Origin of the sequence: Paenibacillus dendritiformis (genome assembly GCF_945605565.1) — a bacterium.
GTDB classification, from domain to species: Bacteria; Bacillota; Bacilli; order Paenibacillales; family Paenibacillaceae; genus Paenibacillus_B; species Paenibacillus_B dendritiformis_A.
Genome location: NZ_OX216966.1, coordinates 2,639,548 through 2,696,187 on the forward strand (window position 1 = coordinate 2,639,548; position 56,640 = coordinate 2,696,187).

Annotated in this window: 59 protein-coding genes, 1 pseudogene and 2 CRISPR repeat arrays (2 of these 62 cut by a window edge); of the genes and pseudogenes, 50 read left to right on the plus strand and 10 right to left on the minus strand. The window is 52.5% G+C overall.

Annotated features, from left to right (window positions below):
* Window positions 1-15 carry the final stretch of an NRAMP family divalent metal transporter gene (locus NNL35_RS11520; protein ID WP_420798535.1) on the plus strand. Its footprint begins 1,236 nt before the window's first position, so the window shows 15 of its 1,251 coding nt (coding positions 1,237-1,251); its start codon lies off the left edge, out of view; it ends in the stop codon at window positions 13-15.
* A 781-nt stretch (window positions 16-796) separates the two neighbouring features.
* Entirely contained in the window at window positions 797-964 is a 168-nt protein-coding gene (locus tag NNL35_RS11525; RefSeq protein ID WP_254553375.1) for a hypothetical protein, read from the plus strand.
* A gap of 412 nt (window positions 965-1,376) precedes the next feature.
* On the opposite strand, the gene NNL35_RS11530 is transcribed toward NNL35_RS11525, so the two are convergent.
* Window positions 1,377-1,514, minus strand: a complete 138-nt coding sequence (locus tag NNL35_RS11530; protein ID WP_158000485.1) for a hypothetical protein — start codon at window positions 1,512-1,514, stop codon at window positions 1,377-1,379.
* A gap of 135 nt (window positions 1,515-1,649) precedes the next feature.
* Between NNL35_RS11530 and NNL35_RS11535 the strand changes: the two genes are divergently transcribed.
* The gene (locus NNL35_RS11535; protein WP_006680011.1) at window positions 1,650-3,179 is read left to right on the plus strand and encodes a copper amine oxidase N-terminal domain-containing protein; all 1,530 of its coding nucleotides are present in this window, start codon (window positions 1,650-1,652) and stop codon (window positions 3,177-3,179) included.
* Between the two features lie 120 nt (window positions 3,180-3,299).
* On the opposite strand, the gene NNL35_RS11540 is transcribed toward NNL35_RS11535, so the two are convergent.
* Entirely contained in the window at window positions 3,300-4,052 is a 753-nt protein-coding gene (locus NNL35_RS11540; protein ID WP_006680010.1) for an IclR family transcriptional regulator, read from the minus strand.
* Window positions 4,053-4,283: 231 nt separating this feature from the next.
* On the opposite strand from NNL35_RS11540, the gene NNL35_RS11545 reads away from it, so the two are divergent.
* The 14 genes from NNL35_RS11545 (at window position 4,284) to NNL35_RS11610 (ending at window position 17,312) form a co-directional block, all read left to right on the plus strand.
* Window positions 4,284-5,381, plus strand: a complete 1,098-nt coding sequence (locus tag NNL35_RS11545; protein ID WP_040734537.1) for an extracellular solute-binding protein — start codon at window positions 4,284-4,286, stop codon at window positions 5,379-5,381.
* Between the two features lie 33 nt (window positions 5,382-5,414).
* Window positions 5,415-6,524 (plus strand): ABC transporter ATP-binding protein, encoded by a 1,110-nt coding sequence (locus NNL35_RS11550; protein WP_006680008.1) that lies wholly within the window; start codon window positions 5,415-5,417, stop codon window positions 6,522-6,524.
* Between the two features lie 3 nt (window positions 6,525-6,527).
* Window positions 6,528-7,388, plus strand: a complete 861-nt coding sequence (locus NNL35_RS11555) for an ABC transporter permease (RefSeq protein WP_006680007.1) — start codon at window positions 6,528-6,530, stop codon at window positions 7,386-7,388.
* The gene (locus tag NNL35_RS11560) at window positions 7,385-8,203 is read left to right on the plus strand and encodes an ABC transporter permease (protein ID WP_006680006.1); all 819 of its coding nucleotides are present in this window, start codon (window positions 7,385-7,387) and stop codon (window positions 8,201-8,203) included. Before NNL35_RS11555 ends, NNL35_RS11560 begins: the two co-directional genes overlap by 4 nt.
* A 16-nt stretch (window positions 8,204-8,219) precedes the next feature.
* On the plus strand, window positions 8,220-9,356 hold the full coding sequence (locus tag NNL35_RS11565) for a M20 family metallopeptidase (protein WP_006680005.1): 1,137 nt from the start codon (window positions 8,220-8,222) through the stop codon (window positions 9,354-9,356).
* A gap of 47 nt (window positions 9,357-9,403) precedes the next feature.
* Entirely contained in the window at window positions 9,404-9,550 is a 147-nt protein-coding gene (locus tag NNL35_RS11570) for a hypothetical protein (protein WP_254553376.1), read from the plus strand.
* Window positions 9,551-9,572: 22 nt separating this feature from the next.
* Entirely contained in the window at window positions 9,573-10,547 is a 975-nt protein-coding gene (locus tag NNL35_RS11575) for a LacI family DNA-binding transcriptional regulator (protein WP_006680004.1), read from the plus strand.
* A gap of 136 nt (window positions 10,548-10,683) precedes the next feature.
* On the plus strand, window positions 10,684-11,979 hold the full coding sequence (locus NNL35_RS11580; RefSeq protein ID WP_040734528.1) for an ABC transporter substrate-binding protein: 1,296 nt from the start codon (window positions 10,684-10,686) through the stop codon (window positions 11,977-11,979).
* Window positions 11,980-12,068: 89 nt separating this feature from the next.
* On the plus strand, window positions 12,069-12,953 hold the full coding sequence (locus NNL35_RS11585; protein ID WP_006680002.1) for a carbohydrate ABC transporter permease: 885 nt from the start codon (window positions 12,069-12,071) through the stop codon (window positions 12,951-12,953).
* Window positions 12,953-13,795 carry a carbohydrate ABC transporter permease gene (locus tag NNL35_RS11590; protein WP_006680001.1) on the plus strand — a complete coding sequence of 281 codons (843 nt, stop codon included), beginning with the start codon at window positions 12,953-12,955 and terminating at the stop codon, window positions 13,793-13,795. The genes NNL35_RS11585 and NNL35_RS11590 overlap by 1 nt, the downstream gene beginning before the upstream one ends.
* Window positions 13,796-13,827: 32 nt before the next feature.
* Window positions 13,828-15,333, plus strand: a complete 1,506-nt coding sequence (locus NNL35_RS11595; RefSeq protein WP_006680000.1) for a glycoside hydrolase family 32 protein — start codon at window positions 13,828-13,830, stop codon at window positions 15,331-15,333.
* A gap of 215 nt (window positions 15,334-15,548) precedes the next feature.
* Complete coding sequence (locus NNL35_RS11600) at window positions 15,549-15,773, plus strand: hypothetical protein (RefSeq protein WP_006679999.1); 225 nt, start codon at window positions 15,549-15,551, stop codon at window positions 15,771-15,773.
* Window positions 15,774-15,998: 225 nt separating this feature from the next.
* The gene (locus tag NNL35_RS11605) at window positions 15,999-16,898 is read left to right on the plus strand and encodes a chitosanase (RefSeq protein WP_006679998.1); all 900 of its coding nucleotides are present in this window, start codon (window positions 15,999-16,001) and stop codon (window positions 16,896-16,898) included.
* A 108-nt stretch (window positions 16,899-17,006) separates the two neighbouring features.
* Window positions 17,007-17,312: a hypothetical protein gene (locus NNL35_RS11610; RefSeq protein WP_006679997.1), complete on the plus strand. Its 306-nt coding sequence runs from the start codon at window positions 17,007-17,009 to the stop codon at window positions 17,310-17,312.
* Window positions 17,313-17,530: 218 nt separating this feature from the next.
* On the opposite strand, the gene NNL35_RS11615 is transcribed toward NNL35_RS11610, so the two are convergent.
* The gene (locus tag NNL35_RS11615; RefSeq protein ID WP_006679996.1) at window positions 17,531-18,442 is read right to left on the minus strand and encodes an SDR family oxidoreductase; all 912 of its coding nucleotides are present in this window, start codon (window positions 18,440-18,442) and stop codon (window positions 17,531-17,533) included.
* A gap of 375 nt (window positions 18,443-18,817) precedes the next feature.
* Between NNL35_RS11615 and NNL35_RS11620 the strand changes: the two genes are divergently transcribed.
* Together NNL35_RS11620 and NNL35_RS11625 are read left to right on the plus strand one after the other, a co-directional pair.
* Window positions 18,818-19,378: an RDD family protein gene (locus NNL35_RS11620; protein WP_006679995.1), complete on the plus strand. Its 561-nt coding sequence runs from the start codon at window positions 18,818-18,820 to the stop codon at window positions 19,376-19,378.
* A 112-nt stretch (window positions 19,379-19,490) separates the two neighbouring features.
* The gene (locus tag NNL35_RS11625) at window positions 19,491-20,603 is read left to right on the plus strand and encodes a plasmid pRiA4b ORF-3 family protein (RefSeq protein ID WP_006679994.1); all 1,113 of its coding nucleotides are present in this window, start codon (window positions 19,491-19,493) and stop codon (window positions 20,601-20,603) included.
* Between the two features lie 179 nt (window positions 20,604-20,782).
* Here NNL35_RS11625 and NNL35_RS11630 read toward each other — a convergent pair whose 3' ends face one another.
* The gene (locus NNL35_RS11630) at window positions 20,783-21,376 is read right to left on the minus strand and encodes a TetR/AcrR family transcriptional regulator (protein ID WP_006679993.1); all 594 of its coding nucleotides are present in this window, start codon (window positions 21,374-21,376) and stop codon (window positions 20,783-20,785) included.
* A gap of 106 nt (window positions 21,377-21,482) precedes the next feature.
* On the opposite strand from NNL35_RS11630, the gene NNL35_RS11635 reads away from it, so the two are divergent.
* The 3 genes from NNL35_RS11635 to NNL35_RS30375 all read left to right on the plus strand — a co-directional run bounded on the left by NNL35_RS11635 (window position 21,483) and on the right by NNL35_RS30375 (window position 24,580).
* A complete protein-coding gene (locus NNL35_RS11635) occupies window positions 21,483-22,508 on the plus strand; it encodes an alpha/beta fold hydrolase (RefSeq protein WP_006679992.1) in 1,026 nt (341 codons plus the stop codon).
* 254 nt (window positions 22,509-22,762) lie between these two features.
* Complete coding sequence (locus NNL35_RS11640; RefSeq protein WP_276540130.1) at window positions 22,763-24,040, plus strand: helix-turn-helix domain-containing protein; 1,278 nt, start codon at window positions 22,763-22,765, stop codon at window positions 24,038-24,040.
* 348 nt (window positions 24,041-24,388) lie between these two features.
* Window positions 24,389-24,580: an aspartyl-phosphate phosphatase Spo0E family protein gene (locus NNL35_RS30375; protein ID WP_111153411.1), complete on the plus strand. Its 192-nt coding sequence runs from the start codon at window positions 24,389-24,391 to the stop codon at window positions 24,578-24,580.
* Window positions 24,581-24,675: 95 nt separating this feature from the next.
* On the opposite strand, the gene NNL35_RS11650 is transcribed toward NNL35_RS30375, so the two are convergent.
* Window positions 24,676-25,308: a DUF4037 domain-containing protein gene (locus NNL35_RS11650; protein WP_254553378.1), complete on the minus strand. Its 633-nt coding sequence runs from the start codon at window positions 25,306-25,308 to the stop codon at window positions 24,676-24,678.
* A 142-nt stretch (window positions 25,309-25,450) separates the two neighbouring features.
* Between NNL35_RS11650 and NNL35_RS11655 the strand changes: the two genes are divergently transcribed.
* On the plus strand, window positions 25,451-26,011 hold the full coding sequence (locus NNL35_RS11655; RefSeq protein ID WP_254553379.1) for a hypothetical protein: 561 nt from the start codon (window positions 25,451-25,453) through the stop codon (window positions 26,009-26,011).
* Window positions 26,011-26,088, plus strand: coding sequence for a hypothetical protein (locus NNL35_RS30655; RefSeq protein ID WP_420832879.1), 78 nt, complete (start codon window positions 26,011-26,013; stop codon window positions 26,086-26,088). Before NNL35_RS11655 ends, NNL35_RS30655 begins: the two co-directional genes overlap by 1 nt.
* A 96-nt stretch (window positions 26,089-26,184) precedes the next feature.
* Here the strand turns inward: NNL35_RS30655 and NNL35_RS11660 are convergent, their stop codons facing one another.
* The 3 genes from NNL35_RS11660 to NNL35_RS11670 all read right to left on the minus strand — a co-directional run bounded on the left by NNL35_RS11660 (window position 26,185) and on the right by NNL35_RS11670 (window position 28,881).
* The gene (locus NNL35_RS11660) at window positions 26,185-27,021 is read right to left on the minus strand and encodes a nucleotidyltransferase domain-containing protein (RefSeq protein ID WP_254553380.1); all 837 of its coding nucleotides are present in this window, start codon (window positions 27,019-27,021) and stop codon (window positions 26,185-26,187) included.
* A gap of 16 nt (window positions 27,022-27,037) precedes the next feature.
* Window positions 27,038-27,430: a hypothetical protein gene (locus tag NNL35_RS11665; RefSeq protein ID WP_006676321.1), complete on the minus strand. Its 393-nt coding sequence runs from the start codon at window positions 27,428-27,430 to the stop codon at window positions 27,038-27,040.
* A 230-nt stretch (window positions 27,431-27,660) separates the two neighbouring features.
* Window positions 27,661-28,881, minus strand: coding sequence for a chitinase (locus NNL35_RS11670; protein ID WP_006676320.1), 1,221 nt, complete (start codon window positions 28,879-28,881; stop codon window positions 27,661-27,663).
* Window positions 28,882-29,130: 249 nt separating this feature from the next.
* Here NNL35_RS11670 and pxpB point away from each other — a divergent pair, with 249 nt between their 5' ends.
* The 22 genes and pseudogenes from pxpB to sigK all read left to right on the plus strand — a co-directional run bounded on the left by pxpB (window position 29,131) and on the right by sigK (window position 50,767).
* On the plus strand, window positions 29,131-29,814 hold the full coding sequence (pxpB, locus tag NNL35_RS11675; RefSeq protein ID WP_006676319.1) for a 5-oxoprolinase subunit PxpB: 684 nt from the start codon (window positions 29,131-29,133) through the stop codon (window positions 29,812-29,814).
* Window positions 29,811-30,788 (plus strand): 5-oxoprolinase subunit C family protein, encoded by a 978-nt coding sequence (locus NNL35_RS11680; RefSeq protein WP_006676318.1) that lies wholly within the window; start codon window positions 29,811-29,813, stop codon window positions 30,786-30,788. The genes pxpB and NNL35_RS11680 overlap by 4 nt, the downstream gene beginning before the upstream one ends.
* An 11-nt stretch (window positions 30,789-30,799) precedes the next feature.
* Window positions 30,800-31,558 carry a LamB/YcsF family protein gene (locus NNL35_RS11685; RefSeq protein ID WP_006676317.1) on the plus strand — a complete coding sequence of 253 codons (759 nt, stop codon included), beginning with the start codon at window positions 30,800-30,802 and terminating at the stop codon, window positions 31,556-31,558.
* Window positions 31,559-31,571: 13 nt separating this feature from the next.
* Window positions 31,572-31,727, plus strand: a complete 156-nt coding sequence (locus NNL35_RS11690; RefSeq protein ID WP_158000438.1) for a hypothetical protein — start codon at window positions 31,572-31,574, stop codon at window positions 31,725-31,727.
* 332 nt (window positions 31,728-32,059) lie between these two features.
* Window positions 32,060-33,562: a CRISPR direct-repeat array (repeat unit 32 nt; unit sequence GTCGCATCCTACGCGGATGCGTGGATTGAAAT).
* 215 nt (window positions 33,563-33,777) lie between these two features.
* The gene (locus NNL35_RS11695) at window positions 33,778-34,287 is read left to right on the plus strand and encodes a PH domain-containing protein (protein ID WP_006676316.1); all 510 of its coding nucleotides are present in this window, start codon (window positions 33,778-33,780) and stop codon (window positions 34,285-34,287) included.
* On the plus strand, window positions 34,271-35,743 hold the full coding sequence (locus tag NNL35_RS11700; RefSeq protein ID WP_006676315.1) for a PH domain-containing protein: 1,473 nt from the start codon (window positions 34,271-34,273) through the stop codon (window positions 35,741-35,743). Before NNL35_RS11695 ends, NNL35_RS11700 begins: the two co-directional genes overlap by 17 nt.
* Before the next feature lie 100 nt (window positions 35,744-35,843).
* Window positions 35,844-36,800: a helix-turn-helix transcriptional regulator gene (locus NNL35_RS11705; RefSeq protein WP_254553381.1), complete on the plus strand. Its 957-nt coding sequence runs from the start codon at window positions 35,844-35,846 to the stop codon at window positions 36,798-36,800.
* 91 nt (window positions 36,801-36,891) lie between these two features.
* Window positions 36,892-39,369 carry a CRISPR-associated helicase/endonuclease Cas3 gene (locus NNL35_RS11710; RefSeq protein ID WP_006676313.1) on the plus strand — a complete coding sequence of 826 codons (2,478 nt, stop codon included), beginning with the start codon at window positions 36,892-36,894 and terminating at the stop codon, window positions 39,367-39,369.
* 251 nt (window positions 39,370-39,620) lie between these two features.
* Window positions 39,621-40,340: a type I-C CRISPR-associated protein Cas5c gene (cas5c, locus tag NNL35_RS11715; protein ID WP_040730830.1), complete on the plus strand. Its 720-nt coding sequence runs from the start codon at window positions 39,621-39,623 to the stop codon at window positions 40,338-40,340.
* Window positions 40,337-42,256, plus strand: a complete 1,920-nt coding sequence (gene cas8c / locus NNL35_RS11720) for a type I-C CRISPR-associated protein Cas8c/Csd1 (protein ID WP_006676311.1) — start codon at window positions 40,337-40,339, stop codon at window positions 42,254-42,256. Before cas5c ends, cas8c begins: the two co-directional genes overlap by 4 nt.
* Complete coding sequence (gene cas7c, locus NNL35_RS11725; protein WP_254553382.1) at window positions 42,253-43,113, plus strand: type I-C CRISPR-associated protein Cas7/Csd2; 861 nt, start codon at window positions 42,253-42,255, stop codon at window positions 43,111-43,113. The genes cas8c and cas7c overlap by 4 nt, the downstream gene beginning before the upstream one ends.
* A complete protein-coding gene (gene cas4 / locus NNL35_RS11730; RefSeq protein WP_006676309.1) occupies window positions 43,103-43,774 on the plus strand; it encodes a CRISPR-associated protein Cas4 in 672 nt (223 codons plus the stop codon). The genes cas7c and cas4 overlap by 11 nt, the downstream gene beginning before the upstream one ends.
* Window positions 43,758-44,789, plus strand: a complete 1,032-nt coding sequence (cas1c, locus tag NNL35_RS11735) for a type I-C CRISPR-associated endonuclease Cas1c (RefSeq protein WP_006676308.1) — start codon at window positions 43,758-43,760, stop codon at window positions 44,787-44,789. The genes cas4 and cas1c overlap by 17 nt, the downstream gene beginning before the upstream one ends.
* 9 nt (window positions 44,790-44,798) lie before the next feature.
* Window positions 44,799-45,089 carry a CRISPR-associated endonuclease Cas2 gene (gene cas2 / locus NNL35_RS11740; RefSeq protein WP_006676307.1) on the plus strand — a complete coding sequence of 97 codons (291 nt, stop codon included), beginning with the start codon at window positions 44,799-44,801 and terminating at the stop codon, window positions 45,087-45,089.
* A 190-nt stretch (window positions 45,090-45,279) separates the two neighbouring features.
* A CRISPR array of direct repeats spans window positions 45,280-46,902; the repeat unit is 32 nt; unit sequence GTCGCATCCTACGCGGATGCGTGGATTGAAAT.
* 86 nt (window positions 46,903-46,988) lie between these two features.
* A complete protein-coding gene (locus NNL35_RS30510; protein WP_337999299.1) occupies window positions 46,989-47,159 on the plus strand; it encodes an ADP-ribosylglycohydrolase family protein in 171 nt (56 codons plus the stop codon).
* Window positions 47,160-47,254: 95 nt separating this feature from the next.
* On the plus strand, window positions 47,255-47,572 hold the full coding sequence (locus NNL35_RS30515; protein ID WP_338111530.1) for an ADP-ribosylglycohydrolase family protein: 318 nt from the start codon (window positions 47,255-47,257) through the stop codon (window positions 47,570-47,572).
* Complete coding sequence (locus NNL35_RS30520; RefSeq protein ID WP_337999297.1) at window positions 47,466-47,918, plus strand: ADP-ribosylglycohydrolase family protein; 453 nt, start codon at window positions 47,466-47,468, stop codon at window positions 47,916-47,918. The genes NNL35_RS30515 and NNL35_RS30520 overlap by 107 nt, the downstream gene beginning before the upstream one ends.
* 50 nt (window positions 47,919-47,968) lie before the next feature.
* Complete coding sequence (locus NNL35_RS11750; protein ID WP_006676305.1) at window positions 47,969-48,184, plus strand: hypothetical protein; 216 nt, start codon at window positions 47,969-47,971, stop codon at window positions 48,182-48,184.
* A 277-nt stretch (window positions 48,185-48,461) separates the two neighbouring features.
* Window positions 48,462-48,627, plus strand: a pseudogene (locus tag NNL35_RS11755) (RNA polymerase subunit sigma-70); the annotation flags it as partial.
* Between the two features lie 203 nt (window positions 48,628-48,830).
* Window positions 48,831-49,097, plus strand: coding sequence for a hypothetical protein (locus tag NNL35_RS11760; protein ID WP_006676303.1), 267 nt, complete (start codon window positions 48,831-48,833; stop codon window positions 49,095-49,097).
* Window positions 49,097-49,375: a hypothetical protein gene (locus NNL35_RS11765; RefSeq protein ID WP_006676302.1), complete on the plus strand. Its 279-nt coding sequence runs from the start codon at window positions 49,097-49,099 to the stop codon at window positions 49,373-49,375. Before NNL35_RS11760 ends, NNL35_RS11765 begins: the two co-directional genes overlap by 1 nt.
* Before the next feature lie 684 nt (window positions 49,376-50,059).
* Window positions 50,060-50,767, plus strand: coding sequence for an RNA polymerase sporulation sigma factor SigK (gene sigK / locus NNL35_RS11770; protein WP_006676301.1), 708 nt, complete (start codon window positions 50,060-50,062; stop codon window positions 50,765-50,767).
* A 112-nt stretch (window positions 50,768-50,879) separates the two neighbouring features.
* Here sigK and NNL35_RS11775 read toward each other — a convergent pair whose 3' ends face one another.
* Window positions 50,880-51,257, minus strand: coding sequence for a DUF2188 domain-containing protein (locus tag NNL35_RS11775; protein WP_006676300.1), 378 nt, complete (start codon window positions 51,255-51,257; stop codon window positions 50,880-50,882).
* 138 nt (window positions 51,258-51,395) lie between these two features.
* Here NNL35_RS11775 and NNL35_RS11780 point away from each other — a divergent pair, with 138 nt between their 5' ends.
* Entirely contained in the window at window positions 51,396-52,058 is a 663-nt protein-coding gene (locus tag NNL35_RS11780; protein ID WP_238535318.1) for a carbohydrate-binding family 9-like protein, read from the plus strand.
* A 133-nt stretch (window positions 52,059-52,191) separates the two neighbouring features.
* On the opposite strand, the gene NNL35_RS11785 is transcribed toward NNL35_RS11780, so the two are convergent.
* Window positions 52,192-54,525, minus strand: a complete 2,334-nt coding sequence (locus tag NNL35_RS11785; RefSeq protein ID WP_006676298.1) for a hypothetical protein — start codon at window positions 54,523-54,525, stop codon at window positions 52,192-52,194.
* A gap of 343 nt (window positions 54,526-54,868) precedes the next feature.
* On the opposite strand from NNL35_RS11785, the gene spoVAC reads away from it, so the two are divergent.
* The 3 genes in view from spoVAC to spoVAE are tightly spaced (at most 36 nt apart) and all read left to right on the plus strand, a layout consistent with a single transcriptional unit that may run on beyond the window.
* Entirely contained in the window at window positions 54,869-55,381 is a 513-nt protein-coding gene (gene spoVAC, locus NNL35_RS11790) for a stage V sporulation protein AC (RefSeq protein WP_006676297.1), read from the plus strand.
* A gap of 36 nt (window positions 55,382-55,417) precedes the next feature.
* On the plus strand, window positions 55,418-56,443 hold the full coding sequence (gene spoVAD, locus NNL35_RS11795) for a stage V sporulation protein AD (protein WP_006676296.1): 1,026 nt from the start codon (window positions 55,418-55,420) through the stop codon (window positions 56,441-56,443).
* On the plus strand, window positions 56,440-56,640 hold the 5' portion of the coding sequence (spoVAE, locus tag NNL35_RS11800; RefSeq protein WP_006676295.1) for a stage V sporulation protein AE. Its footprint extends 150 nt past the window's final position; 201 of the gene's 351 nt are visible here — the first part of the coding sequence; its start codon is at window positions 56,440-56,442; the stop codon falls past the right edge of the window. The genes spoVAD and spoVAE overlap by 4 nt, the downstream gene beginning before the upstream one ends.

Below are 56,640 nucleotides of genomic sequence, written 5' to 3' on the forward strand. Positions count from 1 at the left end.
ACCTTCTTGCAGTAGGAGCGAGTAGGAGCGGCAGAAGCAGTAAAGAGCAATTGGAAGGGGGGCATAGGCAGGCATTGCATAATGAGGGGGGTAACGGGTCAACAGAGAATAGGGAGGCGGGAAAAATGGCGGCGGGCAAAGCGGTGGAAGATGGAGGATAGGCCGCGTGCCTTCTTGTGGAAGACGGAGGATAAGCTCCTGCCTTCCTGCGGAATACGGAGGATAGGCCGCCTGCCTTCTTGCGGAAGACGGAGGATAGGCCCCTGCCTTCCTGCGGAATACGGTCGAGAATGATGTGAAGATCGATGAGACAATGAAATCCTGCGTGAATGCAGCAATTTATGTTATTTGAGGCACTATTTGAGCGAAGTCCTGCAAAAGTACATTATTTTTCATCAATTTTTGTCTTGAATCTATTAGAAAGCCGGAAATTGATGCAGTTTTGCAGGAACTCCTGTACCGGAGTACACGTCACCATGGAAAACTGCATATTCCAGGCTGTTGGAAAAACCCTGTTTTTTACGAAGGGGTGGAGATGTCCATTTACCTAATCAAAACTTGGCACACTCAAAGCGTTGTAAGTCGAGTTTTTTCTACTGAGAGACGAGATCCACCATATAAAAAATGAAGTGGGGAAAATTCCCACAGACTTCTCAACGGCCTGATTTTACGGGATCCAAGGGACCGCTCGGATCCTGGGGGTATCATCGCCTCGTTGCCTTCAGGAGGCATCGTTGCCTCTCGTGGCTTGAACGTGTCGAGGGAATTGCTGCTATTTTACAGGAATTTCGGCTCAATGAGTCCACATCCTGAGGAATTGCTGCAAATCTACATCATTTATGGCCCTTTTGCTTCAAGTCGAAGCGAAACGGGTGAAATTCCTGCAGTTTTGCAGGATTCCCTTTCTGGTAAAGTCGTCATTATCGAATTGCTGTATTTGCGCAGGATTTTGCTTACCGAATAGAAGTGTCTGGAGAAATCGTGTAGTTTTACGGATTTCGCCTACCGGATAGACGTGTCTAGGGAAATGGTGCAGTTTTCAGGTCGTTGGAAAACCCCTGTTTTTTGCGAAGGGGTGGAGATTGTCCATTTTCCTACTCAAAACTTGGCACGCATAGCGTTTTAATTCGATTTTTTCTACGGAGAGACGAGATCCACCACATAAAAAATGAAGTGCCAAAAAAACCCTAGGACTTTCTCAACAGCCTGATATTCGCAGTTTTTTCAGCCACTTCGCCGAGAGAAGCCGGGGTGGGCTGTCCGCTGCAGCTAAAAAACTACTTATTGGACAGCCCCTTTGCTGCGACCTTCCCCGGCGGCGTCAATATCCTGCTTACAGCTCATTCCAGTTGACGGAAACCTCGACAAATCCGTTATCATCCCGCGATTCGCTCTTTACCATTACGCTTCCGCTCGCGCTGTCGCCGATAATCGACAAGCTTGTTACGGTCGAAGAGTTGGATCGCAAAGCCCCGGATCGCGGCGCTGCCTGTGCTTTGATCGTTTGGCAGCATCCGTGTCTGAGCTCCTGCTGAGCAAGGGGGCGATACCGCCGTTAACGAACGCCGGATTATTGCTTTACACATTTCCCCGCGGTCGTCATAATGAAATCGGGGTAACATTTTCCTGAATGGAAGGGGAGAGGTAATGTGAGAGGGAGGCATTGGGTATGCGCGGGTCTGGCGGCTCTCCTGCTTGTATTGGCAGGCTGTCAGCCGATCGGCGGACTGGATGTGCCGAAGCTGCTGCTGAAGCAGATGGAGGTCACGTCTTACGAAGGGAAGCAGACGGTCTCGATTGATATCGAAGCGGCGAAGAACGAGGTGCCGGCGGAAGATGCGGCGGCGCTGCAAATGATCGACGGGGCTGAATTGACGGTCGATACGAAGGTGCAAGATGACCAGCGCATGTCGATGGAAGGCGTGTTCAAGGCGGCGGGCCGCCAGCTTCCGTTCCGGCTAGGCTTGAAGGATCGGGCGGTCACCGCCTGGATCGACGGTGCGGCGGCTCCGATCATCATTTCCGAAGCTGCGGATCCGTCCTGGGGCGTGTCCCCATTGACGACAGAGGATACGCGGGCCATCGGCCGCCTCGCGCTGGAGCTGTTCGGCAAGTATGCGCCCAATCCGAGCAATATTTCCGTGAAGCCCGTCACGGAACCGGTGCTGGGGGAGAACCTGGCGCTGAAGCAGGTGCATCTGGAATTCGGGGGCGATGAGCTTCTGCCGTGGGCGAAGGAGCTGCTTCGAGCCGCGATGAAGGACAAGGAAGGGCTGAAGCAGTGGTTCGTATCGGCCGGCCGCCTGCTCTATCCGGCTGCCACCGGGGCGCTGGACGATATGCCGCTGGATCAGGACGTGCTGCCTGATGTGTTGAACGATGGCGAAGCAGCGGGATTGTCCTTATACGAATCGTTCATGGAGTACGCGCCGGAACTGCTGGCCGGCCTGGAGCAGTTGGAAAAAGATTTGCCGGCATACGCTCCGGATGCGGAAGCGCTGCTCGGTCCGGCGACGAAGCTGGTCATGGATCTGTATGCGGACGGGGAGTTGAACATCCGCAAATCCAAGCTTCAGCTTACGATCGCGCTCCCATCCTCCGCGGGTGCGCCGTTCTCCTCCATCACGATTCGTCAGACTTCGGAGATGGGCCGCTTGAACGAGGACGTCAAGGCGGACGAGATGGATATGACGAATGCGGTCGCGCTGGACGATCCGGAGATGACGCCAGGCAAGTGGCTGCGGCATTTCGAAGCAGGATCGCTGGCGCGCCAATGGCTGAAGCAGTCGGGAGCGACCGCGCGAACGGCAAGCCTGCTGATGCCTGTGCCGGGGGCGGATACTACATACGATCCGTATGACATGCTGCAGCCGTATATCAAGAACGGAACGTTAATGGTTCCGCTGCGCCATGTGGCGGAGCAGTTCGATGCGACGCTGACCTGGGACAGCAAGACGAAGCTCTCGCTCGTCGACGATATTACGGGCGCCGTGACGCAGCTCGAACTGAACAGCAAGAAGGCGACCGTGGGCGGCCTGGAGATCGACCTGCCGGAAGCGCCGGAGCTGCGGGACGGCCAGCTCTATGTCCCTGTTCGTTCGGTGGCCTTTATGCTGGGGCTGTGGCTGCAGAAGGTTGAGTTCTACGATTCAACATGGATTGAATTAATTCGCAAATGAATCGGCACGGAGCGGGGACTGCATCGGAAGGGATGCATGCCCGGCTGCTCCGTGCAACGGGAAGAAGCCGGAACGGGGATAGGGATCCCGAGTTCCGGCTTTTTCACGCTGGAGGGCGGTTCACAGATATCCGTTCAGGCGCGACATGTCCTGCGTCGTCTGGAGCACCAGGGCGAGCCAGCGCTCCGCATGCTGCTCCATCCGCTCGCTTGGCCCGATCAGACTGATGGAGGCGAGGACGCTGCCGTCGCTCTGGAAGATGGGCGCCGCAATGCCGGTGACGCCGATATTGCGCATATTGGAGCTGATCTCATAGCCCCGGCTCCGGATTTGTTCCAGACGCAGGCGAAGCTGCTCCGGTTCAGTGATGGAGTGGCTGGTGAACGCCGTCATCGGCTCGTTCAGCACCGCCTCCTGAAGCGTCTCGGGGCCATAGGCAAGGATGACGCGGGAAGCGCTGGTCGCATAGAGCGGGAACCGCCGGTACGCGTCAATAATGAAGCGAATCGGAAGGGGGGAATCGAGCTTGTCCACATAGATCGCATCCATATGATCCCGAATGCACAGGCAGACTGATTCCTTCGTGGCGTCGGCCAGTTGCTGCAAATACGGCCGCGCGAAGCCGACCACATCATCGTCGTTCTTCACCTTGTTGCCCAGTTCCAGCAAGGTGTAGCCAAGCGAATACAGCTTGGTTCGCGGGTTTTGCTTGATGAAGCCTTCGCTCTCCAGCGTGGACAGCATCTTGTGAACGGCGCCTTTGGACCATTTCAATTCCCGGCTCAGATCCGTCACTCCCCACTCTTTGCCGCCACGAAGAAATAATTTCAGCAGCGTACAGCATTTCTGTACGGAGGTCAGATAATGCTCCATATTTTCTCTCCTACTCCTGCTGGCCTTCGCACTTGCCGGATTCCGGCAAGGCCAGCGCGCAAGATATTGCTTATCAATTTGTCGAATAATACCCTATTTTCATGTGTTAAAAAGTGACAAATATCATTGTTGTATATTGAACATACCATGCCCCTGTGCTAAAATCAAACCAAGTTTCACTAATTATGAACAATGTTCACTAATAGTGAACAAAATGGAGGGGGAATGATGATGAAAAGACGACAATGGGTGTCGCTGCTTCTGCTGTGTGCGTTAGCGGCGTCGCTGCTGGCCGCTTGCGGGACGTCCCAATCCGCAGCCGGAAATGGAAGCGGTTCCAATTCATCGGGGCTGGAAGTTGAACTGGTCGTAGCGGGCAATGGCGCCACCGTAGAGGCGTTGATGAAGGATGAGATTTTCAAAAAGTTCAATGCCAAGTATCCCGACGTGAAGCTCTCCTATGTGTCCGGGGTATCGACGGATATTGTCGCCAAGGTGACCGCACAGCAAGGAGCGCCGCAGATCGATCTCGTCGTCATCGAGGGCGGCGAGCAGGAGGCGGGCCGGGTCAAAGGTCTGTGGGAGCCGCTCGATCCCTCCGCCGTGCCGAACATGTCCAAGGTGGACGGGGCGTTGGCCGTGGCAGAGAACAGCGGCGTGACGGTGAATTATACGCCGATGGGCATCTCGTACAATGCGAAGCTGGCGCAGGAGAGAGGGCTTCCCGTGCCGGAATCGTGGAATGATCTGGCCCGTCCCGAGATGAAGGGCAATCTTACGTTGACGGAGATGTCCAGCAACTTCGGCCGTTCGGCGACGATTATGCTAGCCTACGCGAACGGCGGCTCGGAGCGGGAGATGGCACCGGGGTTCGAGAAGCTGAAGCAGATTGCCGGATATATGCCGACCTTCGCCAAGACGGCGGCGCAGCTGCAGCAGAATCTGCAGAACAATACGTCCGTCTATACGGCATGGACGATGGCCCGCAGCATCGTGCAGAAGGATCAGGGCGTGGAATTGGAATTCGTCATTCCGAAGGAAGGGGCCAACATCGTCCCGAACGTCGCTTCGCTGGTGAAGGGCGCGAAGCATCCGAAGGCCGCCGCGGCATTCATTGATTTCTTGTTGACGGATGAGGTGCAGACGCTGTATGCGACGAAGCTGTATTACAACACGGCAGTCGATGTGCAGCTTCCGGAAGAGACGGCGAAGCTGCTGGACTTCGACAAGAGCCTCATCGTCCCGTTCGATTACGGTACGATTAGCGACAACACGAAGCAATGGCTCGACACGTTCAACAAAGAGGTCGCGCCTCTGGTAGGCAAATAGCAAGCAAACCGATGACAGGACGGAGGCAGGCTCATGACGATCACATACGATGTAGAATTGCAGAACATCCACAAGCGGTTCGGTGGAACGGTCGTCGTTGACCGGTTCGATCTGGCGGTGGAGCGGGGAGAATGCGTCACCTTCCTCGGCCCGTCGGGCTGCGGGAAGACGACGACCTTGAACATGATTGCCGGCTTCCTCGAGCCGGACGGCGGGGAGCTGCGCATCAAGGGCCGCTCGATGCGGGGGATTCCGGCGAACAGGCGCGATCTGGGCATGGTGTTCCAGACCTATTCGCTTTTTCCGCATATGACGGTTGGCGAGAATGTCGCTTACGGCCTGAAATTGAGAAAGACGCCGAAGGGAGAGACAGCGGCGCGCGTCCGGAAGGTGCTTGATCTCGTCAAGCTGCCGCATGTGGCGGACCGCTATCCGAAGCAGCTGTCCGGGGGACAGCGCCAGCGCATCGCGATTGCCCGGGCGCTGGTCACCGAGCCGTCCCTGCTGCTGCTCGACGAGCCTCTCAGCAACCTGGACGCCAAGCTTAGGGAGGAGCTGCGGGAGGAATTGAAACGGCTCCAGCAGGACATCGGTGTCACGACCATCTTCGTCACCCATGATCAGGAAGAGGCGATGTACTTGTCCGATCGGATTGTCGTGCTGAACCATGGCGCGGTGGAACAGATCGGCACGCCTGATCAAATATACGAGGCGCCGGCCACCGCCTTCGTGCATGAATTCATAGGAAAGTCGAACCGGTTCGCGGCCGAGGTCATCTCCGCCGGCGAGCAAGGCGGCGAGCTGAGGATTGCGGGCGGCCTGCGGTTCCGGGCCGGACGGCAGCGTTACCCGTTCCGGGAGGGAGAGCCTGTGCACGTTTATGTGCGGCCGGAGCATATCCGGGTCGAATTCGGGCAAGAGACGGGCGGGCCGGCGAGCGAGGAGCCGAATACGGCAGCGGGGACGATAAGCTTGCTGTCCTATCTGGGCGCCTATGGCGAGATGGTTGTCCATACGGCGGGCGGCGCCATCACGGTGCGGACGCACTCGCCGCGCCGGGGCATGGCCGCGGCCCAGGGACAGGCCGTCAAGCTGAGGTGGGACGAGGCGGATGTGCTCGTCTTCCCGCGAGGGGAGGCGTGACGGATGAAGCAGGACCGACGGAAGTCATGGATGGCGCTGCTGCTTCTCGCGCCGAGTCTTATCGTCATCCTCGGCGTATTTCTCCTGCCGATGCTGTATATGTTCCTTATCAGCGTTCGGGAGGACGGGGGGGCGGGAGACTGGACGCTCGCGCCGTACCGGCTGTTTTTCGAGGATGTGTACTATGCGGAGGTACTGTGGCGGACGGTCAGGCTGAGCGCGTATACCGTCCTGGCTTGCCTTATCCTCGGCTACCCGGTCGCCATGTATATGGCCCGGGCCACGCCGAAGATGAGGGGGCTGATTACCTTTCTGATCATTTCGCCGCATCTGATTAGCGTCGTGATTCGCAATTTCGGCTGGGTCGTCATTCTGGGCGACAATGGCTTCATCAACAACAGCCTGCTCGCGCTGGGCCTGATCGACAGCCCGCTACGCCTGCTGTACAACGAGCTCGGCGTCGTTATCGGCTTGACGGACGCTCTGATCGTCTATATGGTGCTGGCCATCGCCACCAGCCTTTATGCCGTAGACGCCTCTCTGTATAAAGCGGCCGGCATTCTCGGCGCGTCGCGGCTGCGCATGTTCTTCAGCGTTACTTTGCCGCTCAGCATGCCGGGCATATTCGCCGGAACGACGCTGGTGTTCAGCCTGGCGATGAGCGCATTCGTCACGCCGGCCCTGATGGGCGGCACGTCGGTGAAGGTGATGCCTGTCATCGCCTACGAGCAGATGATGGCGGCATATGATTGGTCGCTTGGCGCGGCGCTGGCCTTCCTGCTGCTCGGATCGACGCTTGCACTGGTGGCGGTATTTACGAAATTGGTTGAGACGAAGCGTTATAAGGAGGTGTTCTCGTCATGACGAACCGAACGGGGCGGTTCCGCATTTCCCCGCTGGGCATTATCGCGTTTCTCGTCGTCTTCTTGGTGGTCTCGCCGCTCCTTATTATTGTGCCGACCTCCTTCACGGCGACAGGGGTGCTTCGCTTTCCGCCGGAGGGCTTCTCCTTGCAATGGTATGCGAAGATCCTGGACCGGCCGGAGTTCATCGAATCGTTCTGGGTCAGCTTGAAGCTGGCCGCGGTGACAGCCGTCCTGGCGACGCTCATCGGCACGCTGGCCGCCTTCGCGCTGCACAAGTACAAGCCGCCCGGGAGCGGGGCGCTGAACGCGCTGCTCCTGTCGCCGCTTACCGTGCCGTCGCTTATTATCGGCATCTCGGCACTGCTGTTCTTCACTCGCATCGGGCTGGCGGGAACGTTCGCCGGGCTACTGCTGTCCCACATCCTGATCTCGGTGCCTTATGTCGTCCGGCTTGTGCTGACGGGGCTCAGCTCCTTCGATTATACGCTGGAGAGGGCGGCGGCCATATTGGGGGCGCATCCGGTGCGCACGTTTTGGGATATTACGCTGCCGGTCATCCGGCCGGCGATTTTTTCCGGGATGGTGTTCGCGTTCCTGACGTCCTTCGATAATGTGACGGTATCCTTGTTCTTAATCTCGCCTTCGACGACGACGCTGCCGATGGCGATCTTCAATTATATGCAGGAGTCGTTGACGCCGCTGGTCGCTTCGATTTCTTCGATCATGATTTTGCTGAGTCTGGTCTTTATTTTCCTTTTGGAACGGGTATACGGCCTGGATCGGTTGTTCGGCTCCCATTCCCATTCTCATTAAGGCAGGTTGAACGGATATGAACTTCTTATCGCGGTTGGAACGGCGGCTTCCCGAGATGATGGCGCTGCTCGAGCAAAGCGTGAACATGGATTCCCCGTCCGCGGACAAGGCGTTGACGGATCGGGTGATAGACTGGTACGAAGAGCGGTTCCGCGAGCAATTGCAGGCTAAAGTGGAGCGGGTGCCGAACGATTTATACGGTGATCGGCTGGCCGTCCGCATGGGCGCCGGCCCGCGCCAAATCTTGCTCGTCGCCCATGCCGATACGGTATGGCCCCCCGGGGAAGCGCGCCGACGCCCGTTCCGCGTGGACGGCAAGCGGGCCTACGGGCCTGGGGTGTATGATATGAAGGCCAGCTTGATCCAGGCCTTATATGCGATGAAGCTGCTGCAGGCGGAGGGGCGTCTGTGCGACTCACTGTCGATCGTGCTGCTCATCAACAGCGACGAAGAGATCGGCAGCCCGACGTCGCGGGCATGGATCGAGGCTTATGCGAGGGAGAGCGAAGCGGCTCTCGTGCTTGAGCCCCCGCTGGAGCCGCACGGAGCGTTGAAGACCGCCCGCAAAGGCAGCGGCCGCTTCCTGCTGTCGGTACAAGGGCAGGCCGCCCATGCGGGCGTCAATCCCGAGGCGGGCATCTCGGCGGTGGAGGAGCTGGCCCGGCAGATTATCCGGCTGCACTCGTGGTCCGATGCGGACAGCGGCATCCAGATCAATGTGGGCAAGATCGCCGGGGGCATCGGCGCCAACGTGATTGCGGATTATGCCGAGGCCGAGATCGATGTGCGTGTGGACACGATGGACGACTTCCGGCGCTTCCCCGGGAGGCTGAATGGGCTTGTTCCCAGTCTGCCCGGCACTCGCCTGCGTATCGACGGCGGTATGAACCGGCCGCCTATGGAGCGGACCGAGTCCAGCGCCCGGCTGTATGAGATCGCCCGATCGGCAGCCCGGGAGGAACTGAGCCTGGAGCCGGAGGAGGCCAGCACAGGCGGCGTCAGCGACGGCAACTTCATTGCCGCCTGCGGGACGCCAACTCTCGACGGGCTTGGCGTCGGCGGAGGCGGCGCGCATTCGCCGTCCGAGTTCATTTGGGTGCCTGAGCTTGCGCGCCGCACGGCTTTATTGGCGGGCATTTTGGACCGGATTTAGCTTCAGGCGCTGCTTCGGGCCGGCAAGGCTGTCTGCCATTATCATGCGTGCGCGAACAGCGCGGTACATCGCGGCCGCAGGCGGCGGAGGGCCTGTCCGGGGGCGGCTTCTTCCTGCGGGAAGGGCTGCCCATTGTGCTGCGGGCAGGGGAAGGGTTGTGTTGCAGCGGATTATCGATTAATGTTAATTCATAATCAAGAGGAAGGAGGAAGCTGCATGCCGACGATTAAAGATGTGGCGGAGAAGGCGGGCGTGACCGTCACGACGGTGTCCCGCGTGTTGAATAACCGCGGTTATATTAGCCAAGAGACGAGAGACAAGGTATATCGCGTGATGGACGAATTGCAATACCGGCCGAATGAGATCGCCCGATCGCTGTCAAGGAAGCGATCGATGATGCTGGGCCTCATTATTCCGACGATTGCGCACCCTTTTTTCGCCGAGATGGCGAATTATATCGAGAATTACGCCTTTGCGCTGGGCTATAAGATTTTGCTGTGCAATTCCCGCCTCGATCGGGTGAAGGAGAAGGAATATATCAATATGCTGAAAAGCCATCGGGTGGACGGCATGATTATGGGCAGCCATACGCTCGACGTGCAGGAGTACGTGAAGCTGCGGCAGCCGGTAATCACCTTCGACCGCCAGATCACGGATATTCCGTACATATCGTCCGACAACTATCAGGGCGGCGTATTGGCCGCGCAATTGCTGATCGACAGAGGCTGCCGGCGAATCGCTCATATTTCGGGCAATTTGAGCTTGGATGTGCTGGGCAACCGGCGCTTGGAAGGATTTCTTGACACGCTGCGGAAGCATGCGCTTGAACCGATCGTCATTGAGCTTGGCACCGATGTGTTCGAGAGCTCGGGCTACGACCGCATGATTCGGAGCTTGTTCGAGAAGGAGCCGGAAGTGGACGGGCTGTTCGCCAGCAGCGATATCATTGCCCTTCATGTGATGAAGGTGTGCTCCTCGCTTGGGATCAAGGTGCCGGACCGGATGAAGCTTATCGGCTACGACGATATTTCGCTTGCTTCGCTGGTGGAACCGGAATTGACGACCATCCGGCAGCCGTTGGAGGCCATGAGCAGATTGGCGGTCGATCTGATCGACAAGCTGATTCGGGGAGAGAAGGTGCCGCTGGAAAATATTGTTCCGGTAACGCTGGTAGAGCGAAAGACTTGCTGACAAGAGGCCATATCAACAAGATACGGCTTTTTATTTACGCCGCTATGACAACCGGTTGACATGTCAATCGGTTGTCATATATAATCGCCTTGAAAGCGTAACCAAAAATAGGCAAGAAGATATGGGGGGATGGATTATGAAGAAGTCACGGTTCATGGTTTTGGTGCTGGCAGTGCTGATATGCGCCACGGTGGCCGCTGCTTGCGGCAAGGACGGCGGCGAAAGCGGGAAGTCCGGCGGGGACGGCCAGGAGGTCACGATCACCTTCTTGAATTCGAAGGCGGAGATTCAGCAGGAGATGAATGCCGCCGCCGCCCAATTCAGGGAGGCCAATCCGGGCATTATGGTCGAAGTCATCTCGACGACGGAAGCCCAGTCTCCGGTGGAGCGGGCATCTGCCCTGTACGCGGCAGGCACGCCTGCGACGCTGGCGATGCTTGACGCGGGCGATATTGCCAAGTTCAAGGACAAGGCGGCCGACCTGTCCGCCGAGAAATGGGTCGGCGATCTGGCGCAGCCGAATGAACTGGACGGCCGGACGATCGCTTTTCCGTTCGCCGTGGAAGGGTATGGACTCATCTACAATAAGGCCGCCGTCGAGAAGGCGTTGGGCGGAGCCTTCGATCCGGGTTCGGTTAACACTACCGAAGCGCTGGAGAAGCTGTTCCAGCAGATCGAAGCGTCCGGGACGGCGCCGATTGCGATCGGCAGCATGGACTGGTCGCTGGGCAATCATTTCCTCGCTCTCGCGTATGCGGCGCAGCCGGACGGCGATGTCAACGACTTTCTGGACGAATTGAAGGCCGGCAAGGCGGCGCTCGCGGACAATGCCGTGTTCAACGGCTTGATGGACACCTTCGACGTGATGAAGAAATACAACAAAGGCAAAGACGATCCGATGGCCGTCGCCTATGAACAAAGCGCCTCGGCGGTCGCCAAGGGAGAGGCGGCGATGACCTTCAACGGCAACTGGCTTATCGGCGAGCTGCAGAAGTCCAATCCGGACGGCGAATTCGGCTTCCTCCCGGTGCCGGTCAGCAATGATGCCGGCGACAAGCCCAATTCGGCGATTGCGCTCGGCGCGACGAAGCAGATTTTCGTCGATAAGGAAAAGAGCACGGAGGAGCAGCAGGCGGCCGCGAAGAAATTCCTCGAGTGGCTTGTCTACGAGGAAGCGGGACAAGATTTTCTGGTGAACAAGGCCCACGTCGTGCCCGCATTCAAAAATATCGCGCTGGAGCCTGCCAACTCCCTGGGCCAAGCCGTCAAAGCTTACAACAATGCCGGCCAATCGATTCCGTTCGCCGGGAACTTCGTGCCAGGCGATCATTGGAAGGTGCTCGGCGCTTCGATGCAAAAGTATCTCGCGGGCAAAGCGGACCGGGCGGCGCTGGCGGCCGAGATCGAAGACTACTGGACAAGCAGCAAGTGACATTGATGCAGGCCATGGCTGAGGGATGAGATGATTGCTCACGTCTATCGGCCGGCCGTTTGTCATCCAGAGAAACGGGGGATTCCATCATGCTTTCTGAATGGAGCTTCATGAAGAGACTGGGACACCGGCTCTTCTTTACAGGACCGGCGTTATTTTGTTTTTTTGCCGTCATTATCATCCCTTTTATGTATGGAATCTATATGACGTTCTTTCAATGGGACGGCATTGCTTCCGAGATGCCGTTCGTCGGCTTGGCCAACTATGCCGAAGTGCTGCAGGATGCGAAGTTCTGGGACTCGGTCTGGCTGACGATCAAATATGTCGGCGCGACGGTTCTGCTCATTAATGCGGTTGCGTTCTTTCTCGCCTACGCGGTTACCTCCGGGTACCGGGGACAGAACTTTTTCCGGACCGCCTTCTTTACGCCGAATCTGATCGGCGGTCTGGTGCTCGGCTTTTTGTGGCAGTTTATTTTCAACCATTTTTTAGTGAACTTCGGGAAAAAATACGATCTGCTTCTGTTCGCCAAAACATGGCTGGGCGACGAGCAGCGGGCGTTCTGGGCGCTCGTCATCGTAACGGTATGGCAGTATGCCGGTTATATGATGGTCATCTTCATTGCCGGTCTGGTCAGCGTGCCGAAGGATGTGCTTGAGGCGGCCACGATCGACGGCTCAGGGGGCTGGACCCGGCTGACGCGCGTCGTGCTTCCGTTAATGGTGCCCTCCTTTATCGTGACGATATTCCTGTCGCTTCAGCGCGGGTTCATGGTCTATGACGTCAACTATGCGCTGACTCAGGGCGGGCCGTTCGGCAGCACGGTGCTCGTCTCGATGCATGTGTACGACAAGGCGTTCCAGCGTTACGATTACGGGGTCGGCCAGGCGGAGGCGTTCGTGCTGTTCTTTTTCGTCGCGGCGGTAACCATCCTTCAAGTCTACATCGGGAAGAAAATGGAGGTGGAAGCCTGATGCGAACCCGTCACATCCTGAAGCAGGGCGTCATCTACGTTATCCTGCTCTGCTCGTTGATCGGATTTCTGTTCCCGTTCTATCTGCTGGTCGTGAACGCGTTCAAGCGCAATGCGGACATTATCGATGCTCCGGCCGCGCTGCCGTCCTCGATACAGTTCTCCCATTTCGTGACCGTTATCCGCGAGATGGACTATGTTCACAGCTTCGTCAATTCGCTGCTCATTACGGCGGCCAGCCTCGTATTCATTTTGCTGTTCTCCGCGATGACGGCTCATTACTTCGTGCGGAACAACACCAGGGGGAACCAACTGATATTCTTCATGATGGTCGCCTCGATGATCATCCCGTTCCAGGCGATAATGATTCCGTTAGTATCGTTGTACGGGAATCATCTCGGGTGGATCTCGAGCGCTCCGCGGCTCACGCTTATTTTCATGTACATCGGCTTCGGCAGCTCGCTCGCGGTATTTATTTTTCACGGGTTCATCAAAAGCGTTCCGCGCGAACTCGAAGAAGCGGCATATATCGACGGCTGCAACCGCCGGCAATCGTTCTTCAAGGTTGTGGCTCCGATCTTGAAGCCTACTTCCGTGACGATTGGCATTTTGAACGTATTGTGGATCTGGAACGATTTCCTGCTGCCGGTGCTCATCCTGCAGAATGCAGGCAAGGACAAGCTGACCTTGCCGCTGGCGATCCAAGTCTTCAAGGGAAGCTATACTTCCGATTTCGAGAAGTTCCTGCCCGCGGTTCTGCTCGTCATTCTCCCGATTCTGATCGTCTATATTTTCGCGCAGCGCTACATTATTCAAGGGGTGACACAGGGCGCGGTGAAGTAAAATCCATATCATAGGAGCAAGAGGGTGTAGATTTGGAACGGATATCAACGACAACGCATCAAGAAGCGATCGCGAAGGCGGCGGCATCGATAGAGCGGGCACGGGGAAGCCGGGAGGCCGATCCCCATCGGCCGGCCTATCATGCGCGTCCGCCCGTCCACTGGATGAACGATCCGAACGGCTTGATTCATTATAAGGGGAAATACCATCTGTTCTACCAGCATAACCCGTACGGCGCACAATGGGGCGACATTCACTGGGGGCATATGAGCAGCGCGGATCTGGTCCATTGGGAGCATCTTCCGATCGCCCTCGCCCCGAGCGAGGGGTATGATCGGGACGGTTGCTTCTCCGGCAGCGCCGTGGAGCATGAGGGACGGCTGCACCTGTTCTACACGGGGAACTTGTTCACAACGCCCGTGGGCGTTCCGGATGATCTGCTGCAGCAGCAATGCGTGGCGGTATCGGAGGACGGGATTCATTTTGAAAAGTCGGCCCGCAATCCGATCATTCCGGCGCCGCCGCCGGAGGTGGGGCAGAACACTCATTTCCGCGATCCGAAGGTATGGAAGCACGGCAAGCGATGGCATATGGTCGTCGGCGTACGCATGAACGATACGGGCAAGGTGGTCATGTACCGATCGCCGGATTTGATCGATTGGGAGTTCGCCGGCGTGATCGCCGAGAGCGACGGCACGATGGGATATATGCATGAGTGCCCGGACTTCTTCTCCCTGGGCGGGAAGGACGTGCTGCTCCTGTCGCCGGAAGGTGCGTCGGCGGTGGGCGGCGAGAGAACGTCCGGCTACTATGTTGGACAGCTAGACTATGAATCGGTGCGGTATGAGCATGGCCCCTTCCAGAGGCTGGATTACGGCTTCGACTTCTACGCGCCGCAGACGCTGACAGACCCGTGCGGCAGGCGAATCCTCATCGGCTGGATGCCGATGGACGGAGCTGGGCTGGGCAAGCAATGGGCGGGCTGCATGACCATTCCGCGGGAGTTGACCTTACAGTCGGACACGAACCGTCTGCTCATCCGGCCGGCAGCAGAGATGAAGCTGCTGCGGAGCGCTCCTCGATCGGCCGGGCCGTTCGCGGTTAGGGATCGGGAGTTCCATACGATCCCTGGCATCGCCGGCGAATGCGTCGAACTGCTCGTCGAGTATGATCTGGCAGCGACGGATGCCACGGAATTCGGTATGCATGTGCGCGCTTCCGCAGACGGAGCGGAGAAGACGGTCATCGCCTATCATGCGCAGACCGGGCAGGTGGTCTTCGAGCGGACCGATGCCGGGGAAGGGGTTGCAGGAATGAAGGCGTGTGCTATCGCCAGCGGCGGCAGTCCCGACATATTGACGCTGCACTTGTTCTTGGACCGGTCTACGCTGGAGCTGTTCATTAATGACGGAGAATATGTGATGAGCGGCTATATATTTCCGGCTGCGGCGAGCCGCGGAATTGAATTTTTTGCGGCAGGCGGGACCGCGGCGGTGCGCCGGGTTCAGTGCTGGGATATGGATGCGGCCGTGGAGTAGGTATTTTTTCAATAGAAGAGTATTCAATAGAAGAATACGCAAGGAAGAGAAGCCCGCAGCGCTTACGGCGAGAGATAGCGGGCTTTTTGTTGTTTCGTTCGGGCTAAAATGGGTCTATAGAACGATGTGAAGTCGTTAAAAGTATTCCGATAACATCTTATGTAAAAATAAGGTTATACAGAGAGAAGTTCTTATTAAAATAAATATGAGGGGTTTTGGAAACGATTTATGCCGATTTGATGCGAATTCAGGCCTGCATTCATCTGATCCAATCGGAAAATGCAGAAGAGCAGCCAGAGCAATGTTACTGGAAGCCATGGACTGCCGGAGACCAAATACTGTACCAAGGCAGCGGGAAGCACGAACAGATGCTGGAAGGCGAAGATGCAGGAAAGAACGGGTCTGTTGTCAGAGCTATATTCCATGGAGAGGTGCAGTGAATATGAACATGAATCATCCATTTCTGAATTCTGGTTCTTATTCATAATGCCGGGGAAGCCGGGGGATTATTTCTTCCTGGTCTTTACTAATTTTTACAAAATAAGAATCAATTCCATTGTAGTTTCATAATATTCAGGGTGGCATGCCGAACGCTTAACTGCAGTTAAGATTCACATTGCATCATTTGTCTCGCAATAACCTTATTTTTTAGGAGGTCTTCTGGTATGACTAATGCTAAACCAGCCAAAAAAATGACAAAAATATTGGTCGTTCTGCTCTCATTTTCTTTTCTTGTTTCCTTTTTCGGAATAAATGCTCTGCTACCAACTAAGGCGTATGCCGCAAACTCTCACGATGAAAATTTCTCACCGGAGACGCTTAAGTTCCTTCGTACCAATACGGGGCTCGATGGCGAGCAGTGGGACAATATTATGAAACTCATCAACAAACCTGAGCAGGACTCGCTCGACTGGACCAAGTACTATGGTTACTGCGAGGACATTGGCGATGACCGCGGCTATACTATCGGCATATTCGGAGCCACTACAGGGGGATCCAACGACAAACATCCGGATGGCCCGACTCTGTTCAAGGAATTTGACGCTGCCAGCGGAGCGGCCAATCCTTCCGTCGAAGGCGGTCTGGCACGCATAGGCGTTAACGGGTCGATGAAAGGTTCGATTTTAAAAATAAAGGATAGCGAAAAAGTGTTTTGCGGCAAAATCAAAAAGTTGCAGAACAATGACACATGGAGAGAGGCAATCTGGCAAACTTTCTACAAAGTTTACATCAAATACAGCGTCCAGCAAGCGCGTCAACGCGGCTTCAATTCCGCTCTGACCATCGGCTCCTTTGTCGATACGGCATTGAATCAGGGCGCTACCGGTGATTCCGGAACGCTCCAGGGTATTCTGTCCCGCTCAGGCAAAAGTACCGACGAGAAGACATTTATGAAGAAATTTTATGCCGAGCGCACATTAGTCGTAGATACCAATGACTACAATCAGCCGCCCAACGGCAAGAACCGCGTGAAGCAATGGAGCCAACTTTGGGATATGGGGAAGGCGGATCTCAAGAACGCCGACGACGCGATTGTCAAAGTCACCAGTTGGAAAATGAAGTGAGTCATGGTTCCCGCGTCGGCATAGCGTCGGACGCGGGATTTTGCTGTGTTTCAAATGGTCAATACCGCAACTGAACGATACGTGCCAGCTTAACCGGATGTACACAGAATGCGGCAGCCAACTACATATCCTTATTCATTCCCTGCCATCTTTTCTCTGATAATTGCTAAAAAGTACGATGGAACTATTTGCGGACATCCAAAATATTCCGATGACATCAGTGTTGGATATAAATATGAATCTGGAAAGGAAACGCCCCCTTCGCGGCATTGGCATGGCTCTGTCTCGGCGAAGATTGTGCAGGTGACACAGATGAGAAAAATAATTTATTTCCTTATTGCTGGTATCGTGTTAATTGCAGCGATTGTCATCTTCACTCCCAATCCCAAGCTCGGGGATCTTGATCGTCGATAAGGCGGAAGCGAACGCGACAATTACAGCGATGTCCGTGCGAAGTGATGGCATGGTCACCAATGATTTAATCGATGGCGTCTTCCGGCTCCCGGAGAATTATGGGAATTATGATTGACTTAAATTTTATTGTTGATTTTACGTCAAAAGCAAACCGCCTTCCTGAAAAGGCGGTTAAACTTTCTGCTAAACGCTTGAATTCAGTCTTTCTTATTTGAATATTAACGGTAACCCGAAGCATTCGCTGGTTTGCCCGCATCTTGCACTTCTACGAGATACCTCCAGCAGTCAGGCTGTGAGCCGTCAAGATCATAAAAACCATACTCTTGTGCGAGCTGTCCGCTTGACACAGACTGACCGTTCCATCGGGCTGCTTCCGGATCTCCAGCCAGCGCGGCAACGGCACGCCCTACAAAACGGGGCGATTCCGAGATAATGAAATGAGGTTCCTTCACCGTGGCGTCACGCCAGTTTTCTTCTGTCACACCATAGTGATCAAGCATGATTTCAGAACGCATCCAACCCGGAGTGACTGCTACTGCGGTGCATTTATAGGGTGAAAGCTCATGGGCTAAAGACTGAGCCATACGAATGACCGACGTTTTGGCCAGATCGTAGAACAGGGATAAACGGTAGTTTTTCTCGTTGTATTCTGCCGTGCCATCCGTTACCTCAATAACCAGCCCATTCTTATTGCGGATTAACAAAGGCAGTGCAAAGTGGCTTGTAATCATATGCGTGTCAACCGCAAGCCGGAGCATGCGAAGCCCACGTTCCAGGGAGTGCTCCCACACGGGCACATTCCACTGCGTCAGATATTCTCCACCCCACACATCGTTGACCAAAATGTCCAGTCTCCCCTGTTCATCCTCAATGCGAGCGATTAGTGCCCGAACCTGATCGGGATCCAGATGATCCACTTGAACCGCAATTCCTCGGCCCCCCGCCTTACTTACCAGTTCCGCGGTTTCTTCGATCGTTTCAGGTCGATTGTACTCAGATCGTTGTGTTCGTGTCGTTCGTCCTGTCACGTAAACTGTAGCCCCAGCCGCTCCTAATTCGATAGCTATTCCTCTACCAGCGCCGCGTGTTGCCCCTGCCACCAAAGCCACTTTTCCATTTAGAGGTTTCATGAACGGGTACTCCTTTCGTTGTTCTACGGTCTATTATAGACCTGAAATATGACAACCTATGTCATATTAAGAACGGCGAAGGAATCTTTTCCATCTTTTCAACTCTGACGTCCGTTAGTTACGCAAGAAAAAGTTATACTGTTGGTCTGATTCGCAGGCATCGCTTTTGGCGAGGGGGAGCGGGCTTCTTGCTGCTCCCTTCGGACTAAAATGGGTCTGTAGAACTATTTTAGAAAGTCCCAATTATTCCGATGACATCCTATGTAAAAAGCAGGGTATGCAGGGGAATGGCGGAAACGAATACTGTGCCCGGAGATGAGGACTGGACGATAGGGCGCACCCTGCACAATATTATCAAAAGACGGAGGTTCTTTCATGCACGCAGGTTTTTGGAAACGATTTTTTGCCAACTTTATTGATGGCTTCATTATTTTTTTTGTTGCTCGTGTTACGGCAATGCTTTTTGGGCTTCTCATCGCAACGTTAATGTTTGAGACGGCTTTCATTCAATTTTTTTTTGTTAGGTTTGAATACAGAACGGCGGAAATTTTACTCGGCATTTTCTCTCTTACAATAATCTGGGGAAGCGCGCTATGCGTCGTCTGGCTGTATTACGCCATCATGGAATCCTCTCGCTTCAAAGGAACCCTCGGGAAGCTGGCCTTGGGGATTGCCGTCGTAGACGAACGCTTTGAGAAGGTGTCCTTCGGCCGGGCAAGCGCCAGGTATTGGAGCAAGTGCGTCTCGGTCGTGACGCTCTATATCGGATTTCTCATGGCCGGGTTTACGGAGAAGAAGCAAGCGCTTCATGATAAGATTGCCAATACCTATGTGGTTAACAAAAATATGCTGGAGATCGGGTACCACAGGCCAGAATCCGTTCAGAACTCTAATGAAGGTCAAGAGCCGCAAGATGGTCTTGGTCCGGCCTACTGAAAATCGCAATAAGTATATGAACGTTCCTTCTGCTATAATGAAGCTACTTATTTTTCATCTGCTCCAACGATAGCCTTACAATTTGCGACAACATCCAAGGAGGAACGGTTCGATGCTGTACACATGCCAGATTGAACTAAATGATATCACCCCGAAAATATGGCGTCAGTTTCAGTTTCATGCAGATGTCACGTTTGACCAGTTGCACAATATCATTCAGGCCGTCATGGGCTGGGAAAATTATCATTTGTATGAGTTCCGGGTCGGTTCTACAAGAATCAGCCTGCCGGACCCGAATTTTCCGGATGGAGGAAGACAGCTCAATGCCCGAAAAGAGACGGTCGACCAGCATGTGAATCGGGAGAAGACGGCTTTTTCCTATTTGTATGATTTCGGCGACGGATGGGAACATACGATTACGGTGATGAACATACAGACAGAGGAGTCGGCCGGCTTGATCCCGCTCTGCCTGAAAGGAGAGCGCAGTTGTCCGCCGGAAGATGTGGGCGGTGTGCCGGGTTACTGTCATATGGCGGAGGCATTGTCAGACCCCGGACATGAACAGCATGCCATGTTCAAGGACTGGTTGACGGAAGGATACGATCCTGAGCACTTTTCCTGTGATGAGGTGAATGTGGAGTTGCGGGAGCAGGGCAGCAAGCTGGTTCCCGAATCACGCCGGAAGCCGGTGAAGCTAACGAAGGCCGGATTGAACAAGCGCTTGAAGCAGATGAGCCGGGAAGAGCTGATGGAGCTGGTAAAGGACGGCTATAGCGCGAGCAAAGATATGCAGCGTTTTCTCGCTGCCCGGTTGATCGGAAAAGAGGCGGTGGAGTCGCTTTTTCACGAATGTCGGGATAAGATCAAGCAGGAGTTTTTCCCTGAGCGCGGTCACGCGAAGCTGCGGCTTCAAGAAGCTAAAAACGCGATCGCCGAGTTCAAGAAATTGACCGGCAGCGTCAAACAGACGCTGGAGTTGAAGCTCATCTACGTGGAACTATCCGTCTTGTTCTCGAATACGTATGGTGATATCGATGCACGGTTCTATGACCAGCTGATGTCGATGTATGAAGATGTCATCGTTATCTTGAATGAACATGAGACCGCCGAGCTGTTCCATGAATATAAGGAACGGATAGAGGCCGCGGCATGGAACGCAGCGGGCTTTGGCTGGGGCGTTCATGAAGTGATGATGGATCTGTATGACGACATAAGATGGAAATAATCGAATCAGGAAGCAGGACAGGGCCCGCCTCGCTCGTGAAGAGGGATGGCGGGCTTATTTGTGTGCTCGGACATCAGTCAGCTTTGAACGGAATTGGGTAATAACCGGCAGGTAAGGAAGAGGCCAATAAAGCGTTGCCCGCCCTCAGGCAGCGCTTGAGAAAGCGGGCTTCATGCGGTTCAAGGTGTGCATAGCCCTTGCAAATGCTGGTCGATAATCGACTCGAGCCGTTCCGCCGGAAGCCGGTCGGGACGCATCATGCGGTGCATGGCCAGACCGTCGACGAGGGCGTACAGCTTCTCCGCTTCCATATCGGCGTCCAGCCCGGGCTTGGCCAGCTTCTGCTCCAGCAGCGTGTTGACAACGAATGCCGCTGCCGTGTATATGCCGTCATGCATTTTGTCGCTCAACGCCAGAAGCTCGGGATAAATCAATGCTTTGGCCTGAAAGGAAAGCCATACCTCCATTTCCATCGTTCTCTCTTCGTCCACCGGCAAAAACTGAAGAAGCAGACGCTTCAAATTCATCAGCACCGGCCCTTCGCCATCCATTGCTTCAATCCGCTTCTCGACCCGCTCGATAAAAAGATTCATGCAGAAAGCAAACAACTCCGCCTGAGTGGAGAAATAGTGACGCATCGAGCCGACAGACAGACCGGCTTCCCCGGCGATATTGCGGACGGAGGCGCGCTCCAATCCGGAGCGGCGGATGACTCTCAGGGCCGCCTCGGCAACAATATGTCTTTGTTTTTCATGATCCACGATTTTTGGCATAGCTCCATTATACACGCTTTACTTTTTTTAATACAGCGTGCTATATTAATTTTTGTTAGTACAGTGTGCTAAAAAGAAAAGTCATCAGCAAAGGAGCTGTCAACAGGTGAAGACCGCAGTCGAGGAAAGCAAGCCAACAAAGAAAAAAAGGGGGAAAACGCTTCTGCTGATCGTACTGGCGGCGCTGGCGCTCCTCATCGGATTCGGCTTCGTCTATGAGTGGATCGCATCGGAGCAGGCGAGGCGGAATGATCCGCCGCCGGGACAACTGGTTGATGTGGGAGGATACCGTCTCCATATCCACAAATTCGGCGCCGGATCGCCGACGATCGTGCTGGAAGCCGGGAGCGGAGAGACAAGCTTGTCCTGGAGAGATATCCCGGAGCAATTGGCTGCATACGCCACCGTCGTCAGCTACGACCGGGGCGGCTATGCGTGGAGCGAGCCGGCGAACACGGAGCGAACCGGCGCCAACATCGTGCGGGAGCTGCATGCTGCCCTCGAACAAGAAGGGCTCAGCGGTCCTTACATTATGGTCGGCCATTCCTTGGGGGGCATGTACGCCCGGCTGTTCGCCCAGACGTACCGTGACGAAGTGGCCGGCCTCGTGCTGATCGATGCCCGGCCGGAGAATGATGAGCGTGAGACCCGGGCGATTCTGGAGCGGGAGAACTTCCAGGGCAATCCCCCTGCGTATGTATTGAAGCTGCTGAAAACGTCGGGAGTTCTGCGCCTGTTCCAGGATGTCCTGCTCGAAGGGCTGGTGGCGAAGGAAGATAGAGAGCGGTTCCTGAATGTGATTGCGCAGCCCCATTTTTTCGAAGCCAAAGAAGAGGAAGCGCAACTGGCGGCCGCGACCGAGGACGCGATACGCGGACAGCAGTTAGGAGCGCTCCCGGTCCGAATCATTGCCCGGGGGATTCCGCAGAACTATTCCCAAGCGGGCATTTCCCCGGAGGGCGGTCAGAAGATGGAGGAGATATGGCAGGCCGGACAGCGGGAGATGTTGAACATCTCGACCGACAGCGAGCTTATCGTCGCGAAGAAGAGCGGACATATGGTCATTCATGACGAACCCGAGCTGGTGGTGGAGGTGATTCGGGGGCTGTTGGAACAAGTCCGGGGCGAGTGAGGCAAGCGAGCCGGCGGGAATACAGTTGATTATATGAAGAAACTCTGCTCCGATCCGCTCGATGCGATGGTTATGTTACCGGCAAAGACATCAATAGTACTAATATAATCTATTGGTGTTTTTATGCTATAATAGTAATATTAGTTTTTCTAAGATAATGATATGATAGCTATTTCAATAGTTTACAATTCAAAAGTGATGTGATAAATTGAAGATAATCGAAAATTGGTGAAAAAAGGAAGGTGAAGGCGTGAGTGAATAGCGCGACCCTAACGATTGGGGAATCGATACACAAGTATAGGCGCGAGGCCGAGATGACATTAGCGCAGCTATCAGAGCTGAGCGGCATCCATAAGGGGACCATTTCCAGAATTGAAAATGGTGAGGTCAGGCGGCCTGGATTTGAGACGATACGCCCGCTTGCTGCATCGTTAGGAATACCCTTCGAGGACATCGTCGAGCGCTACATAGAGATTGAGAAGAGGGCAGATTCCCTGTATACCATTTTGCTGGAAGCCGTTCCGACCGGAGATAGCGGGCTGATTAGCAAGGTTGCTGTGAAGTTTTTGGAATCGCCAAGCGAAGACAGTTATTGTCTGGTTCACCGACTGTATGAGTTGGCCGATGCCATCGAAGACCGAAAAATCCGATTATTATTGTATACCTTGATCACGAACTATTCGCGTGACCACGGAATGATGCCGTTTTTAGCCAAAGGATTACTTCAATCCTACTTCATTGCCCGAGATGATTTCAGCAGGCTGGAAGCTACTTATCAGGATGGAAGACATATTTTGCACTACACCAATTTCCTGTCCGACGAAGAAAAGCTCACTTTTCATTACAAGTTGGGTGTGCATGCTTATAATCTCATGAGGTACGAGGAATGTGTGGAACTGTGCGAGTATATTATTCACAATGACCCGACCCGAAGTGAGGTTAAAGCAAAAACTCTCTATTTGTTAGGGTTTGCCCATGAGCATTTAGGCGATTACGAAAAGTGGGGGCATTATTTACAGGAGTACGGAACTTATAATCATCCTGGAGTAGAAGAGAACCGAAAGGTGACAACTGCTATCGTAAAAAGCAGGACAGGTGATTTAGATCCGGCTATTGCGATATTGCAAGAGCTACTCCCCCAAGTGGCGGATATAAATTTTATTATTATCATCACAAGACTTTTTGAAATTTATTTGGAAACCAACAATAGAAATGCTATTCGAGAACTGCTTAAATATGAAGAAAGATTAGCGGGCATTCCAGTCACTACACCCATCACCCAACTGCATAAGGCATATTTCTATCGTCTCAAACAACTTGCCTTTATTACAACCGATTTTGATATCGCTATGGAGAGTTGCCGAAAAAGCGCCCAAGAATATGCAAAAATATCACGGTTTGATGAGGTTTTTGAATGCCTTAGCATCATAACGAAAGAACTGTTAAAGAACCAAAGCCTCATCCATGGTGACAATATACGAAAAATTGATAAGCTCTATGATGAGTTAAGATATTATGACAAGGAGGAGTAGTATTTATGAAAAAAAAGTTGATTCCGCTTGTATGTCTCATATTGTCGTTATATGTGGCTGTAGCCCCTCTTCCTGTCCATTCTGATTACACAGAGATCAGGATGTATTCTGGAAATCCCGAGTGGAGCCCACATTAACATCTTGATTTCTCTAACAGTTGTGTACTTGAATTTTTTTAGAGAGTGCCTTTCGAGGCACTTTTTTTTAGGGCCATTTTGTAGAAATAAATCGAAAGTTACATGTTTATGAAAATTATGGATATGAGGTAACCTGTCATATAATGGGTACAACAATAATCGACAATCTTGATGAGATGTCATCCATGGGCGAAAAGCGAGGTGATTCACGTTGTGCCTGTACTACAGCGCGTCTAATGCAAGATTATTCCAAAAAATTCAGCAGCTTAGACATAAGCTCGTAACGATAGTGAATATGAAGAAAAATTTTACGGACGATGAGGTAGTGAGTGTCAGTCAGGAGCTAGATTATTATCTCGTCGAATTTCAGAGGAAAATGCTTCATGAACAAGCGGACAGGTAACGAATCAGAGGGATAGAGTCGATTCCAGATCAGCATCGCAGCCATACTGGACATCGACTCTGTGTATCGTTTTACGTGAGTCGAACTCAAAAGAACTACCCATATAAGTACCATTCGTCAAGCCATGGATAATTCCCGTATGCCTTGCGTATAAATTGGACTGATTGATCAATCAGTTCCCATGCTTGCTGATAGAAAGGATATTCGGACAGCTCCAAATGCGGTGTAATCGAATCGCCATTCGGGATGGTACGCATATAGTCTCGAATGCGCTGCTCCCGCATACTGCCGAACCTGGTCGTGGACAGATAGGCGGAGAGCCATTTGTCATGCGGATAGCTTTTTCCATCCAGTAGGTAGGAGAGCTGGCATAGCTCCCTGACGATTGTGGCGCAATGCAGGCTTGTGGCGATGTTATCGCCGCGTTTGAGCGGATGCCGTATCCAATCGAGCGTAAGCTGCAGGTTCAGATACTTGCCCTTGATTGCGTCCATGGAATCTTGAAAATACGAAGCGGATAACCGGGCTATCATATCCTGGAAGCGCGAGCCGCTGTCATGAACCGGAATGGCCTGCTGGAATTCCCATGCTTGCGGGTAATTGTTCCCCAGGAAGTATCCCTCCACCATAGCGAACGTCTCCACATGATAATGACCCGCCCAATCCCCGATAGGCAGAAAAACGCCGTCCTCCCGTGTAATCAGACGAAAGGAATGATTGGATGTCAATCTTGATTATTGTTGTAATTGTGGGTTTTTGTATTAGTTTTATTCTACAGCACTCCATTTGGAGAGTTTTAACGGATATAAGTTATACTCTAAAAAAGATAAGAGAGGACAAGAATAACAAATAGTTTTTGGGATTAGAAGGATGCTGAAATTTATGAATGAAGTTCTCTTTGCATTCCGATCCTGCATTCCCGATTCGCCACATTCGGTTGTGATCGTCATCGCTCTGATGTTACGCACCGATTATCTGGGTATGACCTCGGTCAACGGAGATCTTTCTTTATATAGCCGTTGCTATGAGAGTCTGATTCACTTTTTCCGTTCTTCCCTCGTGGTCGCTGGAATTGCTTGGGTTGACATGGATTTAGATCGTGAAACGAACGGCTCCTCTTTCTTATGTCAACGACATGGGCGTGTTGATCGGCGATGCGATGAAGCAGATGAAGGAAGTTCCCCGGATGCCTCGCGTCAAGAAACTCCATCAGGATCTGAGAGTTCTTCCAAGGTAGTGTATATCTCCGGACACCTGTTTGGCGCCATTGGTATTCTCATTAGGAACACCGCAGAAGCGGTTTTGTTACCCCTTGTTCATGAGCTAGCAAGATGGGGGGAGACCATTTTTGGTTGGAGCGGCCCTCCCTCTGAGCGGCAGCTTCCGACAGAAACTCGTATAGGAAGATATATTTCACGGACGATGAGGTAGTGAGTGTCAGTCAGGAGCTAGATTATTATCTCGTCGAATTTCAGAGGAAAATGCTTCATGAACAAGCGGACAGGTAACGAATCAGAGGGATAGAGTCGATTCCAGATCAGCATCGCAGCCATACTGGACATCGACTCTGTGTATCGTTTTACGTGAATCAAAGTCGAAAAGAACTACCCATATAAGTACCATTCGTCAAGCCATGGATAATTCCCGTATGCCTTGCGTATAAATTGGACTGCTTGATCAATCAGTTCCCATGCTTGCTGATAGCAAGGATATTCGAACAGCTCCAAATGCGGCGTAATCGGCTCGCCATTCGGGATGGTACGCATATATTCTCGAATTCGCTGCTCCTGCATACGCCCGAACCTTGTGGTGGACAGATAGGCGGAGAGCCATTTGTCATGCGGATAGCTTTTTCCATCCAGTAGGTAGGAGAGTTGGCACAGCTCCCTTACGATTGTGGCACAGTGCAGGCTTGTGGCGATGATATCGCCGCGCTTGAGCGGATGCCGCATCCAATCGAGCGTAAGCTGCAGGTTCAGATACTTGCTCTTGATGGCGTCCATGGAATTTTGAAGATACGAAGCGGATAACCGGGCTATCGTATCCTGGAAGCGCGATCCGCTGTCATGAACCGGAATGGCCTGCTGGAATTCCCATACTTGCGGGTAATTGTTCCCCAGGAAGTATCCCTCCAACATAGCGAACGTCTCCACATGGTAATGACCCGCCCAATCCCCGATTGGCAGAAAAACGCCGTCCTCCCGCGTGATCAAGCCAGCTTCCTTATAGCCGCTGACGATGTTCCCGCGAACATCCTCATCACAGAAGAAGACGAAGTCAATATCCGAATACTCGTCGCAGTTGCCGCGGGACACGCTGCCTTTGACGACGAGCGAGAGCTTGTCCCAATATCGGGACAATACCGGATGATTGGATAACTCCCCGGCATATACGTGTGCTTGCTTCAATAATTCCTTGCTTCTGTCATTCATGTTGTTCATCGGTATACCTTCTCTCCTAGTCTTCTTCAACTTTTATTCTTTGGAGCTTGATATTTTTCTTCTTGATGTGCCTAATGATCATGAACAGCGCGACAGGTACCGCAATCAGGGATGTAACTAGCTCTCTAACCAAATCTTCAAGTCCAAGGTCCTTGATTGCGAGGGCGGTTATGATGTAAAAGAGCAGATAAAAAAGTAGAAAACCGACAAGTAAATCAATGACTTGAAAAACAGAAAATAGCAATCCTTTTTCATTTAATTTTAGCGCGACGAGAGAAAATAGGGTGCTCAAAAAACTGCTGACCAATGCTGACCACATGATGTTGTACTGACCTGTGGAATATATGATCCCATTACCTAAAAGGATTCCGAATGAAGAAAAAATGGTAATTAAACTTGGCTTTTCCAAAGAAGAACAATCCTCCTAGTTGAATTGGCGTACATCAATAAGTATCGGCAAAGGAAAGCAATTTCGACAGTCGCACAAATACGCTCGCGGAGGGCAGGTTCTTATCTGGTTTCCAAAGGAAACGGGGAAATGCGGTTATCCCCTTTGGGCAGACCATGCAGCAAGCACATTTAGAAGATGAAGCTTGCATAGCCGCCAAAGGGGTTATTTATATTCCAGCGCAAGCCGTGTTAAAAGGGCTTCATCCCCAATGTATCGATTTTCTCGCCTGTAATATCCACGCCCATTTTGCTTGTAATGTCACGGTAATGTCCGGCACGCCGCTTGATGGCGCCATTCGTGTCATCCAGATTGGCCTCCAAGCCGTTCAGAACCATAATGCTGACGCCGAATCCAGGCGGGGTTAGTCCTTGCGCAGCTTCCTCTTGCGAAGGCTTCCATCTGCCTATCATCACATCATGTGCCGAAGGCTTCGGCGCTTGCGGGGTCATCCAGAACAGGATGGCGGTCGCGAATCCAAGCTTGCCATCGGCAGCGATAGCCTCGGGATTTTTCAGAAGCACGTTTTTGTCACCATAGATGATGGCACTCATTAATCCGTAGTTGAAATTCCAGCTTAACATGATCGGACCGCGCCCATAGTATTTCTTGCCCGGAAATCCCGGATATTCTTTGCTGCTTGCCGGGTCCACAAAATCAGATTTGTTTTGGCCCGTTCTGCCCGCGATATTTTCATTCCAATAGAGTCCCCAGCGCAGCATGCCTCTCGGCGCTTCATCCCAGCCGCCGCCCGTTTCATGAGAGAGATTGGCCAGCAGGGCAGCCAGATCACGCTTGCGATCCTTTTCCAGTCCTTCATTTAAAAAACTGCCGAAATCAACAATTCGGGTTATGACTGGCTTTTCTTTATTATCAGGTGAATTGAAATCCGCAGAACGTACAATTAGTGTCTCTGTTTTTCCCTTTTTCTCCAACCGGTATATTTCTTGTGCAGAGTAGTTACCTTCGCGGTAGGACACTTTGTACTTCAGATTGGCTACCAGGCGTACCGCGTCGATGAAGTTCCGGTAGGAGTAATAATCTGCCTGATTCGGATTGTAATCCGCTTTTCCTTTGTTGAACGCATGCCATTCCGGGGAACCGAGGCGCATCGGGAATAGCGCTTCATATTCTTTCTCGGGAAGAGTGGAACGGACGGCGTCCACTGCCTTATCTGGAGAAAAATCCTCGTCTGTCCCATCCCACAGCACTTCAATCTGCTGCCTGCTCAGAATGCGGCTTTCTCCGACGGCCATTTCGCTGTTCAACTTGTGTTCGGCATGGATGCCTCCTCCCGTCTCGCAAGCCGCCGATGACGCGCTGAGCGGAGTGACGAGCAGGGAGGAACCGAGCGTCAGGATCAAAGTGCAGCGAAGCAGTTTCTTGGAATTCGGATACGCGGAATTGTTCATCACCATTCTCCTTTATTTGACGGATGCAAGGCCTTTTCCGTATTTATATCGTTTTAACTTTTGATTATGATACGTCTTTTTCAAGTTATCGTTGGATTGAAGGATTTCGTTGGGCAAAAGGCAGGCATACAGCAGATTCTCCATGGTACATATACAACAAGCAGATCTCTGGAGTGCGACATCCGCTTGTTGTTCTTTGCATTCCGTGCTATTTTAAGTGCGTGAACTAGAAGGGAAGGGGGAAGTGGCATGCGATACTTTCCGCTCGGAGATACCGCGGTTGTGGTGGAATTCGATACGGTCATCGGACCGGCATCTCATGAACAAGTCCGATTGTTGTCGCTATATCTCGATCATCATCCGATTCCGGGAATGATCGAATATGTCCCCGCTTTTACCACGGTGACGGTATTTTACGATCCTGTAGTGCTGCGATATGCGGAGGCGCAAGCGAAGCTGGAGAAGGCCGTAGCGCAGACGGCAGAGATGCGGCTGGAAAAGAAAGTGCGCACCGTCGAAATTCCGGTATGCTACGGTGGGGAATTCGGTCCCGATCTGGAGGATGTCGCCGCGCATAACCGGTTGACGGCCGATGAGGTTGTACGCATTCACAGCAGCGCCGAGTACCTGGTATACATGATCGGGTTTGCTCCTGGTTTTCCGTATCTCGGCGGCATGCCGGAGCGGATTGCGACACCGAGGCGCTCTTCTCCGCGTCTGGCGATTCCGGCAGGCTCGGTCGGGATTGCCGGGATGCAGACGGGGGTCTATCCCATTGTGACGCCAGGCGGCTGGCAGTTGATCGGCAGGACGCCGGTTCCGTTATTTCGCCCGGATATGACCCCTCCGACCTTGCTAAGAGCGGGGGATACGATACGCTTCGTCCCGATAACCGAGAAGGAATACGATTGCTGGGAGGGGCATGCGGTATGAGCATCCGCGTTGAGATGGCAGGCCTGCTTACGACGGTACAGGATAGCGGGCGCTTCGGATTCCAGAAATACGGCGTGCTGGCGAGCGGCGCTATGGATGCGGTGGCGCTAAGACTGGCCAATCTTCTGGCAGGCAATCAGGAAGGGGCGGCGGCTCTGGAGATTACGCTAATAGGGCCTAAGCTTGTATTCGAAAAGGCGGCAGTGGTTGCGCTGGCTGGCGGTAATTTGTCCCCTGCCGTGGACGGTGTGTCTCTTCCGCTATGGCGGCCTGTCTTTATACCTGCAGGCAAGACGCTCACCTTCGGCAGGGCGGTGTCCGGCTGCCGGCTTTATCTTGCGGTCGCAGGCGGGATTCATGTTCCCGAAGTGATGGGCAGCCGCAGCACGTATTTGCGGGCTGGCATCGGCGGATTTCGCGGCCGGGCGCTTCAGGCGGGAGATGTGCTGGTGACGGGAGCGTCCGCTGCATGGCCGGAAATGTCTTCGGACGAAGTGGTCGTGCTTCCGTGGGGGGCCAGCCATGAGCTTCGTCCGGCATATCAGGACAATCCGGTGCTGCGTGTAGTACAAGGACCGGAATATCATCGCTTCGATGAAGAGACCAGACGGAAGCTCTGGACGGAGCGATTCCGCGTCACGCCTCAATCTGACCGGATGGGATACCGGTTGGAAGGCGTACCGCTGGCATTGGCCGATCCGCTGGACATGGTCTCGTCAGCCGTTGGCGCGGGCACGATTCAGGTGCCGCCGGAAGGCAAACCGATCGTGCTGCTGGCCGACCGGCAGACGGCTGGCGGATATCCTCGTATCGCGCACGTGATTAGCGTAGATCTGCCGCTGATAGCCCAGGTGAAGCCGGGTGGACAAATACGGTTCGAAGAGGTTTCTCTGGAGGAAGCGCAGGATTTATATGTGATGCGGGAGAACTGCATCGCTCAATTCAGGCAGGGACTGGCTCTGCAAGCGCGTTAGGAGGAATTCATATGTACAAAATAGATATCAACTGCGACATGGGAGAAAGCTTCGGCGCTTACCGGATGGGGACGGATGAGGAGATTTTGCCGTTCGTCACCTCGGCGAATATCGCCTGCGGCTTTCATGCCGGCGATCCGTCGGTCATGAGGAAGACGGTGGCCGCGGCGCTTGCGCACGGGGCTGCCATCGGGGCGCATCCGGGACTGCCTGATCTGGCGGGCTTCGGCCGCCGCAATCTCGACATCACTCCGGAGGAAGCCTATGACATTGTCGTGTATCAGGTCGGCGCTTTATCCGGATTCGTCAAGGCGGCAGGCGGAACAATGCGGCATGTCAAGCCGCACGGCGCCCTGTACAACATGGCCGCTGCCCGCCGCCCATTGGCTGATGCGATCGCCCGCGCGGTCTATGACATAGACCCGGAGCTCACCGTGTTCGGCCTGTCGGGCAGCGAATTGGTACGGGCCGGGGAGGCCGCAGGTCTTCGCACTGCGCATGAAGTATTTGCCGACCGGACGTATCAGGCGGACGGGTCATTGACGTCGCGCCGGGAAGCCCATGCGCTGATTACGGACGCCGAGAAAGCGGTGCAGCAGGTTGTTCGCATGGTGCGGGAAGGCGTTGTCCGCTCCGTACAGGGCCATGACGTGGCGATTCAGGCCGATACGGTCTGCATTCACGGCGACGGCGCTCATGCGCTTGCCTTTGCCCGCAGCCTTCGGGAGCGGTTGGAAGAGGCGGGGATTGCGGTTAAGCCTGTGAAGTAGAGAGGGAGCATAGTTGGTATGGGGAGTTGCGGTGACCTCGTTCGAACGGGTGGAGCCTTGGGACAGGAGTCCTTTGCCGCTCCTGTCGGCATGGTTCGAGGATGAGGAAGCGAGTGCGGGAACGAATGGACGGGATATTTCGGTTGGAAATGGTTCGGTAACACGTTGAGCAATGACCCTGTAGAATGCGCATTAATGCGCGAAGTGATGAATCGTTGTATATACGGACTCGAAGGGCACTATATTACGAAACTGCAAAATGTGGTAACTTATATATAATAGATTTAACGATAGAGAAGCCCCCAAGTTCTAGTGCGAATGTATAGTGCACATGAATTTCCCGGGGGATTCGCACCATAAAATTTCTATATTATAGGAAAAATCCATTTTGTGGTTTGCGACAAAGGTGAGAAACGACCTGCTTTAGATTGATTTTATAGCTAATTTGATTTGTTTAATCATAACAAGAACGAAAAATGATTGGAACAATCATTTTTCGCTGTCGCATCCTACGCGGATGCGTGGATTGAAATAATACCAAATTGTGAGAAGTACCAATTTACAAATGGTCGCATCCTACGCGGATGCGTGGATTGAAATCGAAGCTGGACTTTGAACACGGACGAGAAATCGACATGTCGCATCCTACGCGGATGCGTGGATTGAAATATTGTCAGCGGCTCCGAATTGTACATGTACTCGCTAGTCGCATCCTACGCGGATGCGTGGATTGAAATACAGCGACTTGGTAACGACCAATGATGAATTACGTCGTCGCATCCTACGCGGATGCGTGGATTGAAATTTTTGAGTTTTTAGTCGAAACGAAATGCGGCAGGTCGCATCCTACGCGGATGCGTGGATTGAAATTTTCATGTCAGGCTCTGTATTCGGTGACCAACGGTCGCATCCTACGCGGATGCGTGGATTGAAATAGGAGGCCGGATTGAGTGATATTGCGCTTTATGTACGTCGCATCCTACGCGGATGCGTGGATTGAAATCTAGCCTACCCTCTTGGATGGCTTGTAGCTCTGGTCGCATCCTACGCGGATGCGTGGATTGAAATACGCATGGTATCTATGTTTGCTTTAGCTAATCATTGTCGCATCCTACGCGGATGCGTGGATTGAAATGCAAGCGACTATTCCTAATCGCTCGCTGCGACGGTGTCGCATCCTACGCGGATGCGTGGATTGAAATCGATTACATCATGAAGTTCAGCAGTCGTGGTCGTGTCGCATCCTACGCGGATGCGTGGATTGAAATTTTTTGAACATTGCCTTCGCAATGATTACCTTTGGTCGCACCCTACGCGGATGCGTGGATTGAAATAAAATGAATCGCTCCTCTCGCGAACTAACTCACTTCGTCGCATCCTACGCGGATGCGTGGATTGAAATAAGTAAAGAAGCCAAGGCCCCAATAAAGCACGCAAAGTCGCATCCTACGCGGATGCGTGGATTGAAATAAAATCAATCCTGGAACAACGAGCGTAAGCAAAAGTCGCATCCTACGCGGATGCGTGGATTGAAATACCCAGGAGCCCGAAAAGGTAATGAAAGCCGTCAGGTCGCATCCTACGCGGATGCGTGGATTGAAATACGTCAAATCGTACATATGTTTGTTTGCGTATACCCGTCGCATCCTACGCGGATGCGTGGATTGAAATTCTGATAAGTATAGATGCTTACCCATGTTTCAATAGTCGCATCCTACGCGGATGCGTGGATTGAAATCTGGGGATTAGTATCGCAATGAATGAAGCAGTGTCGTCGCATCCTACGCGGATGCGTGGATTGAAATTTCCGGGCCGCAAGCGCCCAGTGGAAGTACGGGCCCGGTCGCATCCTACGCGGATGCGTGGATTGAAATCCATAGCCTTTGAAATAACCGGCATTCACCGGAGTCGCATCTTAGGCGGATGTGTGGATTGAAATGGCCAGCACACGTATGTGCCCGGGTCGTTCGCCGTCGCATCCTACGCTGATGCGTGGGTTGAAATCGCGCCTTGAGAGACAGAGTACTTGCGACTATTCGTCGTATCCAAAACATATGAAACCCAAAAAAGCATCCTACCCCCGTATCAAAAGATGACGCGGGGGCAGGATGCTTGTCTTTTTTATAGAACACATGTTCCCTGACAGACTGTTGTCACTTTCTTTACCCATAATAGAATTTATAGTATTAGTACGAAGGAAGGTGAGGATGTACGCAGCTATGAATACGACAGTTAGCGAGCAGCAACAATTGCATCCAAATGTGGTGCCATATTGGCGAATTTATCGGCTTTTCTCTGCATTGAAGCGGACTGCGCTGGCAAGCATCCCGATCATCGTTTATTTGATGTGGTTGCCCCAATGGAAGTGGATCTTATATGTTGTTGCGGCCTATCTCTTGTTTCATTGGAGCAAAGACGTATTCTATATCATATATGGAGTTCGCTTCAGCTATGCCCGAAGAAGTTACGTCCTGACAACGGATGAGATTGTGATTCGGTGGGGCAGCATATGGTCTGTTAATTCATCGGTTATTCCGCTTAGCCGTGTTCAGCATGTAGATATTGAACAGGACGTCATTCAGAAAAAGCTGGGCATATCTGAAGTCGTTATCGTAACGGCAGGCGATGCGACTGGCATCGTCGGTTTATTGGAAGATGATGCGAATAAACTGCGGCGGCAGGTCATTGAACTGGCGAAAATAGGTGAGACTGATGCGTACAATCCATAGACAACATCCGATCAAGATTGCCGTACATTTGTATCGAACGATCCGCTATATGATCATCCCCTATGCTCTCTTGTTATTTAAGGAGATCAAGGCCGGCACAGGTCAACAGCCTTATTGGGTATATGGGGTGGCAGTCGTCATTGGTCTATCTATCTTGCTGTGGTCTATTATTTCCTGGTGGAAGGACTCTTATCAGATTGGGGAATCTGAGATCGTCATTCAAAGAGGAGTCCTTATCACCACCCAACGGACAATTCCGCTGGAGCGAATAACGAATATATCGATAGAACAGACTTGGACCGATCGACTAGTAGGTTCGGCGACTGCCGAATTGCACACTTCAGATTCGAACGAAGAGGCTGATGCCAGGCTCGTGTTGACTCAACGCAACGCAGATATGCTCCTTGCCGGAATTAATCGACCGATGTCGCGTGTCTCGAATCAAGCGAAGCCGAATTGGGTCCTTCAACCCAAGGATATTTTGATGAGGGCGATTAGTTCCAATTCGTTCTGGCTGGGGGTTCCCCTATGTCTCACTATCGTAACGTATGTATGGGATTGGCTTGAACCAAGCACGGAAGAAGTAAGCATGGTCCGTTTTTTTCAAGATGGATGGAAAGAATTTTTGACGACGGAGTTTATACCCGTTCTGCTTGCGCTTCTTGGCATTATTGCCTTGTGCGTATTCACGTCCTGGTTGTTGTCCTTGGTCATGATGCAAATTCGTTATCACAAATGGTCCGTTATCCAAGACAGTGCCTATATTCATATCCAGTACGGATGGTATGAGAGGAAATCAACCTCCCTCCATACTGTGAAGATTCAGTCGATCCGGGTCAAGGAGCAGTTGTTCAGCCGTTATTTTGGTTATGTGTCCATCTGGATGGATTGCGTTGGGTATGCAGGGGAGAAGAAGGTGAAACTGCTGCTGCCCGCGATCCACAGGTCAGAGATGCATGCTGCATTGGAGATGCTGTTGCCCGAATTTACCATCGTGAACCCGCAGCGTCATTTACCAGCCGGAAAGGCGATGTATTTTGTGTGGATTCCCGTCATTGCTGTAAGCCTTGTCATCTTAGTCTCCGCAATTTTGGCCCCGTGGGCATGGTTGATGCTCCCGTTCGCGGCAGCGTTATTTTGGCGGGGGAGCCGAAAATATTCGGGAACGCTATGGGACGTTCATGGCAATCAATCTGTGATCGCGAAGCCGGGTCTTACGCGAACTACAGTCTATGTACAGCGCCAAGCGATCCAATCGATAACTTGTCGTCAAACTTGGATCCAATGCCTATTTGGCATTTTCCAGATTGAACTCTTGATAGATTCGCCATCGAAAGCGAAGGAATACGTATTTATCGGCGCATCCCATGAGGATGTACAGCAGTTATTAAAATGGTATAAAAATACAGACAATTCCAAGTGCCCATACACTTTTAACAAGGAAGAGGTTATTTAGTCCGGTTTTTTTTGCAGGAGTAGGCAGGTAGACCTATGGATGGTGTCGAATATCCAATATTTATAGGATATTATGAGAGCATCTGGAGGAGAGTACAACGATGTCGAATAGAATGATTCGGCTCATGAAAATGGTCATAGCCATACAGGCGAACCCTGGCATATCGGCGCAGGAGCTGGCCGACAAATGTGAAGCTTCGGAGCGAACCATATATCGGGATCTGCGAACACTAGATCTTGTCGTGCCTATAACGAATGATGGATACGGAACAGGATATCGCTTTATAGGCAACTTCGCGATGTATCCGCTTAATTTTACAGAAGAAGAGGAGATGGTCTTCTCCGTCCTCCCTTCCATGTTGGATAATAGCAAGCTGTCTCCCCTGTTCGATTCGGCATACGATAAAGTCATGGCGACGCATGTTAAGGAAAAGCAAAAACGCAGGGAAGTAATGGAGGACTTCACGAATCTGATTCAGATGGGGACCCCTGCTTACAGGGCAGATCGTGATAGTCCAAATTACCTGCTCTCTGTTATGGAAGCGATTATCGCTCAGAAGACACTTCGTGCAGTATACCATACTCAAAGTCGCAATACAGTGACAGAGCGAGAGATTGATCCGTACTGTCTTGTGCCTCGTGAGCAACGCTTCTATTTAATCGGGTATTGTCATCGGAAGCAGGACATTTTGATGTTCCGCATGAGCCGGTTTCACCTCGTCGAAATGACGACTAAAAACTTCGACAAAGGCGACTTCGACATCCACCACTATATGAAGCATACCTGGTCGGTCCATCGGGGCTACTCGCTTATTACGTTCAAGGTCAAATTTCAGCCCGATGTGGCCAGGTATATCAAGGAAGAGGAGATGTTCGTGCGCCCCAAAATGACGGACTTGCCCGATGGAAGCTTATTGTTCGAAGCGACAGTCAACCATGAGCAAGGCTTCCTGAATTGGCTCGCCCAGTATGGCCCGTCTGCCGAAATTCTGGAACCGGTATCGATAAGGAAGCAGTTCATCGAGCGATTACGGCGTTGGATGGAGGTGTATAACTAATTCATCATCTGGAATATATAAGTTCCCTGACATTTAGTTGTTACCTGTGCGCGGTACAGTAAATACGAGCGGTGTAGAAAGGAGTGCTGATATGCAATCAATTGCTCATATTCGGGTGAGTGATATGAAGGTGCAAACCGTGGAACGGCATTTGCTGGAAGTGAAGACGCTGGCGGAAGAGTACGGTAAGAAATTGAATATTCCTCATGTCACCGGGCTGGCTGGCATGCTGCATGATATGGGGAAATATACGGAGAAGTTCAGGACATACATATTGGCGGCTGTGAGCGGAGCCGAGGATCGGCTGCGTCGGGGGGACGTTGATCATTCTACGGCGGGTGGCAGGCTTCTTTACAAGCGCTTTCATAATTATAGTAAAGAACCCTATAAAGTGATTTTGGCAGAGGTTGTCGGCAACGCAATTATATCGCATCATTCCTACTTGAAAGATTTTTTGAGTCCAGATTTGGAATCTCCTTACTTGAGACGGGTTGCTTGCAAAAAGTTGGAGGAGTTTGATCAGAGCGTCGAAGCCTTTTTTACACTTGTCATGAGCGAGCAGGAGTTCCAGAGATATGTGGATCAGGCGGCTGCAGAAGTGGAACAATTTCTGGTCAGAGTGCCTGCCAAGAGTATGGAACTGAAGCTGATGTTCCTGACCAAGTTCGTGTTCAGTGCATTAATTGATGCCGATCGAACGAACACGAGATGGTTTGAATTGGGGGAGCCGAACGAGCCCGAACAGAACGTGACGGCATTGTTTCAAGGATACTATGACAAGCTGATGGCGCAACTTCATTCTTTCGAGGAAAATAAAGACGCTGATACGCCAATTGCTCGGTTGCGGAGCGAAATGTCCGAGTTATGCGAACGTTTTGCCGCGAAGCCGTCTTCTATTTATACGTTGTCGATTCCTACCGGGGGCGGCAAGACGCTGGCCAGCTTGAGGTATGCCTTGAAGCATGCTTTAACCTATGACAAAAAACGGATTATTTATGTCGTCCCTTTTACGACGATTATTGAGCAGAACGCTGCCACGGTGCGGGAAATATTGCAGGATGAAGCGAATATTCTGGAGCATCATTCCAACGTCGTGGAAGTGGAGATGGAGGAAGACGACGAGGAGCAGGACGGGCTGGCGCTGACTGCGCGGCAAAAGGCGAACCTGGCTAAAGACAACTGGGATGCGCCGATTATTTTTACGACGATGGTACAATTCCTGAACGTGTTTTTCGCCCATGGAAGCAGGAACATACGGAGACTCCATAACTTGTGTGAAGCCGTAATAATATTTGACGAGGTGCAGAAGGTTCCGACGCATTGCGTATCTCTGTTTAATCAGGCGCTGAACTTTTTGAAGGAGTATGGGGGCTCCAGTATCGTGCTGTGCACGGCGACGCAGCCAGCGCTGCAGTTCGTGGAGCAGAGGCTGGACATGCCAGAGGACGCTGAGATGATAAGTAATCTCGATAAAGTAATTGATGCGTTCAAGCGTGTTGATTTGATCGATAAAGCTACCGAGCGGCCCTGGAGCACGGAAGACTTGGCATCCTTTGTCCGGGACACCGTTCAGGAAGCAGGCAATATTCTGGTCATCTTGAATACGAAATCGGTCGTTAAGTCGTTGTATGAGCGGTTGCAGGCGATGCAGGAACAACATCAGTTCGGCGAGGAAATCTTTTTGTATCATTTGAGCACGTCGATGTGTGCCGCTCACCGGTTTGCCATTTTAGAAAAAGTAAGGGCGCATCTTGAAGCAGAGGAAAAAGTGATTTGCGTCAGCACACAGTTGATTGAAGCGGGCGTTGATGTCAGCTTCAACTGTGTTGTACGTTCCCTGGCCGGGTTGGATTCGATTGCGCAGGCGGCGGGACGGTGCAACCGGCATGGGAAGGATGAGATGCGGAACGTCTACATTATCGATCATGCGGAAGAGAATCTGAAGCATTTGAAGGAGATTCAAATCGGCAAGGAACTGACACGCGCGATGCTTGTCGATATGGAGCGGGATGCGAAGGCGCATGGCGGCCAGTTGCTGTCGCAGCAGGCGATGGAATTTTATTTTCAGAAGTTCTATATGAGGCTGGAAGCGGATTTGAATAATTTTGTGCCTAAGCTGCGCAAAAATATGACGGACTTACTATATGCCGGACGGTATGAAACGGACAGCTATTTCCAGGCCTATCGCAAGAAGAAGGAAGAGGAGAAGGCGAAGGACACATGGCTGCCGCTAGTTCTCGCTAATAGCTATGGCACCGCCGCGAAATATTTTCATGTTATTGACGATTATACCCGCGCTGTGATTGTTCCCTATGGAGAGGGAGGTAAAAAAGTGATTGCTGACCTGAACGGGAGCGGCACGATCGATGATTTGACGCGTCTGCTGAAGCGGGCGCAGCAGTTCACGGTCAACCTGTATGAACATGATCTTCGCCAGTTGGATCGCAGTGGTGGATTGGAGAGCTGTCTGGACGGAAAAGTGCTCGTGTTAAAAGAGGGAGCCTACAGCGAGCATTTTGGCGTGGATCTGAGCAGCGACAGCGCGATGGGATTTTTGGGTTGTTTTTAGACGAGTAAAGCCTATCTTTTACAGATAGGCTCCTAATAAAATACTATATTTTTCAATCCGCGCTATTCTAGCGACAACTTAAGCTATTATAGCACAAATAAGGTATTTGAGAATGCGAACATTTTTTGATTTTCTGTTCAGGTATGAAACAGAAAGTTCATATAATATTTTATTAGATTATCATTGACCCTGTTTAGAAGAGAGTATAGTATTAAAGTGTATGAAAATTATGGAAAGGGGGAGGCGCGTTGATACGCAACAGCATTGAGTTCGAAGTGTTCGGGACTTACGCGTTGTTTACGGATCCCTTAACGAAACTGGGCGGGGAGAAGATGTCATATCCAGTCCCGACCTTTCAGGCGCTAAAAGGAATAGTTGAATCCATTTACTGGAAACCAACAATATTATTTGTTGTGGATGCCGTTCGCGTCATGAATCCGATTCGAATGGAGTCCAAAGGGGTTCGCCCGCTTGACTACGGCGGCGGCAACACGCTTGCGTACTATTCCTATTTGAAGGATGTTCGCTATCAATGCCGGGCTCATTTCGTGTTCAACCCGAACCGGCCGGATCTGGAATATGATCGTAACGAGCACAAGCATTATAGCATATTGAAGCGCTCCTTGCGGGCGGGAGGACGTCGGGATATTTTCCTAGGAGCAAGAGAATGCCAAGGTTATGTGGAGCCATGCGAGTTTGGCGAAGGAAAAGGCTTCTACGATGATTATGGGGATCTCCATTTTGGCACGATGGTACACGGCATTAATTATCCGGATGAGACGGGCAGGAAGCAGATGGAGACACGGCTATGGAATCCGGTTATGAAAAATGGTGTCATTGAATTTATTAAACCGGAACAATGTACGCTTGTTCGTCCCGTGGCTGAGATGGAACCGAAGACGTTCACGGCCGGGGAGATCGAGGCGGTTGAGGAACTGGAGGCCCGGCTGGAAGCGGAGGGAAGCCGATGAGCTGGTTGCAGCAATTATATGAGACGTATGAGTCGAACCTGGATCGGGTCGGGGTTGTCGAGAAGAGGCATAACGGGCAGGAATTTACGCTGCTTCCGATTTCTCATACGACACAGACGGCACATATTGAAGTTCGTGTTACGGAAGACGGGGAATTCCATTCAGCCATCGTCGTTGACAAGAGCGATGCCAGTACGTTGATTCCTTGCACAGAGGACTCCTCCAGCCGTTCGGGGACTGCCGTATTTCCTTATCCGCTGCATGATAAGTTAAGCTATGTGGCTGGAGACTACATTAACTATGGCGGACAAGCCAAGAAAGCGGATCAGTTCAAAGCCTATATCGAAAAGCTGGAAGAATGGGCTTTATCGCCATTTCGCCATCCTCATGTCGCCAGTATCTTTAAGTACCTGAATAAAAAAAGACTCGTTCGCGATCTGGTTGAAAAAGAGAACCTGTTGTCTCTAGATGGGAACGGTTGTCTGCTTGGCAAATGGGATAAAAAATACGGTGACGAGAAACCACCGCTGTTTGGCGTGCTCAATGGCGAGCAAGAAAGCGCATTCATTCGTTTTACGGTCTACTCCCCGGTTCGGCCGCTGAAGGAAGTGTGGAAAGATCCGGAGGTCTATGATTCGTTCATCCGCTACTATAACAGTAAGCTGGGCAACAACAAACTGTGTTATGTGACGGGGCAATTGGTGCCAGGTACGGACAAGCATGCGAACAAAATACGAAATCCGGCAGACAAAGCGAAGTTGATCTCGGCCAGCGATACAAGCGGCTTTACGTTCCGCGGCCGGTTCAGCAGCAGCCAGGAAGCGGCGGGCATTAGCTATGAGGTATCGCAAAAAGCACATAATGCGCTGAAATGGCTGATTAACCGCCAAGGGAAAATCATTGATGGGCGCGTCTTTCTCGTTTGGTCGAACGACGCGGTAGACGTGCCGGCTCCCGGAGAAGATACCTTCGCTCTCTTTCCGGAACAATCCGCTGCGCACAAAAGGGAGTCTTTTACGAGCGAAGGGTTGGCGCGGGACATTGGGAGCGCTCTGGCCGGGTATGGAGCAGGACAGAAGCTGTCGATTACGAATCCCGCTGTGAACCTGTTGATTCTTGATTCTGCCACGACCGGGCGTATGGCTGTGCTATATTATCGCAATCTGGACAAGAAGCATTACTTTGACAAGCTGGTGGAATGGCATTCCAGTTGTGTATGGCTACACCGTTACCGTAAAGATGAGAATGGCGACTATGTTCAATTTTTCGGCGTGCCGGCGACGAAAGATATTGCTTATGCTGCTTACGGAACATCAGCCAGCGACAAGCTCGTAAAAGGGCTGATGGAACGCATGCTGCCGTGCATGGTAGACGGCGTCCGAATTCCGGTGGATATTGTGAATAGCGTCGTTCGCCGCGCGTCCAATCCGGTGGCGATGGAGAAGTGGGAATGGGAGAAGACGCTGAGCATTGCTTGCGCGTTAGTCAATAAAGTTTATGAGAAGGAGGGGTTCCAGGTGGCGCTGGACAAGGAGAATACGGACCGAAGCTATTTGTTTGGGAGATTGCTGGCGGTGGCTGATATTTTGGAACGGCGTGCGCTAGGTTCAGAAGAGACGCGCGCAACGAATGCGATTCGCTATATGAACTCGTTTGCCCAGCATCCGGAGCGGACGTGGAGGGTGATTCAAGCGGGCTTGCAGCCGTATCAGGCGCGATTGGGCGCGAAATGCACGGATCTGACGAAACTAATGGATGAGATTCTATCCAAATTCAAATATGAAGACTTTAATGACAAGCCTTTATCCGGAAAGTATTTGCTGGGACTCTCCAGCCAAAGACATGACTTTTTCCAAGGAAAGAAGAAGGAAGAAAATCAAACCAAACAATCCAACGAAGGAGAGAATCAATCATGACCATTCTCGATCATAAAATTGATTTTGCTGTTGTATTTTCTGTGACCAAAGCCAATCCGAACGGCGATCCGTTAAACGGCAACCGGCCGCGTCAGAACTATGACGGCCACGGTGAAGTGTCAGATGTGGCGTTGAAGCGGAAAATTAGAAACCGGCTGCAAGATCTCGGCGAGCCTATTTTTGTCCAATCCAATGATAGAAATGATGATCAGCTCAAAAGTTTGCGCGAGCGGGCGGAAGCAAATGAGGCACTGGCGAAAATATTAAAACAAAAAGACGGTTCCGGCGAAGAGTTCGCGAAAATCGCTTGCGACCAGTGGATCGATGTCCGCAGCTTCGGCCAGGTGTTTGCCTTCAAGGGCAGTGGAGATAAAGGGGTATCTGTCGGCGTGCGCGGTCCGGTGTCGATACATACGGCAACGAGCGTTGATCCGATTGATATTACGAGTATGCAAATTACGAAGAGCGTCAACTCGGAGCCAGGCAAGGAGAGAGGCTCGGATACGATGGGGATGAAGCACCGCGTGGACTTCGGCGTGTACGTATTTTATGGCAGCATCAATACGCAGTTGGCGGAAAAGACAGGATTCACTATTGAAGACGCGGAGAAAATCAAGCAAGCGCTTGTGACGCTATTCGAAAACGACGCGTCTTCCGCCAGACCGGAAGGAAGTATGGAAGTCCACAAGGTGTATTGGTGGGAGCATAGCTCCAAGCTGGGCCAGTATTCATCCGCAAAGGTGCATCGCTCCCTGCATGTCAGCAAAAATAAGGAAGAAGCGAAAGCGTTCCAGGATTATGATATTGCGTTGGACGAGTTGGAAGGCTTGAAGGTAGAGATCATCGATGGCCTATAATGATGAGGATAGCTATTTAATGCTATCGGGCATCCAGCATTTTCAATTCTGCAAGCGGCAGTGGGCGTTGATTCACATTGAACAGCAGTGGGAAGAGAATGTGAAGACGATTGAAGGGCAGCATCTTCATCGTAATGCGGATCAACCGTTCACAAGAGAAAAGCGCGGCGACAGACTTGTCGTCCGCGCTATGTCTGTTAAGTCGCATGAATTGAAGTTGACGGGCGTCTGTGATGTGGTAGAGTTCGTGCAAGATAGTCGCGGAGTGCAGATTAACGGAGCTGAGGGCAAGTATATGGCTTATCCGGTGGAGTATAAACGGGGCAAGCCGAAGACCGATGAATCGGATGTGCTGCAATTAGCGGCCCAGGCGGTCTGTCTGGAAGAAATGTTGTTGTGCGATGTGCAGACCGGATATATTTTCTATCAAGAATTGAAGCGCCGTATCGAAGTGCCGATTACAGATGAGGTAAAACGAAGGGTCAGAGCGGTTGCGGCGGAGATGCAAGATTATTTTAAGCGCAACCATACGCCGAAAGTAAAAACAGGGCCATTTTGCAAAAACTGCTCGCTGCAATCCATCTGCCTGCCGGCCTTGATGAACAAACGGACGGTAAAAAGTTATATTGAGGGGAAGATCAAAGATGAAGCGTCTCCTTAACACGTTATATGTAAACCAGCCGGACGTTTATATGGCATTGGACGGGGACAATATTGTGCTGCTGAAGGGAGAAGAGAAGCTGGGCCGTCTTCCGTTGCACAATCTGGAAGCTATCGTCGCTTTCGGTTATACAGGAGCAAGTCCTGCATTGATGGGGTATTGTGCAGATCGGAATATTGCGATCACTTTTATGACGGTGACCGGCAGATTTCTGGCCAGGGTCATTGGACAGAGCAAAGGAAATGTAGTGCTGCGGAAAAAGCAATACCTTGTCTCTGAGGATGAGAGCTTGTCCGCGCAAATTGCACGCAATTTTATTGTCGGCAAAATTTATAACCATAAGTGGATGATTGAGCGGATGACGCGAGACTACCCGCTGCGAATCAATGTTGATCAGTTCAAGGAGATTTCCGCGCAGTTATCGTCCCTCATGCGGGAAGTACGGGCTTGTGAAGATCTGGAACGTCTGCGAGGCTTAGAAGGACAAGCTGCAGTCAGTTACAATAAGGCTTTTGGCCAAATGATTCTGCAACAGACAGACGATTTTTACTTTCATTCCCGTTCACGCAGGCCGCCGCTGGACAATGTAAATGCGATGTTGTCGCTTGCGTACACATTGTTGGCAAATGATATGGCCTCCGCATTGGAAGCGGTCGGGCTGGATGCTTACGTCGGATTTTTGCATCGCGATCGTCCGGGGCGGGCTTCACTTGCTCTGGACGTGATGGAAGAGCTGCGGGGAATCTATGCGGACAGATTTGTTCTCACCTTGATTAATAAAAAAATTGTGAACAAGGATGATTTTTACAAGAAGGAAAACGGCGCTGTCTTGATGACAGATGAGGCGAGAAAAAGATTTTTGCAGGCATGGCAAGATAAGAAACAAGAAAAGATTGTGCATCCCTATCTGGGAGAGAAAATCAGTTGGGGGCTTGTCCCGCATGCCCAGGCCCTGTTGCTAGCTCGTCATTTGCGTGATGATCTAGATGAGTACCCTCCATTTCTCTGGAAGTAGGTGGTATAATTGTTGGTACTAATCACTTATGATGTCAGCACGACCAGCATTGCCGGGCAGCGCAGGTTACGTAAAGTCGCAAAGTTATGCCAAAATTATGGTCAGAGAGTGCAAAACTCTGTTTTTGAATGCAATGTAGACGCAGCTCAATTCGCCAGCTTGAAGATCCAACTTATCGATATGATTGATGAAAAGGAAGACAGCCTGCGATTTTATCAATTAGGAAACAACTACAAAAGCAAGGTGGAGCATATTGGCGTGAAGGCATCGATCGATATGGAAGGGACCCTAATTTTCTAGTGCGAATGTGTAGTGCACATGAAATCCCCGGGGGATTCGCACCACGGTTTTTCTATATTATGGGTAAGTTTTATTTTTTAGGTTGTTGTTGGAGAGGGGAAATAAGCTGCTTTTAGAGCTATGGAGTGGATATTTTGATTGATTCCGTCATATCAAGAGTGAAATATGATTATTGCAATCATTTTTCGCTGTCGCATCCTACGCGGATGCGTGGATTGAAATGTAATATCCTCGGCTTTGATAAGGATTCACAAGCACGTCGCATCCTACGCGGATGCGTGGATTGAAATGCTTGTGAGCCTGGGGAAGAGGTCGGGACGACAGTCGCATCCTACGCGGATGCGTGGATTGAAATATCCGGGTCATTGAGTCGCTGATTCCGCGACCAATGTCGCATCCTACGCGGATGCGTGGATTGAAATTGGGAGTTACGGTCCGCTAAAGACGAAAAGTCAGCGTCGCATCCTACGCGGATGCGTGGATTGAAATGACTTACAGCATCACAGACATCACGCAAATAAACGTCGCATCCTACGCGGATGCGTGGATTGAAATGCAACCTACACGGCAGCCAAGCGCTTCACCTACAGTCGCATCCTACGCGGATGCGTGGATTGAAATGAGCGAAAAAAGGGTGACAAGTACGTACACCGATAGTCGCATCCTACGCGGATGCGTGGATTGAAATTTAAAATCACACTCTGCGAACTATCATTCACGGGCCGTCGCATCCTACGCGGATGCGTGGATTGAAATTCAATTTCAATTATCAGTTCTTCGAGGTTAAACGTCGCATCCTACGCGGATGCGTGGATTGAAATTTCGATTGGTCACACCCCCGAACGTCCCATACAAGTCGCATCCTACGCGGATGCGTGGATTGAAATTCATCAACCTCGCGGAGCTTGTCGGCGAGTGCCGTCGCATCCTACGCGGATGCGTGGATTGAAATTCGCGCTGCGCATCGGCCAAAATCTCTCCGGCCGCGTCGCATCCTACGCGGATGCGTGGATTGAAATCCGGATTTCGTAGATATCACGCTTGATTTCTAAGTCGCATCCTACGCGGATGCGTGGATTGAAATATGATTTCGGCGTGCAGCACGTCATGCAGTGCCGGTCGCATCCTACGCGGATGCGTGGATTGAAATCGTACATCCCCAGCGCGGATAATGTATTCTTTCGTCGCATCCTACGCGGATGCGTGGATTGAAATGCTTCGGTCGCTCTCCGTTCCGGTATCCCGTCCGCTGTTGCATCCTACGCGGATGCGTGGATTGAAATGTCCAAGCAGATGATAGAAGACGGCTGCTGTGCCAGTCGCATCCTACGTGGATGCGTGGATTGAAATTGGTACTTTGATGCGTTGATCACATACATGGCATTGTCGCATCCTCCGCGGATGCGTGGATTGAAATTTTCAGTGTCTCAATACTGTGTACTCTTGCCATTGTCGCATCCTCCGCGGATGCGTGGATTGAAATGCCGGAACAGCCGTGCAAACCGAATTGCACGAAAGTCGCATCCTACGCGGATGCGTGGATTGAAATTTTGCTGTCTTTACAAAGGACACCCTGACGTTCAGTCGCATCCTACGCGGATGCGTGGATTGAAATCTTGTGGGGCGGATCTTGACGCTCCATAATAACCGTCGCATCCTACGCGGATGCGCGGATTGAAATATAGAATCATCAACTTCAAGTAGAAAACAGCTTACGTCGCATCCTACGCAGATGCGTGGATTGAAATATGATAGTTGCGGTATCGGTGGGTGTATTTGTCGTCGCATCCTACGCGGATGCGTGGATTGAAATCCGAAGGTGGTCAAGCTCGACACCAAGGGCGAGGCGTCGCATCCTATGCGGATATGAAATTAAAGTTAAAAGAGGAGGATAGTAAAATGAAAGCGATGCTAGACAAGTATAAAGGATGCCTAGTCGGGCTGGCTGCAGGAGACGCGTTAGAGACTACGGTGGAATTCCGTTCCCCGGGAACTTTTGTTCCGGTAACGGATATGGTGGGAGGCGGCGTATTTCATCTGCAGCCCGGTCAGTGGACGGACGATACTTAGATGGCGCTCTGTTTGGCAGAGAGTTTGCTCGCTATGAAGGGATTTGATCCGTCGATCAGATGAGAAGATACAAAGAATGGATGCGAGAAGGGTATATGAGCAGCACGGGAGAATGCTTTGATGTAGGCAACGCGACACGTGAAGCCATCCTGCGGCATGAAAGTACGGGGGAAAGCTACTGTGGATCCGATAATCCCATCGCTGCTGGCAACGGGTCTATTATGAGACTGGCCCCAATCCCGATGTATTATGCAGAGCAGCCGAGGTTGGCAATGCTCTATGCTGCAGCAAGCTCCAGGACGACCCATGCCGCTGCGGAATGCGTGGACGCCTGCAGGTTGTTCGCAAGCTTATATAATGGCTGTACTGAAAGGTTGGCCAAAGGAACGGTTGCTGGAGTCTGCGGCATTTGATGAATGGTTGGGAACAGAGCCCTTAATGCCGCGAATCGAAGCTGTTTGGAAAGGCTCTTATCGCCTTGGTGAGCCGCCTGATATTAAGGGTTCGGGATATGTTGTAAAGTCGCTCGAAGCCGCTCTGTGGGCCTTCGCCAAGTCGTCCTCTTTTGAGGAAGTCGCATTATTGGCGGTTAATCTCGGCGATGATGCCGATATCACCGGAGCGGTTTACGGTCAGTTAGCAGGAGCTTATTATGGTTATCAACGCATTCCGCAGCACTGGGTAAATAAGCTGGCGATGCGAGAATTGATAGTGAGCTTATCAATGAAACTATACAATAAACGGACCGATGAAAACTAACAAAGCAGTTTCACCATTCTTTTTTGGGGATTAGGGTTAAGGAGAAGATCATGGTGTGTGTTCAAGAACTGCAAAAATTAATTCAGCTTACAGGCACATTGGCTAAAGCGGAAGCAGTGACAAACGGAACTTATATTGTTTATAGAACGGCTGCAGGTCAGATTGTCAGAGAATATCCTCATGGTGAAATCGTACCAATAAACGAGCTTAGGTTTCCACAGGAAGGCTCACCATCTATCACTGAGGCAGATTTCTGCCGCGAATAACTGGAGCACCGCTGGTTCGATACCTGCAAAGCAAGATGTCGGACCTCCATCCTTCACACTTACGCAACAACCCCCACTTTTGCCTATCTCATACCTAACGATCACCTCCCAACTCCCTCCGGCCCAAAATACAACGACAGCTTTCCCCGTACATGCACTTCTGGGCCATCGCCTACATACAATGTATCGCTGCGCCGGGATTCGGCTTGCTGCGAGGAGATACCGCTCGGCGCAAGACGCAGAACAGAACGTTGTCAGACTCCTGGAGGTGGCTAGCATGACGGGTTTATTTGCTGCAATCGACGTGTTCATCAAGCAATTGACGCTGCTTGTATCCTGCGTCAAGAACAATGCGTTTCCGCAAGGCAATGCACAGTCGCGGAATACGCTTCACTGAGCACAATCTCCGCCTGGTTGCGCATATCGTCAACAGGTTTGAACACGAACCGATGTCAGGAAAATACGCGATTTATGCAGAGGAAGTTTTGTGCGATGAACTGGACAAGTTATTGGGGAGCAGCAAACTGGTCCGAAATAGGTCGACTTATCAGCTTCTGGGTTTTGAGTGGCGTTTGTTATACTATTGATAACATTGATTTTTAGTTCCGTACTGGTTAGAGAAATGTTTATGATGGGAGTGGTATCAATGGAAAAGGTAAGTTCACTGGAAGAGTTGATGAAGAACATCGAGAATATGAGCCGTGACAACTCCGTGTACCAATTTCATATTCTAGGAAAAGGAACGTTCACTCTCGTCTTGCAAGAGGAAGAGGAGCGGTCCATCCAAGCAGATGTTGAAGCGAATCCAGAACTGAAGGTCTTGATTGAACAAAGCCGGAAAGAGTACACGCTAGGTAAAGCCATGAGCACATCGGAAATACTGAAGTCCTTTTCTTCCGAGGACTTTCGATAATGAATCGTATCATTCTATGGTCTCCGGCGGTAAGAAACAAACTTGCCCAGTTTCGGAGCAAGCACTTCTCCCCTGAGGAAACGTTTGATTTTATCTCTCAATTGATTCTTGAAAGAGAAGCCTTACTCTCCAATCGGATATTAAGTAAAGCTTATTCGGAGGAAGACGGTCCTTATGCAGGCATGTCCCGCATCGTTATTAAGAGGTTTAGGCTCTACTTTGAACAATTTGAGAATGAGATTCTGATTGTTGCTGTTTTGTTTCCTGGGGAGAAATAAAAAATGACGGTCAGCAGAAAACCCATTGTAGCTCTGCCGGGACACAGTGGGTTTATTTATGTACGGAATATCCTCCATCTCATCGATCGTCAAGGTTCTATTTGCCTTCTGAATGGAAGACGCTCTGGTAGTAATGGAAGATTATGTTGCCTGGATGAAGTAACGCTTGATTTAACTGATGTCCCGCTCTGCCCTTTTTCAGTTGATGGAAGCAATTGTCCTTGATTTTGTGACGTGGTGCTTAAGCGTTATCCTTGAAGGCCTTTTGTTATCGTATCCTACGCGGATGCGTGGATTGAAATGTAAAGTCACCGTTATGAACAAGAAACAGGGCATATCGCATCCTTCACGGATGCACGAAGTAAAAAAGCGGCTCCGCTTGCGAGAAAATTAACTCACAACTTCAGCGGGCCGCAGGCCCCCCCACTGCCGCATCCGCAGAACAGCCTCTCGTACCTCCATTACTACGCACCTCCCGCAGGTTTTCCCTCTATCCTCATACCTAACGCTCACCTCCCAACTCCCTCCAGCCAAAAATACAACGAAGCTTTCCCCGTACATGCACTTCTGGGCCATTGCCTACATACAATGTATCACTGCGCCGGGATTCGGCTTGCTGCGAAGAGATACCGCTAGGCGCAAGTCGCAGAATAGAACGTTGTCAGACTCCTGGAGGTGGCTAGCATGACGGGTTTATTTGCTGCAATCGCCGTGTTCATCAAGCAATTGACGCTGCTTGTATCCTACGTCAAGAACAATGCGTTTCCGCAACCGTTGGCGGAAGAGGATGAGATGAAGCATTTGCAGCGGATGGCGGAAGGCAATGCACAGTCGCGGAATACGCTCATTGAGCACAATCTCCGCCTGGTTGCGCACATCGTGAAGAAATTCGACAACACCGGAGAAGACTTGGAGGACTTGATTTCCATCGGCACGATCGGGCTTATCAAAGCGATTGAGAGCTTCCAGCCGAACAAGGGAACGAAGCTGGCGACCTTCGCCGCCCGCTGCATCGAGAACGAGATCTTGATGCATCTGCGCTCTTTGAAAAAGACGCGCAAAGATGTCTCGCTTCATGATCCGATCGGAACGGACAAGGAGGGCAATGAAATCACGTTGATCGATATTCTGGGCACGGACGGCGATGAAGTGGTCGATAAAGTGCAGCTCAAAATTGAGAAGAGCAAAATTTACCGGAATCTGGACATTCTCGATGAGCGGGAGCAGGAAGTGATTCGCGGCCGCTTTGGGCTGGATGGGGGCGGAGAGGAGCGGACACAGCGGGAGATCGCCAAGGAGTTGGGCATCTCGCGCAGCTACGTCTCCCGGATAGAGAAGCGGGCGTTAATGAAGCTCTATCATGAATTTTACAAAAATAAAGGTCACTTGTAACAGTCGCATCAACGAAAAGGCCAGCCCTGTCCTGGTCCAATACGTCCACCGCTGTCCCGTGCAACACGGCCCGAGAGCCGTGCTGCGCGGGCATTCGCGTTAGGCGGGACCATCACGTCGTTCGGCGGCTCTGAATGGTGCCGTCCTGCCTGTGAATGACGATATCGGCTCCGACAGACGCCTTCCGTTGCTGAGCATATTGAACGGCCTCCTGCTTCGTCGGCGCCGTCATGAGCGGATGCTCCCGCCCTTCGGCCGTAACGGCCCAGTCCTCCCCGGCCGGGACGACGTGGAGGACGTGCTCCGGCCCGGGATAGTCCGGGAAGTGCTCTTCATGCCATTTTTTGGCCTGCGCGGTCGCGATCGCAATCGCGCGTCCTTCTTCCATGCCTTCCTCCAACAAAGCATTGGCGATCTCAATCGCCTTGGTCCGCACGTCGGACAGCAGATGCTTCATGGATGGAGGATAGTTGCGCTCGTTCCAGGGCATCCTGCTCCCCTCCTTGCTGCATAGGGTTGTCCATACTTTACCCGGATGCGCCTCCCGGCAAACCGGGCACCTGCTCCGACCGGGCGAATTTGCTATAATGAACGAGCCGGAACAACGAGATGGACGAGAGGAAGGAAGATGGCAATGACATCAGAGGCGAACACAGAAGAAGTATTCAGCAAGGTGACGGACAGCCCGGTGCCCCGCTACATATGCCGCCGCGTGCCGGATGGCGAGCCGAATTGGAAGGAGGCGGAGGCGGCCGTCCTGGCCGATGTCGTCACCGGGGAAGCTCCGCGCTACCGCACGCAGGTTCAGGCCTGCTGGTCGGAGCGCACCTTATATCTTCGCTTCGAATGCGAGGATGAGCGGGTTGTCAGTCCCTATACGAAGCGGGATGATCCGCTGTTCGAAGCGGACGTGGTGGAATGCTTCATCCAGCCGGGGGAAGACGGTGCCGCCTATTATGAATTCAACATCAGCCCGCATAATATCGTCTTCGACTCGCGAATCGTATGCGAACCGGGCAAGGAGAAGCTTTTCCAGCCCGAGTGGGATGCCCGTCAGTTGCGGACGACGGTAACGTATGTCGCCGAACCGAAGCGGCTCCTTGTCTATGAGGCGGCGATCGCGTTCGAGGATCTGGAGCGCGCGCCTCAGCCCGGGGACTGCTGGCGCATCAACTGGTTCCGGATCGACGAAGGCGAGGACGGAATACGGACCTTCGATGCCTGGTCGCCGACGGGAGCGGTGAATTTCCATGTGCCGGAACGGTTCGGGCGGTTTATATTCGAGGCATAGACAAGGCTTGCGCATGAGCAAGTTTTAGCAAAAAAAGTCTACTGCAAAGCCATAAACAATAGGCAGGCTTCCCGCAAGCGGCTCGAACAGCCGTAGCGGGAAGCCTTTGTCATGAAGCAGCCGGGGCAAACGGTTATTTTATGTCCGGCGTAATCGTAATTTCCGCTCCGCCTGCCGGGTGAATGAAGCTGAGCGCGAAGGTCGAGGACGCTTCCTCCCAGTCGAGATCGAACGGGTATGCCTGGCTGCCGCATTGCACGGTCACCTGCGCTGGCGCGGTCTGCGCATAGAACCGCAGCACCGCCCGGACACCGGCCGGTCCGCGCGCCGTATAACGATGGGACACCGCATCCCTCGCATCGGAGGAGCCGGCGTCCGGCTGCGGGACAACCCTTCCGGCCGCCGCCACGAGGACCAGCTCCCGGCCGGTCTGCTGCGCCTGCTTCAGATCATACAGCAAGGCCTGCTCCCCCGGCCGGATCGTCACGCTTGGCCGCACGGACAATTGCCCGTCGAACAGATCGACGAACGGACCGTTCAGCGTGACCGAATCGCTGCAGCAGCTCTCCTCGAGAACGGCCGCGGCCACGTACGGGCCCCGCTTGGCGACGAGCGCATGGGAAGGCGTCCAGCCTGCCGCCTCTGGCCCGTGAACCGCCGCCCATGCCGCCTTCACGGCTCCTCGCAGCCGATTGGCATCGTCCGCGGAACGAGTGAACCGGGCAGGATGCTCCGGCAGGTAGGCAACCGCTCCCCGGCCAATGCGCGTAATGGCCAGCTCCCCGTCCCGGCTATCCATCGCGGCTCCCAGCGTCTCGAACAGATGGCGGGCCGGGCTGTCATATGTATGCGATCCTGCGTTCCACCATTCGCGCACGGCATGGTACGGATCGCTGCCATCCCCGACATAGAGCAGAACCCCTCCGGCATGAACCCATTGCGCCAGACCGTAATGGACATCCATATGCTCCGGCTTCATGAATTCATAGCTGGCGACCAGCAGCCCATACTCGCTCATATAATGCGGAATCCGGCGTACATTATCCAGCTGGACCGGACGAACCGGATAACCGTGCTTCAACAGCGGCATCGCCAAGCCGAAGAACGCATCCCACGTAATATGCTCCATCTCGGAAGCGAACCGCTCTTCCTCCTGCACCTGCTCCCAATCCAGCGACAGATCGAGCCGCTGGTACATGCAGGAATCCGCGACCAGCACCCCGATGCCGGGAGGGGAGGCTGGCCGGGCCGACGCTCCCTCACCGAACGGGCTATCCGGAGAGCGGCCCAGCACTTGCTCCGGCGAACCGACCAGGCCACTCAACGGCATATGCTGCAGCGCGTGAATCACCGCCAGCAGGATCGTCCCGTACCCTTCCGGCAGCGGCACCTTGCCCGAGCGATCCGCGGACAAATATTGCCCGCCATAGATGCGATGCGGCCAAGGCGTCACTTCATAATGATCGATATGAGGGTGGAGCAGGGAAGCGACGACGGTTTTTTTATAATTGGCCTCGTAATCGTCCCAGGTCCGTCCAGGATGGTCTTCGATTGGATCGTGCAAGAACCACATGCTGCGGTCGCTGCCCCGCACGAGCTCTTGCATGACGCCATACTCCAAATACGCCGTCTCGAACGTGCGCTCCCGCCGCACGCCTTCATACACGTTCGGCACGCGGGAAGTTCCTGTCCAGACTTGCGCGATATAACCGTCGATGCCGGCAATGTCCATCATCTTCGACTCCGGGCTCACAATGCGCCATTGGCAGTAGTTGATGAGGCTGTGCGTCGCCACATAAAAATGGATATGACGCCCGTGCGCATGCTTGGCATATGACTTGAGCGCGGAGCTGATCCGCTCCAGCGCCCGGGCGTACAAATGCGCCTTCAGCTTGGACGCCCGGTACTGGGCATCCGGAGACTGATGAGGCGGCTGCCACGGCTCGTTATAATACAGCTCCCATTCCCGCCGGAACGAGGGCGAATACCCGGCTTCCACCCAAAATTCCGGCTCTTCCATATAGAAGGCGTCCACGCCGGCATCCACGGCTTTTTTCAGCCATTCCGCTATGTAATCCGCGAAAGACACCGTCGGCACCATATAAGGCACATCATCGGTCTCATGAATGAGCCGGGTCCCGTTGGCTCGGGTCTGTCCCTCGTCCCAATGCTGGCGCCCGTCGAACCTCCCGTTCAAATAAGGCTGGTATTCGCCCCATGCCGTTCCGGTCATGAGACCGACACGGTAGCCTTGCGCCGCCCAGCCGCGAATCCGTTCCTCCATCGTGTCATCCATCCCATACACCAGGACCATGTCGGCCTGCAGATCGATCGAAGCTTCATACGAAGCGATTTCCTGAAAGGCCGTCTTCTCGCCAGACCGCTGCCGATTCAGCATCGTCATCCCTTCTTCCTCATTGAAGTCATCATCCAGGCATTGTGGCTTGCCATGCGAATCGCCCTCCATTGTACACCTCGCGGGTAGGGTTGCCAACGGCTCCTATAGGAGCGGGAGGCGGCAGTCCTTCCTTCATATCGTGTCATTAGGATGTGTGCCCGAATCAGGCCCAGCTGCATACGTTAGAAGCATGGGATAACCGGAAAGGATGATGAGCTTATGGTAATGAAGCTGCGTGCACGGGATATCATCTTGGTGTTGTTCGTGCTCTTGGTCATCATTTGCCTCCTGCTGTTCGGACTGGGGCTGTAACGAACTTGGCTCTACCTAGGAACAGGACATAATTTTTTCACAAATGGCAAATACTGAACGCATATAACTGAATATCAGACTGTATGCAGGAGGTGAATCAATGGCGACTTCGGCCCAATCCGGGTCATCCGGGTCCTCAACTTGGACTTCCGGAGGAAAGACCATCTCGGAACAAGAGTATAAGCAGATCGCCAAGCAGCGTGAACCCTCCCGCCCCGTATGGAAAAATTGCGTACGGGCTTTTTTGGTGGGAGGAACCATCTGCTTGATTGGACAAGCCATTGAACAAATCTTAATCACGTTTTTCGATATGACGAAAAAAGACGCGGCAGGCCCGACGGTCGTTATTCTTGTGCTGGCTTCCGTCATTCTGACAAGCCTGGGCGTGTATGACAAACTCGCGCAATGGGCTGGGGCGGGCACGGCGGTTCCCGTGACCGGGTTCGCCAATTCGATGTGCTCCGCGGCGCTGGAGCATCGCAGTGAAGGCCTCGTCCTGGGGGTCGGCGGCAATATGTTCAAGCTGGCCGGCTCTGTCATCGTGTTCGGAACGGTGGCGGCCTTTTTCATAGCGCTCATCTATTTCATTTTCGGGATACAGTTCCAGCATTGATGCAGGACATTCCCAGATGGTAAAGGAGGCAATCCGATGCGTATAGGACGCCATACATGGCGGTTCGCCAATCAACCGGTCATTATCGGCACCTCGACCGTAGTTGGCCCTGAAGAAGGAAAGGGGCCTCTGGCCGCCGACTTCGACTTTGTTCACGAAGATTTGGATTTGAAGGAGCCAAGCTGGGAAAAGGCGGAGCGCAAGCTGCTGGAGCAGGCCTCCCAACTCGCCATCGTCAATGCGAACATTACGCAGGATGACCTGGATTATTTCGTCGGCGGAGACCTGATGAACCAGATTATAAGCAACTCCTTCGCCGCACGCGGGCTGGGAGTGCCTTACATCGGCGTATTCGGGGCATGCTCCACTTCGATGGAGGCGCTGGCCCTCGGATCGCTGCTGGTCGATTCCGGCAACGCGAATTTCGTCATGGCCGGCACGTGCAGCCACAATTGCTCTGTCGAGAAGCAGTTCCGCTATCCGACGGAGTACGGTTCCCAGAAGCCGCCTACGGCGCAATATACCGTGACCGGGGCCGGTGTAGCGATTGTCGGCAAAAAAGGAAACGGACCGAAAGTTACGGCCGCGACCATCGGCAAAATTGTCGATCTGGGCATCAAAGACCCGTTCAATATGGGAGCGGCCATGGCGCCGGCGGCCGTCGACACGATTCAGACCCATCTGACCGACTTGAAGCGAAGCCCCGCCTATTACGACATGATTGTGACCGGAGATTTATCTACTGTCGGTTACGGGATCGCCAAAGATTTGTTCAAAAAACACGACATCAACATTCAAACGACGAACTACCAGGATTGCGGGCTGATGATGTACGACATGGTCAAGCAGAAGCAGGATGTGCAAGCGGGAGGAAGCGGGGCGGCTTGCTCGGCCGTCGTCACCTACGGGCACATTCTGAAGCGGATGAGGCAGGGCGAACTGAAGAAGGTCATGATCGTGGCGACCGGAGCCCTCATGTCCCCGCTGTCCTACCAGCAGGGAGAGAGCATTCCTTGCATCGCGCATGCCGTAACGATCGAGATGGGAGGAGACGAATCATGATCTTTGTGTGGGCATTTATCGTAGGAGGGCTGATCTGCGTCATTGGGCAGCTGCTGTTCGATGTCGCGAAGCTGACCCCGGCGCATACGATGGCGCTGCTAGTCGTCACCGGCGCGATCGTTGACGGCTTGGGATGGTACGAGCCGTTGATCGAATTCGCCGGCGCAGGCGTAACGGTCCCGATTACGAGCTTCGGC

Excerpts from the sequence above, each read along its gene's own strand:
- sigK (WP_006676301.1), top strand. The coding sequence starts at position 50,060 with ATGACGGGTTTATTTGCTGCAATCGCCGTGTTCATCAAGCAATTGACG.
- NNL35_RS11580 (WP_040734528.1), top strand. The coding sequence starts at position 10,684 with ATGAAGAAGTCACGGTTCATGGTTTTGGTGCTGGCAGTGCTGATATGC.
- NNL35_RS11775 (WP_006676300.1), bottom strand. The coding sequence starts at position 51,257 with ATGCCCTGGAACGAGCGCAACTATCCTCCATCCATGAAGCATCTGCTG.
- NNL35_RS11655 (WP_254553379.1), top strand. The coding sequence starts at position 25,451 with ATGCTGAAATTTATGAATGAAGTTCTCTTTGCATTCCGATCCTGCATT.
- NNL35_RS11560 (WP_006680006.1), top strand. The coding sequence starts at position 7,385 with ATGACGAACCGAACGGGGCGGTTCCGCATTTCCCCGCTGGGCATTATC.
- cas4 (WP_006676309.1), top strand. The coding sequence starts at position 43,103 with ATGGCCTATAATGATGAGGATAGCTATTTAATGCTATCGGGCATCCAG.
- NNL35_RS11670 (WP_006676320.1), bottom strand. The coding sequence starts at position 28,881 with ATGAACAATTCCGCGTATCCGAATTCCAAGAAACTGCTTCGCTGCACT.
- NNL35_RS30520 (WP_337999297.1), top strand. The coding sequence starts at position 47,466 with ATGCCGCTGCGGAATGCGTGGACGCCTGCAGGTTGTTCGCAAGCTTAT.
- cas1c (WP_006676308.1), top strand. The coding sequence starts at position 43,758 with ATGAAGCGTCTCCTTAACACGTTATATGTAAACCAGCCGGACGTTTAT.
- NNL35_RS11750 (WP_006676305.1), top strand. The coding sequence starts at position 47,969 with ATGGTGTGTGTTCAAGAACTGCAAAAATTAATTCAGCTTACAGGCACA.
- NNL35_RS11550 (WP_006680008.1), top strand. The coding sequence starts at position 5,415 with ATGACGATCACATACGATGTAGAATTGCAGAACATCCACAAGCGGTTC.
- NNL35_RS11530 (WP_158000485.1), bottom strand. The coding sequence starts at position 1,514 with ATGCTGCCAAACGATCAAAGCACAGGCAGCGCCGCGATCCGGGGCTTT.
- NNL35_RS11785 (WP_006676298.1), bottom strand. The coding sequence starts at position 54,525 with ATGGAGGGCGATTCGCATGGCAAGCCACAATGCCTGGATGATGACTTC.
- pxpB (WP_006676319.1), top strand. The coding sequence starts at position 29,131 with ATGCGATACTTTCCGCTCGGAGATACCGCGGTTGTGGTGGAATTCGAT.
- NNL35_RS11780 (WP_238535318.1), top strand. The coding sequence starts at position 51,396 with ATGGCAATGACATCAGAGGCGAACACAGAAGAAGTATTCAGCAAGGTG.
- NNL35_RS11630 (WP_006679993.1), bottom strand. The coding sequence starts at position 21,376 with ATGCCAAAAATCGTGGATCATGAAAAACAAAGACATATTGTTGCCGAG.
- NNL35_RS11760 (WP_006676303.1), top strand. The coding sequence starts at position 48,831 with ATGGAAAAGGTAAGTTCACTGGAAGAGTTGATGAAGAACATCGAGAAT.
- NNL35_RS11765 (WP_006676302.1), top strand. The coding sequence starts at position 49,097 with ATGAATCGTATCATTCTATGGTCTCCGGCGGTAAGAAACAAACTTGCC.
- NNL35_RS11685 (WP_006676317.1), top strand. The coding sequence starts at position 30,800 with ATGTACAAAATAGATATCAACTGCGACATGGGAGAAAGCTTCGGCGCT.
- NNL35_RS30510 (WP_337999299.1), top strand. The coding sequence starts at position 46,989 with ATGAAAGCGATGCTAGACAAGTATAAAGGATGCCTAGTCGGGCTGGCT.
- NNL35_RS11540 (WP_006680010.1), bottom strand. The coding sequence starts at position 4,052 with ATGGAGCATTATCTGACCTCCGTACAGAAATGCTGTACGCTGCTGAAA.
- NNL35_RS11565 (WP_006680005.1), top strand. The coding sequence starts at position 8,220 with ATGAACTTCTTATCGCGGTTGGAACGGCGGCTTCCCGAGATGATGGCG.
- NNL35_RS11590 (WP_006680001.1), top strand. The coding sequence starts at position 12,953 with ATGCGAACCCGTCACATCCTGAAGCAGGGCGTCATCTACGTTATCCTG.
- NNL35_RS11585 (WP_006680002.1), top strand. The coding sequence starts at position 12,069 with ATGCTTTCTGAATGGAGCTTCATGAAGAGACTGGGACACCGGCTCTTC.
- spoVAC (WP_006676297.1), top strand. The coding sequence starts at position 54,869 with ATGGCGACTTCGGCCCAATCCGGGTCATCCGGGTCCTCAACTTGGACT.
- NNL35_RS11710 (WP_006676313.1), top strand. The coding sequence starts at position 36,892 with ATGCAATCAATTGCTCATATTCGGGTGAGTGATATGAAGGTGCAAACC.
- NNL35_RS11680 (WP_006676318.1), top strand. The coding sequence starts at position 29,811 with ATGAGCATCCGCGTTGAGATGGCAGGCCTGCTTACGACGGTACAGGAT.
- NNL35_RS11555 (WP_006680007.1), top strand. The coding sequence starts at position 6,528 with ATGAAGCAGGACCGACGGAAGTCATGGATGGCGCTGCTGCTTCTCGCG.
- spoVAD (WP_006676296.1), top strand. The coding sequence starts at position 55,418 with ATGCGTATAGGACGCCATACATGGCGGTTCGCCAATCAACCGGTCATT.
- NNL35_RS11615 (WP_006679996.1), bottom strand. The coding sequence starts at position 18,442 with ATGAAACCTCTAAATGGAAAAGTGGCTTTGGTGGCAGGGGCAACACGC.
- NNL35_RS11605 (WP_006679998.1), top strand. The coding sequence starts at position 15,999 with ATGACTAATGCTAAACCAGCCAAAAAAATGACAAAAATATTGGTCGTT.
- cas8c (WP_006676311.1), top strand. The coding sequence starts at position 40,337 with ATGAGCTGGTTGCAGCAATTATATGAGACGTATGAGTCGAACCTGGAT.
- NNL35_RS11695 (WP_006676316.1), top strand. The coding sequence starts at position 33,778 with ATGAATACGACAGTTAGCGAGCAGCAACAATTGCATCCAAATGTGGTG.
- cas7c (WP_254553382.1), top strand. The coding sequence starts at position 42,253 with ATGACCATTCTCGATCATAAAATTGATTTTGCTGTTGTATTTTCTGTG.
- NNL35_RS30515 (WP_338111530.1), top strand. The coding sequence starts at position 47,255 with ATGAGCAGCACGGGAGAATGCTTTGATGTAGGCAACGCGACACGTGAA.
- NNL35_RS11705 (WP_254553381.1), top strand. The coding sequence starts at position 35,844 with ATGTCGAATAGAATGATTCGGCTCATGAAAATGGTCATAGCCATACAG.
- NNL35_RS11545 (WP_040734537.1), top strand. The coding sequence starts at position 4,284 with ATGAAAAGACGACAATGGGTGTCGCTGCTTCTGCTGTGTGCGTTAGCG.
- NNL35_RS11525 (WP_254553375.1), top strand. The coding sequence starts at position 797 with ATGAGTCCACATCCTGAGGAATTGCTGCAAATCTACATCATTTATGGC.
- NNL35_RS11575 (WP_006680004.1), top strand. The coding sequence starts at position 9,573 with ATGCCGACGATTAAAGATGTGGCGGAGAAGGCGGGCGTGACCGTCACG.
- NNL35_RS11700 (WP_006676315.1), top strand. The coding sequence starts at position 34,271 with ATGCGTACAATCCATAGACAACATCCGATCAAGATTGCCGTACATTTG.
- NNL35_RS11660 (WP_254553380.1), bottom strand. The coding sequence starts at position 27,021 with ATGAACAACATGAATGACAGAAGCAAGGAATTATTGAAGCAAGCACAC.
- NNL35_RS11610 (WP_006679997.1), top strand. The coding sequence starts at position 17,007 with ATGCGGCAGCCAACTACATATCCTTATTCATTCCCTGCCATCTTTTCT.
- NNL35_RS11620 (WP_006679995.1), top strand. The coding sequence starts at position 18,818 with ATGCACGCAGGTTTTTGGAAACGATTTTTTGCCAACTTTATTGATGGC.
- NNL35_RS11625 (WP_006679994.1), top strand. The coding sequence starts at position 19,491 with ATGCTGTACACATGCCAGATTGAACTAAATGATATCACCCCGAAAATA.